Origin of the sequence: Devosia sp. (genome assembly GCF_028290435.1) — a bacterium.
Taxonomy (GTDB): domain Bacteria; phylum Pseudomonadota; class Alphaproteobacteria; order Rhizobiales; family Devosiaceae; genus Devosia.
Genome location: NZ_JAQGJV010000061.1, coordinates 1 through 56239 on the forward strand (window position 1 = coordinate 1; position 56239 = coordinate 56239).

General features: G+C 63.7%; 53 protein-coding genes, 1 tRNA gene and 1 pseudogene (1 of these 55 cut by a window edge). 31 read left to right on the plus strand and 24 right to left on the minus strand.

Going from position 1 to position 56239, the window contains the following annotated elements:
* The first annotated feature begins 2 nt into the window (after positions 1-2).
* The 3 genes from dprA to JWP26_RS13420 all read left to right on the plus strand — a co-directional run bounded on the left by dprA (position 3) and on the right by JWP26_RS13420 (position 4691).
* Positions 3-1133, plus strand: a complete 1131-nt coding sequence (gene dprA, locus JWP26_RS13410; protein WP_299728423.1) for a DNA-processing protein DprA — start codon at positions 3-5, stop codon at positions 1131-1133.
* A gap of 126 nt (positions 1134-1259) precedes the next feature.
* Positions 1260-3914: a type I DNA topoisomerase gene (gene topA / locus JWP26_RS13415; RefSeq protein ID WP_299728426.1), complete on the plus strand. Its 2655-nt coding sequence runs from the start codon at positions 1260-1262 to the stop codon at positions 3912-3914.
* A 66-nt stretch (positions 3915-3980) separates the two neighbouring features.
* A complete protein-coding gene (locus JWP26_RS13420; RefSeq protein ID WP_299728429.1) occupies positions 3981-4691 on the plus strand; it encodes a polysaccharide deacetylase family protein in 711 nt (236 codons plus the stop codon).
* On the opposite strand, the gene JWP26_RS13425 is transcribed toward JWP26_RS13420, so the two are convergent.
* Complete coding sequence (locus JWP26_RS13425) at positions 4688-5737, minus strand: dipeptidase (RefSeq protein WP_299728432.1); 1050 nt, start codon at positions 5735-5737, stop codon at positions 4688-4690. The two genes, JWP26_RS13420 and JWP26_RS13425, sit on opposite strands and share 4 nt — an antisense overlap.
* Before the next feature lie 771 nt (positions 5738-6508).
* Here JWP26_RS13425 and JWP26_RS13430 point away from each other — a divergent pair.
* The 7 genes and pseudogenes from JWP26_RS13430 to JWP26_RS13460 all read left to right on the plus strand — a co-directional run bounded on the left by JWP26_RS13430 (position 6509) and on the right by JWP26_RS13460 (position 10454).
* The gene (locus tag JWP26_RS13430; protein WP_299728435.1) at positions 6509-6946 is read left to right on the plus strand and encodes a DUF2948 family protein; all 438 of its coding nucleotides are present in this window, start codon (positions 6509-6511) and stop codon (positions 6944-6946) included.
* A 16-nt stretch (positions 6947-6962) separates the two neighbouring features.
* Positions 6963-8255, plus strand: a complete 1293-nt coding sequence (hisD, locus tag JWP26_RS13435) for a histidinol dehydrogenase (RefSeq protein WP_299728438.1) — start codon at positions 6963-6965, stop codon at positions 8253-8255.
* A gap of 8 nt (positions 8256-8263) precedes the next feature.
* A pseudogene (locus JWP26_RS13440) lies at positions 8264-8737 on the plus strand (UPF0262 family protein); the annotation flags it as partial.
* A 57-nt stretch (positions 8738-8794) separates the two neighbouring features.
* Positions 8795-9223: an arsenate reductase ArsC gene (locus tag JWP26_RS13445; RefSeq protein ID WP_299728674.1), complete on the plus strand. Its 429-nt coding sequence runs from the start codon at positions 8795-8797 to the stop codon at positions 9221-9223.
* Positions 9224-9275: 52 nt separating this feature from the next.
* A complete protein-coding gene (locus tag JWP26_RS13450) occupies positions 9276-9914 on the plus strand; it encodes a Maf-like protein (RefSeq protein ID WP_299728441.1) in 639 nt (212 codons plus the stop codon).
* An 11-nt stretch (positions 9915-9925) separates the two neighbouring features.
* Positions 9926-10123, plus strand: coding sequence for a DNA gyrase inhibitor YacG (yacG, locus tag JWP26_RS13455; RefSeq protein WP_299728676.1), 198 nt, complete (start codon positions 9926-9928; stop codon positions 10121-10123).
* A gap of 255 nt (positions 10124-10378) precedes the next feature.
* A tRNA-Phe gene (locus JWP26_RS13460) sits at positions 10379-10454 on the plus strand.
* A gap of 66 nt (positions 10455-10520) precedes the next feature.
* Here the strand turns inward: JWP26_RS13460 and JWP26_RS13465 are convergent.
* The 12 genes from JWP26_RS13465 to nudC all read right to left on the minus strand — a co-directional run bounded on the left by JWP26_RS13465 (position 10521) and on the right by nudC (position 25983).
* The gene (locus JWP26_RS13465) at positions 10521-12605 is read right to left on the minus strand and encodes a cellulose synthase (protein WP_299728443.1); all 2085 of its coding nucleotides are present in this window, start codon (positions 12603-12605) and stop codon (positions 10521-10523) included.
* Positions 12602-13654 (minus strand): glycosyl hydrolase family 8, encoded by a 1053-nt coding sequence (locus JWP26_RS13470; protein ID WP_299728445.1) that lies wholly within the window; start codon positions 13652-13654, stop codon positions 12602-12604. Before JWP26_RS13470 ends, JWP26_RS13465 begins: the two co-directional genes overlap by 4 nt.
* A complete protein-coding gene (locus JWP26_RS13475; protein WP_299728448.1) occupies positions 13651-15942 on the minus strand; it encodes a cellulose biosynthesis cyclic di-GMP-binding regulatory protein BcsB in 2292 nt (763 codons plus the stop codon). The genes JWP26_RS13470 and JWP26_RS13475 overlap by 4 nt, the downstream gene beginning before the upstream one ends.
* A complete protein-coding gene (bcsA, locus tag JWP26_RS13480; protein WP_299728451.1) occupies positions 15939-18119 on the minus strand; it encodes a UDP-forming cellulose synthase catalytic subunit in 2181 nt (726 codons plus the stop codon). Before bcsA ends, JWP26_RS13475 begins: the two co-directional genes overlap by 4 nt.
* Positions 18120-18155: 36 nt before the next feature.
* Positions 18156-19004 carry a cellulose biosynthesis protein BcsN gene (gene bcsN, locus JWP26_RS13485; RefSeq protein ID WP_299728454.1) on the minus strand — a complete coding sequence of 283 codons (849 nt, stop codon included), beginning with the start codon at positions 19002-19004 and terminating at the stop codon, positions 18156-18158.
* A gap of 296 nt (positions 19005-19300) precedes the next feature.
* A complete protein-coding gene (locus tag JWP26_RS13490) occupies positions 19301-20302 on the minus strand; it encodes a TIGR03842 family LLM class F420-dependent oxidoreductase (RefSeq protein WP_299728457.1) in 1002 nt (333 codons plus the stop codon).
* 65 nt (positions 20303-20367) lie between these two features.
* A complete protein-coding gene (locus tag JWP26_RS13495; protein WP_299728461.1) occupies positions 20368-21159 on the minus strand; it encodes an ABC transporter ATP-binding protein in 792 nt (263 codons plus the stop codon).
* Positions 21156-22172 carry an iron chelate uptake ABC transporter family permease subunit gene (locus JWP26_RS13500; RefSeq protein ID WP_299728465.1) on the minus strand — a complete coding sequence of 339 codons (1017 nt, stop codon included), beginning with the start codon at positions 22170-22172 and terminating at the stop codon, positions 21156-21158. Before JWP26_RS13500 ends, JWP26_RS13495 begins: the two co-directional genes overlap by 4 nt.
* Positions 22172-23113 carry a putative F420-0 ABC transporter substrate-binding protein gene (locus JWP26_RS13505; protein ID WP_299728468.1) on the minus strand — a complete coding sequence of 314 codons (942 nt, stop codon included), beginning with the start codon at positions 23111-23113 and terminating at the stop codon, positions 22172-22174. Before JWP26_RS13505 ends, JWP26_RS13500 begins: the two co-directional genes overlap by 1 nt.
* A 2-nt stretch (positions 23114-23115) precedes the next feature.
* Complete coding sequence (gene cofE / locus JWP26_RS13510; RefSeq protein WP_299728471.1) at positions 23116-23949, minus strand: coenzyme F420-0:L-glutamate ligase; 834 nt, start codon at positions 23947-23949, stop codon at positions 23116-23118.
* Between the two features lie 2 nt (positions 23950-23951).
* Positions 23952-24959 (minus strand): glucose-6-phosphate dehydrogenase (coenzyme-F420), encoded by a 1008-nt coding sequence (gene fgd / locus JWP26_RS13515; protein ID WP_299728474.1) that lies wholly within the window; start codon positions 24957-24959, stop codon positions 23952-23954.
* Between the two features lie 64 nt (positions 24960-25023).
* Positions 25024-25983 (minus strand): NAD(+) diphosphatase, encoded by a 960-nt coding sequence (gene nudC / locus JWP26_RS13520; protein WP_299728476.1) that lies wholly within the window; start codon positions 25981-25983, stop codon positions 25024-25026.
* Between the two features lie 151 nt (positions 25984-26134).
* Between nudC and JWP26_RS13525 the strand changes: the two genes are divergently transcribed.
* Positions 26135-27058, plus strand: coding sequence for an MYG1 family protein (locus tag JWP26_RS13525; RefSeq protein ID WP_299728478.1), 924 nt, complete (start codon positions 26135-26137; stop codon positions 27056-27058).
* 128 nt (positions 27059-27186) lie between these two features.
* Positions 27187-27942 carry a DUF2470 domain-containing protein gene (locus JWP26_RS13530; RefSeq protein WP_299728481.1) on the plus strand — a complete coding sequence of 252 codons (756 nt, stop codon included), beginning with the start codon at positions 27187-27189 and terminating at the stop codon, positions 27940-27942.
* 213 nt (positions 27943-28155) lie between these two features.
* On the opposite strand, the gene JWP26_RS13535 is transcribed toward JWP26_RS13530, so the two are convergent.
* Together JWP26_RS13535 and JWP26_RS13540 are read right to left on the minus strand one after the other, a co-directional pair.
* Entirely contained in the window at positions 28156-28311 is a 156-nt protein-coding gene (locus JWP26_RS13535) for a hypothetical protein (protein ID WP_299728484.1), read from the minus strand.
* 51 nt (positions 28312-28362) lie between these two features.
* Positions 28363-28602, minus strand: coding sequence for a hypothetical protein (locus tag JWP26_RS13540; protein WP_299728486.1), 240 nt, complete (start codon positions 28600-28602; stop codon positions 28363-28365).
* 108 nt (positions 28603-28710) lie between these two features.
* Between JWP26_RS13540 and JWP26_RS13545 the strand changes: the two genes are divergently transcribed.
* Complete coding sequence (locus JWP26_RS13545) at positions 28711-29928, plus strand: helix-turn-helix domain-containing protein (protein WP_299728489.1); 1218 nt, start codon at positions 28711-28713, stop codon at positions 29926-29928.
* Between the two features lie 43 nt (positions 29929-29971).
* Positions 29972-30601, plus strand: coding sequence for a glutamine cyclotransferase (locus JWP26_RS13550; RefSeq protein ID WP_299728492.1), 630 nt, complete (start codon positions 29972-29974; stop codon positions 30599-30601).
* Between the two features lie 2 nt (positions 30602-30603).
* Here JWP26_RS13550 and JWP26_RS13555 read toward each other — a convergent pair whose 3' ends face one another.
* Positions 30604-32574 (minus strand): TetM/TetW/TetO/TetS family tetracycline resistance ribosomal protection protein, encoded by a 1971-nt coding sequence (locus JWP26_RS13555; protein WP_299728495.1) that lies wholly within the window; start codon positions 32572-32574, stop codon positions 30604-30606.
* A 171-nt stretch (positions 32575-32745) separates the two neighbouring features.
* Between JWP26_RS13555 and JWP26_RS13560 the strand changes: the two genes are divergently transcribed.
* Entirely contained in the window at positions 32746-33351 is a 606-nt protein-coding gene (locus JWP26_RS13560; RefSeq protein WP_299728498.1) for a J domain-containing protein, read from the plus strand.
* Between the two features lie 4 nt (positions 33352-33355).
* On the opposite strand, the gene JWP26_RS13565 is transcribed toward JWP26_RS13560, so the two are convergent.
* Positions 33356-33922: an XRE family transcriptional regulator gene (locus JWP26_RS13565; RefSeq protein WP_299728500.1), complete on the minus strand. Its 567-nt coding sequence runs from the start codon at positions 33920-33922 to the stop codon at positions 33356-33358.
* A gap of 151 nt (positions 33923-34073) precedes the next feature.
* Between JWP26_RS13565 and JWP26_RS13570 the strand changes: the two genes are divergently transcribed.
* Complete coding sequence (locus JWP26_RS13570) at positions 34074-35267, plus strand: glycine C-acetyltransferase (protein ID WP_299728503.1); 1194 nt, start codon at positions 34074-34076, stop codon at positions 35265-35267.
* On the plus strand, positions 35267-36289 hold the full coding sequence (gene tdh / locus JWP26_RS13575; RefSeq protein WP_299728506.1) for an L-threonine 3-dehydrogenase: 1023 nt from the start codon (positions 35267-35269) through the stop codon (positions 36287-36289). The genes JWP26_RS13570 and tdh overlap by 1 nt, the downstream gene beginning before the upstream one ends.
* Before the next feature lie 15 nt (positions 36290-36304).
* On the opposite strand, the gene JWP26_RS13580 is transcribed toward tdh, so the two are convergent.
* Positions 36305-37327 (minus strand): LLM class flavin-dependent oxidoreductase, encoded by a 1023-nt coding sequence (locus JWP26_RS13580; protein WP_299728508.1) that lies wholly within the window; start codon positions 37325-37327, stop codon positions 36305-36307.
* 215 nt (positions 37328-37542) lie between these two features.
* Here JWP26_RS13580 and JWP26_RS13585 point away from each other — a divergent pair, with 215 nt between their 5' ends.
* Positions 37543-39039: a glycerol kinase GlpK gene (locus JWP26_RS13585; protein WP_299728511.1), complete on the plus strand. Its 1497-nt coding sequence runs from the start codon at positions 37543-37545 to the stop codon at positions 39037-39039.
* A gap of 45 nt (positions 39040-39084) precedes the next feature.
* On the opposite strand, the gene JWP26_RS13590 is transcribed toward JWP26_RS13585, so the two are convergent.
* The gene (locus tag JWP26_RS13590; protein WP_299728514.1) at positions 39085-40698 is read right to left on the minus strand and encodes an ABC transporter substrate-binding protein; all 1614 of its coding nucleotides are present in this window, start codon (positions 40696-40698) and stop codon (positions 39085-39087) included.
* A gap of 170 nt (positions 40699-40868) precedes the next feature.
* Here JWP26_RS13590 and JWP26_RS13595 point away from each other — a divergent pair, with 170 nt between their 5' ends.
* From JWP26_RS13595 to JWP26_RS13615, 5 genes are read left to right on the plus strand one after another with little or no spacing between them, the layout of a single operon-like run.
* A complete protein-coding gene (locus JWP26_RS13595) occupies positions 40869-41030 on the plus strand; it encodes a hypothetical protein (RefSeq protein WP_299728517.1) in 162 nt (53 codons plus the stop codon).
* A 43-nt stretch (positions 41031-41073) separates the two neighbouring features.
* Positions 41074-42108: an ABC transporter substrate-binding protein gene (locus JWP26_RS13600; protein WP_299728520.1), complete on the plus strand. Its 1035-nt coding sequence runs from the start codon at positions 41074-41076 to the stop codon at positions 42106-42108.
* Positions 42105-42992 carry an SDR family oxidoreductase gene (locus tag JWP26_RS13605; protein WP_299728523.1) on the plus strand — a complete coding sequence of 296 codons (888 nt, stop codon included), beginning with the start codon at positions 42105-42107 and terminating at the stop codon, positions 42990-42992. Before JWP26_RS13600 ends, JWP26_RS13605 begins: the two co-directional genes overlap by 4 nt.
* 36 nt (positions 42993-43028) lie before the next feature.
* A complete protein-coding gene (locus JWP26_RS13610; RefSeq protein ID WP_299728526.1) occupies positions 43029-43679 on the plus strand; it encodes an NAD(P)-dependent oxidoreductase in 651 nt (216 codons plus the stop codon).
* Positions 43680-43688: 9 nt separating this feature from the next.
* Positions 43689-44912, plus strand: coding sequence for an acyl-CoA dehydrogenase family protein (locus tag JWP26_RS13615; RefSeq protein WP_299728529.1), 1224 nt, complete (start codon positions 43689-43691; stop codon positions 44910-44912).
* A gap of 43 nt (positions 44913-44955) precedes the next feature.
* Here the strand turns inward: JWP26_RS13615 and JWP26_RS13620 are convergent, their stop codons facing one another.
* From JWP26_RS13620 to JWP26_RS13630, 3 genes are read right to left on the minus strand one after another with little or no spacing between them, the layout of a single operon-like run.
* Complete coding sequence (locus JWP26_RS13620; protein ID WP_299728532.1) at positions 44956-45579, minus strand: hypothetical protein; 624 nt, start codon at positions 45577-45579, stop codon at positions 44956-44958.
* Positions 45576-46196 carry a hypothetical protein gene (locus tag JWP26_RS13625; protein ID WP_299728535.1) on the minus strand — a complete coding sequence of 207 codons (621 nt, stop codon included), beginning with the start codon at positions 46194-46196 and terminating at the stop codon, positions 45576-45578. Before JWP26_RS13625 ends, JWP26_RS13620 begins: the two co-directional genes overlap by 4 nt.
* Positions 46189-46968, minus strand: a complete 780-nt coding sequence (locus JWP26_RS13630; RefSeq protein WP_299728538.1) for a MotA/TolQ/ExbB proton channel family protein — start codon at positions 46966-46968, stop codon at positions 46189-46191. Before JWP26_RS13630 ends, JWP26_RS13625 begins: the two co-directional genes overlap by 8 nt.
* A 327-nt stretch (positions 46969-47295) precedes the next feature.
* On the opposite strand from JWP26_RS13630, the gene JWP26_RS13635 reads away from it, so the two are divergent.
* The 4 genes from JWP26_RS13635 (at position 47296) to JWP26_RS13650 (ending at position 51608) form a co-directional block, all read left to right on the plus strand.
* Positions 47296-48276, plus strand: a complete 981-nt coding sequence (locus JWP26_RS13635) for a LysR family transcriptional regulator (protein WP_299728541.1) — start codon at positions 47296-47298, stop codon at positions 48274-48276.
* A gap of 110 nt (positions 48277-48386) precedes the next feature.
* The gene (locus JWP26_RS13640) at positions 48387-50141 is read left to right on the plus strand and encodes a PQQ-binding-like beta-propeller repeat protein (RefSeq protein ID WP_299728544.1); all 1755 of its coding nucleotides are present in this window, start codon (positions 48387-48389) and stop codon (positions 50139-50141) included.
* 75 nt (positions 50142-50216) lie between these two features.
* Positions 50217-50846, plus strand: coding sequence for a c-type cytochrome (locus JWP26_RS13645; RefSeq protein ID WP_299728547.1), 630 nt, complete (start codon positions 50217-50219; stop codon positions 50844-50846).
* A gap of 48 nt (positions 50847-50894) precedes the next feature.
* Positions 50895-51608 (plus strand): hypothetical protein, encoded by a 714-nt coding sequence (locus JWP26_RS13650; protein WP_299728549.1) that lies wholly within the window; start codon positions 50895-50897, stop codon positions 51606-51608.
* A 1-nt stretch (position 51609) separates the two neighbouring features.
* Here the strand turns inward: JWP26_RS13650 and JWP26_RS13655 are convergent, their stop codons facing one another.
* Entirely contained in the window at positions 51610-52368 is a 759-nt protein-coding gene (locus JWP26_RS13655) for a pentapeptide repeat-containing protein (protein ID WP_299728552.1), read from the minus strand.
* Between the two features lie 80 nt (positions 52369-52448).
* Here JWP26_RS13655 and JWP26_RS13660 point away from each other — a divergent pair, with 80 nt between their 5' ends.
* Positions 52449-52949: a thermonuclease family protein gene (locus tag JWP26_RS13660; protein ID WP_299728555.1), complete on the plus strand. Its 501-nt coding sequence runs from the start codon at positions 52449-52451 to the stop codon at positions 52947-52949.
* A 47-nt stretch (positions 52950-52996) separates the two neighbouring features.
* Here JWP26_RS13660 and JWP26_RS13665 read toward each other — a convergent pair whose 3' ends face one another.
* Entirely contained in the window at positions 52997-53767 is a 771-nt protein-coding gene (locus tag JWP26_RS13665) for an ABC transporter ATP-binding protein (protein WP_299728558.1), read from the minus strand.
* Between the two features lie 184 nt (positions 53768-53951).
* Between JWP26_RS13665 and JWP26_RS13670 the strand changes: the two genes are divergently transcribed.
* The 3 genes in view from JWP26_RS13670 to JWP26_RS13680 are tightly spaced (at most 10 nt apart) and all read left to right on the plus strand, a layout consistent with a single transcriptional unit that may run on beyond the window.
* Positions 53952-54377, plus strand: a complete 426-nt coding sequence (locus JWP26_RS13670; protein WP_299728561.1) for a hypothetical protein — start codon at positions 53952-53954, stop codon at positions 54375-54377.
* Between the two features lie 10 nt (positions 54378-54387).
* Positions 54388-55368 (plus strand): PQQ-dependent catabolism-associated beta-propeller protein, encoded by a 981-nt coding sequence (locus JWP26_RS13675; RefSeq protein WP_299728564.1) that lies wholly within the window; start codon positions 54388-54390, stop codon positions 55366-55368.
* Positions 55361-56239: the 5' portion of an amino acid ABC transporter substrate-binding protein gene (locus JWP26_RS13680; protein WP_299728567.1), read on the plus strand. Its footprint extends 291 nt past the window's final position; only the first 879 of its 1170 coding nucleotides appear in the window; the start codon lies at positions 55361-55363; its stop codon lies off the right edge, out of view. The genes JWP26_RS13675 and JWP26_RS13680 overlap by 8 nt, the downstream gene beginning before the upstream one ends.

A 56239-nucleotide genomic window follows, 5' to 3' on the forward strand; every position in this document is an offset into this window, starting at 1 on the left:
GCGTGAGTCTCGTCGCGCCAGGCCTGGTCCTGACGCGTTCGCAGCGCACGGCCTGGCTTCGCCTCATCCGCACCGAAAATGTCGGGCCGGTCACCTTCAGCCAATTGCTGAACCGCTTCGGCTCGGCCGAAGCCGCCATCGACGCCCTGCCCGGGCTGCTCAAACGCACCGGCAAGGCCCCGCGCATCACCACCCAGATGCAAGCCGAGGATGAGTTGGCCGGCCTCGAACGCTACGGCGCCAAGCTGGTCGCCACCGGCGAGGCCGAATATCCCGACCTGCTCAACTATATCCCCGCCTCGCCGCCGCTCATCACCATGGCTGGCGGCGAGAGTCTCGACTGGGCCCGCACTGTCGGCATGGTCGGCGCGCGCAACGCGTCCTCCGCCGGTATCAAAATGACGCGCATGCTGGCGCTGGATCTCGGCGAGCGTGGGTACACAATTGTCTCCGGCCTCGCCCGCGGCATCGACACTGCGGCCCATCGGGCGAGCCTGACCACCGGCACCATCGCCGTCCTCGCTGGCGGCTTCGACAAAATCTACCCCGACGAGAATATCCCCCTTGCCCACGACATTCTCGACAATGGCGGCGCCCTGCTCACCGAAATGCCACTGGGCTGGGAACCGCGCGCTCGCGATTTCCCCCGCCGCAACCGGCTAGTGTCCGGCCTCTCCCTCGGCATCGTCGTCGTTGAAGCCGCCAAGCGCAGCGGCTCCCTGATCACCGCCCGCCTTGCCCTTGAGCAAAACCGCGACGTTTTCGCCGTCCCCGGCTCTCCGCTCGATCCACGCGCCGAAGGCGGCAACGCCTTGATCCAGCAAGGCGCCAAGCTGATCACCAATGCGCAGGACATCATCGATTCCCTCGGCAGCGCCGATCCCGCCCGCAACGCCCTGTTCGATCCCGATTGGGAACCCGATTTCAACGAAACCCACCCCGCCGAATCGCCGACCGACAGCGATAAGTCCCGCCTGCTGTCATCGCTGAGCACCACACCGGTCGAAGTCGACGAAATCATCCGCCAGACTGGGCTGTCGGTTTCGGCGGCTCAATTATTGCTGCTGGAGTTGGACCTGTCCGGTGAGATCGAATGGTCCAGCGGGCAACTCGTGGCGCTGCGGTACAAGTAAAAAGCTTCACAATTTTCCTCTCTCTAAGAGAGAGCCCCGATCCCCTTCATTTCATCCCGTTGACACCGCCGCTCGGCTTCACCATGTTGCGCCACTTCCAGAAGACGTGTGCGGATTGGGTAATTCATGAAGGTCGTGGTCGTTGAGAGTCCGGCTAAAGCCAAGACAATCAACAAATATTTGGGTTCAGGATACGAAGTCCTGGCCTCGTTCGGCCATGTCCGCGATCTGCCGGCCAAGGACGGTTCGGTCCGTCCCGACGAAGATTTCGCCATGTCATGGGAGGTCGACACCGCCTCCAAGAAGCGCATTGCCGACATTGCCAACGCCCTCAAGGGCGCCGACGAACTGATCCTCGCAACCGATCCGGATCGCGAAGGCGAAGCCATTTCCTGGCACGTGCTCGATGTGCTGCGCCAGAAGAAGGCCCTCAAGAAGGACACCCCCGTCCGCCGCGTGCTGTTCAACGCCATCACCAAGGATGCCGTCACCGCCGCGATGCTGATCCCGCGCGATATCGACCAGCCGCTGGTCGACGCCTATCTGGCCCGCCGCGCGCTCGATTATCTCGTCGGCTTCACCCTCTCGCCGATTCTCTGGCGCAAGCTGCCCGGCTCCCGCTCGGCCGGCCGCGTGCAGTCCGTAGCCCTGCGCATCGTCTGCGACCGCGAATCCGAGATCGAAAAGTTCAAGGCCGATGAATATTGGTCGGTCGAAGCCAAGCTGGCCCAGGCCGGCAAGAGTTTCCTCGCCCGCCTTTATTCCGTCGATGGCAAGAAGACCGACAAGCTCGGCATCAAGACCGGCGAGAACGCCGCCGAGCTCAAGGCCCTGATCGAGGCCGGCCAGTTCAACGTCTCTTCCGTCGACAAGAAGCCCACCAAGCGCAATCCCTACGCCCCCTTCACCACCTCGAGCCTCCAGCAGGACGCCTCCTCGCGCCTCGGCCTCAGCCCCTCGCGCACCATGCAGATCGCCCAGCGCCTCTACGAGGACGGCCTGATCACCTATATGCGAACCGACGCCGTACAGATGGCGCCCGAAGGCATCGCCATGGCCCGCAGCGCCATCGGCAAGTTCTACGGCGACGACTACCTGCCGGAAAAGGCGCGCATATATCAGACCAAGGCCAAGAACGCCCAGGAGGCGCACGAGGCTATCCGTCCGACGGATATGTTCAAGAAGCCCGAGGCGCTGCACCTCGATGCCGACCAGGCCAAGCTCTATGGCCTGATCTGGCGCCGCACGCTGGCCAGCCAGATGAAATCCGCCGAAATCGACCGCACCACCGTCGATATCGCCGTCAACGTCCCCGGCCGCGCCGTCGAACTGCGCGCCATCGGCTCCGTCGTCACCTTCCCCGGCTTCCTCGCGCTCTATGGCGTCGAGGCCAAGTCCGATGAGGACGAGGTCGACGAGGATAGCCGCGAATTGCCAGCTCTCGCCGTCGGCGACAAGCCCGCTTTGCAGGCCGTCGAAATCGAGCAGCATTTCACCCAGCCGCCGCCGCGCTATTCCGAAGCCAGCCTGATCAAGAAGATGGAAGAGCTCGGCATCGGCCGGCCGTCCACTTATGCCGCGACCCTGACCACGCTCAAGGACCGCGATTACGTCAAGCTCGAAGGCAAGGCGCTGCATCCCGAGGATCGCGGCCGTATCGTCACGGCGTTCCTCGAAAGCTTCTTCAACCGCTATGTCGAATACGGCTTCACCGCCAATCTGGAAGAACAGCTCGACCGAGTCTCGGCCGGCGAACTCGACTACAAGACCGTGCTGCGCGATTTCTGGACCGAATTTTCGCGCCACACTTCTGAGATCAAGGACCTTCGCGTCACCGAAGTCCTCGACGCGCTCAACGACCTGCTGCAGGACCACATCTTTCCGCCCAAGCCCGATGGCGGCGATCGTCGCCTTTGCCCTACCTGCGGCACCGGCCAGCTTTCGCTCAAGCTCGGCAAATACGGCGCCTTTATTGGCTGCTCGAACTATCCCGAATGCAAACACACCATGCAGCTTTCGGACGCCGCCACCGGCCAGTCCTCCGAAGCCGCCGCCGGCGACGGCATCCTGGGCACCGATCCCGCATCCGGCGAGGAAGTCCACCTCAAGACCGGCCGTTTCGGCCCCTATGTCCAGCTCGGCGACGGCAAGGAGCCCAAGCGCTCATCCCTCCCCAAGGGCTGGGAGCCGACCGCGCTGACGCTCGACAAGGCGCTCCAGCTCCTTTCCCTGCCCCGCGATGTCGGCCTGCACCCCGATGGTGGCCTGCCCATCGTCGCCGGCCTTGGCCGCTACGGCCCGTTCATCCTGCATGACGGCAAATATGCCAACCTGCCCGATGTCGAGGAAATCTTCACCGTCGGCCTCAACCGTGCCGTCGACCTGCTCGCCCAAAAGGCTGCCGGCGGCTTCAAACGCGGCGGCTCGGCCATCGCCGCCATCCAGACTTTCGAGCACGACAATGGCCCCATCACTGTCCGCGGCGGCAAATACGGCCCCTATGTCAACCAGGGCAAGATCAACGCCACCATCCCCAAGGACGTGGCGCCTGAGGCCGTAACGCTCGAGCAAGCCCTCGGCTGGATCGCCGCCCGCGCCGAAGCCACTGGCACCAAGGTCAAGAAAGCTCCGGCCAAGAAGGCTGCCGCAAAGAAGCCCGCAACTGCAAAAAAGACCACTGCAACGGCCACCAAAAAGCCTTCTGCTGCCGCCAAGAAAGCCCCGGCCAAAAAGCCCGCTGCCAAGAAGACCACCGTCGCTGACGAAGACGTGCCGTTCTAGTGGCACGCCCTCGGGCGAAGGCGTAAACACCTCGGCGCGGCGACGGCCGCGTCGATGGAGTCCCGAATGGTTCGCTTGCTTCTTGCCGGTCTTCTGGCCCTGCTCTGCACCGTCACCGCCCAAGCCGAAAAACTGCTGGAACCGGCACTGCACATTCCGCACTCGGCCGATGGACATCCGCATATCGCCATAACGCTGGATGCCTGCTCCGGCAATGTCGACCACCGCATCCTCGATGTGCTGGTCCAGCAGTCCATCCCTGCGACCATTTTCGTCACGCGCCGCTGGCTGGTCCGCAATGCCGAGACCGTAGCGATCATGATCGCCCATCCCGATCTCTTCGATATCGAGGATCACGGCCGCGACCATGTCCCGGCCGTCACCGGCACGGAAAAGCCCTATGGAATCAAGCCAGCGGGAACGCTGGCGGCCGTCGATGATGAAGTGAACGGCGGCGAGGCGGCCATCGCGCTGGCCTTTGGCAAGCAGGCAAAATGGTTTCGCGGCGCCACCGCGCTCTACAGCCCGGACGCGATCGACGAAATCCATCACCTCGGCTACCAGGTCGCCGGTTTTTCCCTCAACGCCGATCTTGGCGCCTCGGTCTCAACCAAGACCGCCGCCGCGCGCCTCGAGAGCGCCAAGGACGGCGACGTCATCATCGCCCACATCAACCAACCCAAGCGCTCGTCCGGCGCGGGTATCGCCGCCGGCCTGCTCGACCTCAAGCGGCGCGGCTACGACTTTCTGCGGCTGTCCGACGTGGCTGCGAGCTAGCCGATCGTCCGCTCCAGCACCGACAGCCAATTGCCGATCGCGATCTTGTTGACCAAGTCAGCGCCATAGCCCTTGTCCAGCAGCGCCTGCAGCAATTTCTGCACGCCCGTGATGTCCCCGATCGGCGTCGGCATCATCGCTCCGTCGAAGTCCGAGCCCAGTGCCACGCCGTCCTCGCCCAGCGCCTCCACCAGCGCATCGACATGGCGAACCATCAGTTCGATCTCGGTATCGGCGACGAACTTGCCGTCCGGCCGCAGGAAGCCCACGGCAAAATTCAGCCCCACCACACCCTTGCTTTCCGCAATGGCTGCCAATTGCCAATCCACCAGATTGCGTGCGTGGGGGCAGATCGCGTGCACATTGGAATGCGTCGCCACAATCGGCTTGTCGCTAATCGCTGCAACATCGCGGAAACCTGCGGCGTTGAGGTGCGACATATCCAGCATCACGCCCATGCGGTTGCACGCCCGCACCAGTTCCTTGCCGGCATCAGTCAGGCCCGGTCCGATATCGGGATCGACATTGTGGCGAAACGGCACCCCGGTCGCGAAGGCATTCGCGCGGCTCCACACCAGCCCAACCGACCGCAATCCCGCTGCATACAGCACGTCCAGCGAGCGGAAATCGGTATCGATCGCCTCGGCGCCCTCGATATGAAACACCGATGCCAGGGTCCCCGCATCGATCGCCGCGCGCAACTCCCCGACATTGCGGCAAACCGCCAGCGCGCCGGCCCGCTCCAGCCGCAGCAGGATCGATGCCATGCCGGTCGTGGACACCTGGGCATCCGCCCAGGCCAGTTGCGGCGGCAAATTCTCCGACAGGGTCACTGGGGCCCCTGCGGCACTCTTCGCACCGGTCGGCAGCGGCGGCGGGAACATCGCAAAAAATCCACCGACCATCCCGCCGGCCTTGGCGCGCGGCAGATCGATATGGGCGCCCGCCATCCCCTCGATGAACGGCTTTTCCTTATCCGCCCCCTCCGCCATCCACAGCTTGAGCAGCGTATCGTTGTGACCATCGAAGAAAGGAATGTTGGGCATGAAGGGACCTGAATTTGCGCTGTGCTACAGATAGGGCCAACGCAGCGCCCGGCCAACCCTCTTGATTGGCGCGTCGCTATTGCTGATGAGCCGCAAGCTTTGAGCCTTACATGGCACAACGCCGCAGCAAACTCGGTGTCACCCTGGCGCAGGCCGGGGCCCATCCCGAGATGCAGCCACAGCCGCCAGGTGGCGCAGTTATGCCTCGATCTAGCACACACCACCATCTGAGGATGGGCCCCGGCCTGCACCGGGGTGACACCGAGAATGGGAATGCACTTGTGCCTCCTACCCATCTTCTCCCCATCTCCAAATCCTCCCGCATACTCCCCCCGATATCTCCACAATGGCTGCGGGTTCGCGACGAACGGCCGTGGGGAGTTTGGTGGGAGGGGAATGCGGTCGCGCGATCCCTGGGCCAGCGCGACGTTCGTCTCCTGAAATAGTGGAGGCCACGTTCGGGCGGCCAGAAACCCCATCGCATGCGGCGAGGCGCTGCCTCGCTTATCTAAACCCCATGAGGCACGTCTCGCCGCATGCCGCAGTCTTCGAGCCGTCCCGCTTCTGCGGGCAAATCGATCCAGTGGATCGATTTGAGGAGAGGAGGCCATGAGAGCTGCGCTCGAATGGCAAGGAACCCGCCCGGCCCAACCGCGCGGCAATTTCCCATGCCCAAAATTGAGCCCCGCATTGCCCCCGTGCCGACAAACTTGTAGATCGGACGGGGCGTGACCAGATACGCTTCGTCTCCATGCAAAGGGCCGCACCTCCATGACTGACCTGAAGCTCCTGGCGCTCGATACCGAAGACCTCGATGTCATCTCCGCCCATGTGCAGGATGCCGTCGTGCGCGTCGCCGATATGGGCTATGCCCGCGGCGACCGGCGCTTCGCCCTGCTGATGAACCGTTTCGACTGGGAAAGTGGCAAGCAAAACCGCCGCGACAAGGGCCAGCGCAAGCGCGCGGCGCTGCATTTCGATGCGGTCCAGTCCGTGGTCACCGCCGGTTTCGATCCCAATTCAACCGACGGCGTGCTCGAACTGCTCGCCATCGTGTTCCAGCCCATCGACGGGCCGGCCGGCATTATCGAGCTGCAATTTGCCGGCGGCGGCACCGTGCGTCTGGGCGTCGAATGCCTTGAAGCCCGCCTCGCCGATCTCGGCGCCACCTGGGGCGCTAGCAATACGCCCACTCACGCCATCGACTAAAAAGGTCCCGCTCCTTATGCCTATTCGCCTCGATAGCCAGGCCGCCAATTTTGAGGCGGAGTTCGTCGCCCTGCTCGGCAGCAAACGCGAATCCTCCCAGGAGGTTGGCGACATCGTGGCGACGATCATCGCCGAGGTCCGCAAGCGCGGCGATGATGCGGTGGTCGAATACACCAACACCTTCGACAAGGCCGGGGTCACCGCCCAGACGCTGCGTTTTACCGAAGAAGAAATCGAGCGCGGCGCTGCCCGCGTCACCCCCGAGGTCGTCGGCGCCCTGCAGTTCGCCCATGACCGCATCCGGGCCCACCACGAAAAGCAGAAGCCGGAAGATCATATCTATCAGGATCACCTCGGCGTCACCCTGGGCAATGTTTGGACCGCTGTGCAAGCCGTCGGCATCTATGTGCCGGGCGGTCTGGCCTCCTATCCGTCCTCGGTGCTGATGAATGCCGTGCCCGCCAAGGTCGCCGGCGTCGAGCGCATCGCCATGGTCGTGCCGACGCCCAATGGTCAGCTCAGCTCATCCATTCTGGCCGCCGCCAAGATTGCCGGCGTCACCGAAATTTACCGCACCGGCGGCGCCCAGGCCGTTGCCGCGCTCGCCTATGGCACCGCCACGATCAAAGCCGTCGATAAGATCGTCGGCCCCGGCAATGCCTTCGTCGCCGCCGCCAAGCGCCAGGTGTTCGGCCAGGTCGGCATCGATATGATCGCCGGCCCCTCCGAGGTGCTGGTCATTGCCGATGGCTCCGCCAATCCGGCCTGGGTCGCGGCCGATCTCATCGCCCAGACTGAACACGGGGCAGGGGCACGCTCCATTCTCATAACCACCGAAAAGGGTCTTGCTTCGGCGGTTATCGCCGAAGTCGCCCGCCAGTTGGCCCTCCTGCCCAAGGAAGGCCTCGCCCGCGAAGGCTGGGACAATTACGGCGCCGTCATCACCGTCCCTTCGCTCGATGAGGCTGTGACGCTCGCCAACCGCCTCGCTTCCGAGCATGTCGAACTGGCCATCGACGATCCCCAATCGCTGGTGGCGCGCATTCGCAATGCTGGTGCCATTTTCCTCGGCCACCACACACCCGAGGCCATCGGCGACTATGTGGGCGGCTCCAACCACGTCCTGCCGACTGCTGGCTCCGCCCGCTTCGCCTCCGGCCTCGGAGTACTCGATTTCATGAAGCGCACCTCGATACTGGGCTGCGATCCAGGCTCGCTATCGGCGCTTGCCGAAGCCGCCGTGATCCTCTCCGAGGTCGAAGCGCTCGACGGTCACGGCCGCTCCATTTCCATCCGGCTCAACCATTGAGCATTTCGATGCAAAACGTGACCGAGGCTGCCACCACCGACCGCCTCGTCACCGTCACGCTCGATCCCAATACCATCACCTCGATCGATCCCGACGTGGTGCATGAATGGCGCATCGCCATCTATGACCTGCTTGAAGACAACCGCTTCCGCCCCGCCCGCGTCACCGCGGTGGGGCCGTTTGCCCTGCACGTCTCCATCGTGGGCAATTACATCGTCCTCGACGTGCGCAATCCCGACACCTTCCAGCCCATTGCCGCGCATTATTTGTCGCTGACCCCGTTCCGCCGCTTGATCCGCGATTATTTCCGCATTCGCGACGCCTATTACGAAGCCATCCGCTCGGCCCAGCCGTTTCAGATCGAAACCGTCGACATGGCCCGCCGGGGCCTGCACAACGACGCCGCCGAACTGCTGCGTACGCGTCTGGTCAACAAGCTCGAAATCGATCTCAATACCGCCCGGCGCCTGTTCACCCTGATCTGCGCCGTCCAGCCCTATGCCAGCCGCATCGATGAGAGCAAAAGCCAGCTCCCCACCGTGTTGTTCGTCTGCTCGATGAATTCGGTCCGCTCGCCCATTGCCGCCGCCTTGGCCCGCCAACTGTTTCCCGGCCGCGTCATCGCCCGCTCGGTCGGCGTCAACGGCGGCAAGGCCGACAGTTTCGTGCATGAGGTGATGGAGGAGAGCGGCATCGACATGTCCGTCCACACCCCCCACACCATGGACGAATTGATCGCCTCCCATTTCGATCTGGTCATCACCCTCTCCGATGACGCCCCGGACGCCGTCGCGCGCAAGGGGCTCGAAACCGGCGCCCTCGAACACTGGCACGTTCCCGACCCGTCCCTCGTCGAAGGCCCGCGCGACGTGGTGCTGGCCGCCTATCGCGACCTGCGCGACAACCTGCGCAAACGTGTCCGCGAGCGGCTTGAGGCCCTGGTCACAGGCAGTTCACAAAGCCCCTGATTTGGTCTAGCCAGTATCCGCGCCTTCCTTTCCCCGCATGCGAGCATTTTTAATGGCCAGCCGTCCCGATCTGATTCTGGCCTCTGCCTCCCCGCGCCGCCTGGCGCTGCTCAACCAGATCGGCATCGAGCCCGAACATCTGGTGCCTGCCCATGTCGATGAGACCCCCGAAAAGGCCGAATTGCCGCGCAAGCTCGCCCAGCGTCTCGCCGATCTCAAGGCGCTCACAGCCCAGCACAAGGCGCGTTCCGCCGGCTATGGCGCCAATGCGCTGGTGCTGGCCGCCGATACCGTCGTCGCCGTCGGCCGTCGCATCTTGCCCAAGGCCGAAACCATGGAAGAGGCCTCCGCGTGCCTGCGCCTGCTTTCTGGCCGCTCCCATCGCGTCTTCACTGCCATGACGCTGCTGACTCCTTCCGGCGCCAAGCGCCAGCGCCTGGTCGAAACCCGCATCCGCTTCAAGCGCCTCTCCACCAAGGAGATGGAAGCTTATCTCGCCAGCGCCGAATGGCGCGACAAGGCCGGCGGCTACGCCATCCAGGGCATTGCGGGCGCCTTTGTGGTGAAGCTCTCGGGCTCCTATTCGGCCGTTGTCGGCCTCCCCCTGACCGAAACCGCCACCCTGCTTGCCGGGGAAGGCTATCCGGTCCATTTTAACTGGCTCAACCAGTCAACCCTGTCGGGTGTCTGATGACCAACACCATGGCCAAGCCCTGTCCCATTTGCGGCAAGACCGCCGTCGATAAATTCCGCCCCTTCTGCTCGGGCCGCTGCGCCGATGTCGACCTCAACCGCTGGCTGACCGGCTCCTACGTCATCCCCGGCGATATCGGCAAAACCGATGATGAGGACGACACTTCCGCCGTGCCCTCGCATGATCCAGAGGACGACAATATCTGACGAGGCGGGCGAACTCGGGTGACTTATCCCCAAGCCCTGGCGCTCTCGCATAATCGACACCCATTAAGGTGACCGGTGCCATGATATTTGCAGCGCTTCCAGGACAGAATCTCGGCCCCCAAAGAGCTCCGATGCCCTTCGTCCGATGGGCCGCGTTAAAGTCCTTTTCCACAACCCGCTTTCGCCCTTGCACCGGCAAAACTGATCTCCTATAAGGCGCAAGCGTTTCGCAGGGCCGGTCCTCTCCAGCCCTTTGCCCGGGTAGCTCAGTTGGTAGAGCAGCGGATTGAAAATCCGCGTGTCACTGGTTCGATTCCGGTCCCGGGCACCATTTTCCCCTTTATAGTCAAAGAGATATGGTGCCTCGCGCCCCGTGGGCGCAGAAGGCTTGTTGTGTCTATCGTGGCTGGGCCGCGCGTACTGCGCGAACCGTGTTCAGGCCTTCAACTGCGGGGGCATAGCCGGTTGCGGCCACGGCCCCGAAGATTTGCTCGGACTCTTTGTAGCGCTTGATGTGGAAATAAGACCAGGCGCGCAGCGTCAGCAGGTCGTTTTGCTCGGGTGCATAACGAGCGCGTTCGTCCAGCGCCACCAGAGCCGCTCGGTAGTCGCCGATCTGATAGGACTGCAGCGCCGTCTGGGTATTGATATCGACCTGCAATTCAATGACCCGCGCATCCGATTGCGGCGCGGACGAAGCGGCCACAGCGGCCTCCTTGGCCAGGCCCAGCCGGACATAGGCCAGCGATTGGCCATACGCGGCGTCGCTTCGCACGGCTTCGGTTCCCGACTGCAGGGCTCGAGCAAAATTGGCGGCCGCGTCGGTGGGGCGCGCCAGATCCATCAGGCACCAAGCGCGCGTCAGGGCCTGGGCTGGCGACAGGCTTTCGGGCGGCACGAAACGGCTGCAACTGGCCCCGCCGCCGTTGTTTCCACCGCCGCCGCCCGTGGCCCGTCGAGCTGGCGCTTCCGTGGCGATCTGCTGCACCACCGGCACATCGGGGCTGGCGCGGGGCTGCGGCGTTGGCGTCACCTGGCTGCGCGTCGAGGTAGCCTTGCCGAAATCGGCGATCCGCGCGGAGCGGGCGCCCCAGGCCTGCTTGATCGCCGCGACAGTAGCTGTGTCCTTGATCGAATCGCTGGCCACCAGCAGCCCATAGGCGGATGGCTCGCTGGTCGGATCCCATGTGGTGGCCAATTTGAACCAGGCGATGGCGGTCTGGGGCTGGCCGAAGCCGTAGGCGTACCAACCAAGCTCCTGGGCTGTCGCCGCGCTCCTGGCCGACATGGTTTCTTCGACGATCCGGCTCAGCACATCGGGCGTCAGGTCGACGGCTGGCTGAACCGCCAGGAGCGAGGCGGCGGCGGTGAGGTAGAGCGTGGTCAGGGCTTCGGACTCATCTCGATAGTCTGCCAGCACCGCCTCGGCGTCCGCGGGGCGTTTGAGGTCGAGCAGCGCGACACCCATGCCGTGCGCCGACAGCATCGAGGGATCGGCGGTCATCGCCATCTCGAACCAGTCGTGCCCTTCGCTGGGCTTTTTCTGGTTGAGGGCGTACCAGCCGAGCAAGCGCAGGTCGTCCGCGACCTTGGTCTGCTTGGCGCTAGTTTGCAGCAGGGTGACGTCGGCGGCGGCTGCCATCGGCATTTTGCCGCTGAGAACTGCGGCAACGGCATTGCGCGCCAGGTCGAGCCGGATAGCGGTGAACTCGCCCACGCCGTCGGGGCCGGGTTTCTCGAGGGCCAGCAACGGTTCGATATCGGCGCGATCCACCAGAACCATGGCCTTTTGCAGGGTTGCCAATCGCTCGGCGGGATCGGTGCAGCTGGTCAGGATGTAGGTATAGGCGTCGAGGCCGCGCTGCTTGGCGTCGGTCTTTATGAAAGCCTCGGCCAGTCGCCACATGGCGTCGACATTGGCGCAGGTGAGCAACTCGGGAGCATTGGCGGCGATGGTGATGACGGTCTGGTACTGCCCGGCATCGGAGGCATTGCGCAGCCGCGCGCTGGCCTCGCCCAGATCAAGGCTGTGCAACAGGTCAGGGGACGGCACAAAGGCCGAATCGGCCTTTTGCTTTTCGGCAATGGCGGCGCGTGCACCGGCAAAATCACCCTGATTGTACAGGTCCCAGATATGCTCGACTGCAGCGTCGGGAACGTAGTCGTCCGAAAGCAGGTTGGTCGGCGGCACCCAATCGGGGTAAAGCGCCCTGAGGCGCGCCATCTCGGCGTCGACGCGCTGGGTATCGCCGAGCCTGGCGAAATAGCGCAGGGCGGTTTCATCGACCTTGGTCGTATTAGCAGTCGTGGTCGTGGTCGTGGGCGCGGCCGGGGCAGGCGCTTGGGCAACGATCTGCACGGCCGGATCGCTCGGCGTGCCCCCGGTCGCGACCGCCGCGTCAAAGGATTGGCCATTCACCATCGTATAGGCCAGCACACAACCGCCCAGGGCCAGTGCGAGCGGGAGCCCGATCAGTTTCATGGCTTGTCCTCTACCAAACAACTGGCCTCGTCGCGGCGCAGATGGTCGAGCAGCAACAATTGCAGCGTCGCCGCATAATAGCTGCTGGGGGCAAATGTGCGCAACTCGGCCGGGACGGGCGTCCCGTCCAGAGTGCAGGCGATGGCGGCCTGGATTAGCCGATAACCGGGTTCGTCCAGCCGTTCCTGGACGGCGCCGGTGTCGACATTCACCCGCGCCAGCCCAAGCTCATTGCCGATATGGGCGAATGCCTTGAGCTGCTGGTTGCCGGTCTTGGCGCGCATCAGGTAGATCGGAATGCGGATATTGTTGTAGCCGAATTCGGCGGGAAAATCGGCCGCCGGCTTGGGCTTGTCACCGGCCAGCGATACCCAGTCGGCGGGCAGGCCGGACGGCGCGAACTCCGTGCGGTCGAGCAGCGCCAAGCCGCCGGCAGACAGGCCCATCCAGTCGATCTTGGGCGTCAGTTTGGCAAACACCGGATAGGCCTCGAAAATCCAGTAGGATGGATTGACCACCGGGCCGTCCGCCCGGTCGGCGGCGGCAAAGCCGGCGCCCCCGGGCAGCAATAGCGTCAGCCCCGATTGCTGGATCAGCATGGTGCCCAATGCCGCCACGATGCGCGTCGCGGCCTCTGTCTTTTCGGGCTCGTCCCAATCCTGCCCGGCCAGCGCCAGCGCATAGGCAATCAGCGTGTCGCCATCGCTGGCATTATTGGGATCGGTGACATGGGGCGTCTTGTCGCCCTCCCATCGCCATGCGGCCAAGCCATCGTCGCGCACCATCAGCTCGGTCTGGGTAAAACTCCAGATCCTCTCGAACGCCGCCCGATCCTGCGCCAGCACCGCCAGCAGCATGCCATAGCCCTGTCCTTCGCTATGGCTGATATTGTCGTTGCCGGTATCGATAATGCGACCGTCATCGGCCAGGAAGTGGCTCTGGTAGGCCGCCCATTCGGCCGCGGCGATAACACTTGGCTTCATGGTCTGGGCCTCGACGGCATGCGGGAGCATGACCAATGCCAGGGCGCCGAAGAAAAGTCGGTTCATTGGCGCCGTCCCAAAGATTTCAACAATGCCGCAGTCACCAGCGTCAGCAACAGCGTCACGCCCGCCAGCAATGCGGTGAATTCCAGCACATTGGTCGATAGCCAATTGGCCGCGACCAGCCGCAGGTTGAACACTGAAAATGGCTGAGTTTGGACCAGGGTCCGCCCTCCGGGCTGGATGGCGATGACAGCGGGATCATTGGCTCCAAGCGCGCTCACCCGGCCGGTAATAGCACGCCAGTTGACGGTCTGGGTCAGGCGTTGCACCCCGCTGAGGAAGGTCTTGTCATCGGGTATGGTCAGGAAAGTCCAGACCCCGCCTTCGGGCTGCACGGCTTGGGCGAGCACGACTGCATCGCTCGATTGCGGCAGATAGGCACCATCCTCCGGGCGCGCCAGCCAGAAATTCTGTGGCGACAGCCCCACCTTGTCGGCGACCCAATTACGAATGGTATCGAGCGTATTCGCTGACGGCGCGCCCACCGTCTGGTTGAAGCGGTCGACAATGGCGCGATCGCCGGTGGCTCCCGGTCCCGCCGAAATTGTCCGGGCCACGCCGCTGCGATTGAGCAGTGCGTCGGACAGTGCCGTCAGCGGCGAAATCACCAAGGCGTTGGCGGCCGGATCGAGTTGACCCTCGCCGACCAGCGTCACCGGCACGACTGCGCCCGAGGCAATCGCCAGCCGCGCCAACCATGTCATGGCGGCGGGCGTCACCTGTGCGCCCTGGCCGAGCACCAGCGGCACCGGCTGTCCACCGCCATAGGGCGCGCCGGTGCCGGCAAAGGCTTGCAGGTCAGGCAGGGCGGCGGCGCGAGCGAAGTCAGGAATGTTGAACTGCGTCGTGTTGGAAAACAGGAACCGGGGCGGGGCGCTGCCGGTCAGGCCGGGGGCGCATTCGAGGTCGGCTTCGGTCTGCAACAGCAGTTCAATCTCGATTTCGTTGCGGCCGGGCCGGAAATTGGTCATCGGCACTTTGATCGGCGTGGCGCGCGATAGACCGCCATCGGTGCGCAAAACCGGGGTGGCCGAAGCGATTTGCCCATTGGCATAGATATCGAGCACACTGCCGGGCAGCACGGCCTTGGCGTAGCCGGCGTCGAGCAGCAATTGCGCCTGGCCATACATGTTGGCGTAAAAATCCGCCGGCAAGGCGAACTCGAACGACGTTCGGTAGCGCCGGCCGTTAAACTCGATGGTGGGCACGCCGAGATCGCTCAGCGTCAGCGAGGTGGCTCCGGTCACCCGTGGAATTGGATTGGCCAGATCGACCCGCTGCAACAGCAGGTCCGGATCGGCGGGGGTCGAAGCGGCGCTAATGGCGCGCATCGCGGTGGTAATGCTGCCCCAATCGGGTCCGGACACCACCAGCGTATTGCCCGCCACCGAAGCCGGCACGAATGCCGCCAGGGGGCCCGCATCGGCCTGCGGCTGCATGACGCTAACGCCCGCGGGCAGCGTAGCGGCCGTCGCCAGCACGACATTGAGCGTTCCCACCGGCGTTTCGGCCGGCAGACTATCATCGAGCTCGACGGCGATTTCGGGCACATGCAGCGCCAGGGCCACTTGCTGCACCAATTCGATTGCTGCCGCGGTCACTGCGGGGGTCCCAAGCTCGGGCACGATGAAGCGGACGGTCGTCGTGGCGGTCGCGTCGAAGCCGATTGCCGCAACCTCGCTCAGCGCGGTGATCCGGTCGAGCCCCTGTCCCTCGAAACGCAGCAGCGTGGTCGCCGGGTCGATCTGGGTCCACAATTCATAGGTCGAGGCCACCGAGCAGTCGGTGCGGTGGCGCTGTATCGCCTCGAATTCGATTATATTGCCGCCGGCGCGCAGCAGGCCCGCCGGGATCGCGGCCTCCAGTTTTCCAGTCGTCGCGGAAGCGGCGATGGGGCCGCTGACGATGTTGGTGCCATTGATCGTCACCTCGAGCGTGGACGCCTCCGGGGCCGCCACAATGGCGTTGAGGTAGCCGACTTCCACGCTCGCCGGTGCTTCGGCCTGGGCCTGGGTCAGATAGACTTCCACGGCCTGGCGGGCGTCTTCACCAACCAGCTGCAACTGTGCGAACGGCACGATGTGGCGCTCGAACGAGGTCGGAATGGCAGGCGCCGCCTCGACGGCGGGCGCCGGTTCCACCACCGGCGCAGGTGCGACCGGCGCAGTGCGCAGTCCGCTTTCCGGCGACATGTCGAACGGGGACGGCGGCGCCGATTGTTGCGCCGCTGCGGGCAGGACGAGAACGCCGGCAACGGCCATGGCGACGAGCAGTTTGGGCGCGATGGTCATGAGCGATCCTCCGCGTCCTTGCGGCGATCCACGGAGGAGCGCAGCAGGTAACCAAGGCCTCGACCGGTCTGGTAGACCGAGGTGGCCAGGAACTGCAGCGTGCCACGGATAAGGCCGATATTGATCTGACGGCTGCGCTGCCGCTCCTGCCAGATGGCCGAGTTGGCATAGAGCAGGTCGGCGATCATCCGGTAATCGGTCGCGCGCTCGGGCATGAAGCGGCATCCCAGCATCACGCCCTTGCCGCTATTGCTGACCGAGCGGATGAACACCGCCAATTCGCTCGGCTCGCTCGACGACAATGGGGTAAACCGCACCGCCGTCGGCGCCCCACGGCCAAGCCCAGCCGCGCCTTCCGGCAGCCGGATGGCGAGGCCGCCACTGGAGACGTCGCTGATGACAGCGGCGGTCCAGGCGCCGTCTCCGCCCCGTATTTCGCAGCGCCGATCGATATCGACGCGGCGGCTGGCGCGGGTTTCGCGTCGTTCCGACACTACGCCGAGCGCGCAGCCGGCCATGATGAGGTTGAACACGTTCCAGCCGCCGACCACGATGGTGATCTCGGCGCGATAGGGCTCGGTGATAACCTTGTAGACCGTCATCGCCACCGCGATCAGCAGCAGCAGGAAGATCAGGTAGAACGGCCGCGCCAGTTCGGACAACCGCGATTGATCCACCGACTCGTCCTTGGCGGTCACCTTGAAGGTCGGCCTGCTCGGATTGCGCAGCACCGACAGCAGCGCCGTCAGCAGATGCACCGACTGGATATATTCGTAGAGCTCGGAAATCCACGGCCAGCGCCAGCGGCCGAACAGCGAGTTCTGCATCACCAGGTTCACCAGCATGTAGGTCATGGTGTAGGCGGCGAATTCGCCACCGGAGGCGGTGAAGATTTCGAGGTTGAAGAACAGGTAGCAGAACGGCGCGAACAGGAAGATCATCCGCGTGAACGGAAACAGCCAGAACATCGTGCTCGACAGGTAGCAGATGCGCTGCGGGATGGTGAGCCCGCGCTTGAACGGCGGGAAGCTGAACAACAGGATCTGCATCATGCCCTGGGCCCAGCGGGTGCGCTGGCCGATGAAGCTGGCAAACGTCGCCGGTTGCAGCCCGGCAATCAGGGGCTTGTCGACATAGATGCTGTTCCAGCCGGTGGCGTGCAGCTCGATGGCGGTTTCGCAATCCTCGGTGATGCTGCGGCCGGAAAAGCCGTCCCCCTGCATCAGCGCCTCGCGCCGCAGCAGCGCCGCCGAGCCGCAGAAGAACGCGGCGTTCCACTTGTCGAGCCCGCGCTGGATCACGCCATAGAACATCTCGTTCTCGGACGGCATGGTCTCGAAGGTGCGCAGGTTGCGCTCCAGCGGGTCGGGATTGAGAAAGAAATGCGGCGTCTGCACCAGGAACAATTGCGCGTCGCGCCCGAAATACGGCACCGTTTCCTGGAGGAAATCGCGCGCCGGGGCATGGTCGGCATCGAATACCGCGACCAGATCGCCCTTGGACTGCGACAAGCCATTGTTCAAGTTGCCGGCCTTGGCGTGCTCGTTGCGGTCGCGCGTCAGATAGGTCACGCCCAGATCGGTGCAGAGCACGTTGAGCTGCTCGTAGCGCTCGCGCGCTGCGGCGGCGGCCTCCGGATTAGTGGAATTGCGCTTTTCCAGCGTGCCGCCATCATCGAGCAGCCAGACGGTGAGACGCTCGGCCGGATAATCCATGGACTTCGCCGCCGCCAGCGTGGCCGCCAGCAGCGCATAATCCTCGTTATAGCTGGGCACGAAGACGTCGACGCTGGGCACCGGATCGTCCGGGCGCAGGCGGGTGGATTTGCGCGGGGGCAGCGGGCTCGACACCACGAACAGGCTCAGGCCCAGCATGAAGATGCAGTACATCTCCGCCAGGTAGAGCAGGAAACCGGGGATGAAATCGCCCCAGTGCTCAAGCGGCGGCAGCGTGCTCGTGGTGCGCCAGAACGCGTAGCGCAGCACGATCGCGGTGCCAAAAGCCAGCAGCAGCAGGCGCCAGAAGCCCTCGAGCCGCAGGATCTTGATGACCATCATGGCGATGATCAGCAGCACTGCGGTGACGAGGTGAACCTGCAGGCTGATAGGCAGGGTGATGACCACCACCAGCAGCAGGGTTACCAATAACCAGCCCAGGACGATCAGCGGTTTTTGCATGGCGCAGCTCTCTTTTTCGGAGGTTGCGGACTGGCGTCATGGGCCGGATCCGGTGGGTGGCGGCGGTACGATGACGCTCGTCGACGCAGCTGTTGGGGGTGGCACGATAGGTGAACTCGATGACGTAGCGCCGCCGGGCAGCGGCACGATCGGCGCGCCGGCGGGGATGGTGGCGGCCGGGACCACGGCGGGGGCGGCCGGCTGACGCGGCCGCGATGGCGCCGGACGCACCACGGGTTTGACCACGGGGATAAATCCTGCCGCGCCCTCTGGCTTGATGGTGACCGCGATGCGCCCGATCTGCGGGGAGGCGCGCGATGGCTCGTAGACCGGTGTGTTGAGACGCAGTTGATACATCACGCCGAGCAGCGACTCTTCGCTGCGCCGGGAATCGCAGAGCTGCAAGCGAACCACCACGGCGCCGCGCGCAATCGCCCCAGATGGCTTCAGCGCCGGCTCGATGCGTTGCCAGGCGTAAAGGCAGGTGTCGCCGGTGCTCGGCCGGCCCACCGCATAGCCGAAAGGGCCATAGGCGTTCTGCACATAATAGGGGGACACCGCCATGCCGCTATTGGGCCAGGCGGCCAGCGCCTCTTGCGTCAGGTTGACCTGGGTGAACGGGACATCGACCAGCCCGGCATCGGAGCCATCGCCACCCTTGCCCTGGAACAGCGTCACGGTAATCTTGTTCTGGCCCGGCGTGCGCGCCTCGGTGGCCAACGAAATTTCCTGGGTGACGGCGTTGGAATGAGTGGTTTCCACAATACCCAGAATGCCGGGTCCGCCGATCGGCGGGAAAATCAGCGCCTGATTCGCCGCAACGCTGGTGGCAACCTGCGGCGTCAGTTCAGGCTGGTGGGCACAGCCAGACACCAGCGCTGCCATCAGCGCGCTCGTCAGCACCAGCCGGCAGCCAGCAAGGGATTTTAACCAATGGAGCGAGGGGTAAAGCCTCTCCTCGCGGTATGAAGCCTTAGCCACGGATACCAATCCTTTTCCGGGCCCGATCGGGAGTCTCTAATGCGTTGAGTTTGCAATGGATCGGGCCTAGTCACGGTCAGGATAGTTAAGACGTGCCTAACAGAACCTTAACGGCCGCCTACTGTTGAACGCCGCAACGCATTGGCCGCGCCCGTTCCGACGCGGTTCCTGGCCAGCAATCGATGGATCGAGCTTCGTTTTTAGCGGAAAGCCGGGATGACCTCGCGGCCATACCTGGCGATGATGTCTTCCTCTTCGCCGCTGTCGAGATAGATATTGAACTGGGTGACGCCTGCCGCTTCCAGCTCACGCACCTTGGCAATATGGTCGTCGGGCTCGCCCAGCACGCAGAAGCTTTCCACGATGTCATCGGTGATGAAATCGAGGAACGGATTGTCCGCCTGGCCATGCTTGGAATAGTCGTAGCCGCGGCGCTTTTCGACATAGGCGGTCAGGCTTTTGGGCACCTGGTCGGAATCGGCACCGTATTTTTCCACGATGTCGGCGACATGATTGCCCACCATGGCGGGGAACCATTTTACCGCCTCGATGGCCTTTTTCTTGTCGCCGAAATAGGCCGGCGCCGCCGCCATCGAGCGGAAGCCTGACATGTCCTTGCCGGCTGCCTTGCCCGCATCGAGACACTGGTCGATGAACCATTTGCACAGGCCGGGATCGGCGAGTTGCAACACGACGCCATCGGCATGCTCGCCAGCGGTCTTGAGCGCCAGTGGGCCGTAAGCGGCAATCCAGCTGGGGATTTCGTGGCCGACGGCCCAGGGGAATTTCACTGCGGCGGGAATTTCGCCGTAGCTGACCTCTTCGCCGCGCACCATGGCTTTGGTCTTGGCGATGAAATCGGCAACGCGGGCGAGCGTCGCGGGCTTCTTGCCCATGACGCGCATCGAGCTATCGCCACGCCCGACAGCCAGGTCGAACCGGCCGCCGCTCTGCTTGGACAGAGAGCCGAAAATCGAAGCCGCCACCGACCAGTCGCGCACGTCGGGATTGGTCACCAGCGGGCCGAAGCGCATATTTTCGGTGTGTTCCATGCACATGGCGATGGCGGCGTAGCAATCGCGCCAGAGGATGTGGGAATCATAGAACCAGCAATAGCTGAAGCCGGCATATTCGGCCGCCCGCACCAGATAGCGCGCCCGCTCGGCATCGACGAAACCCTTGAAGGTGATTCCGAATTCCATGGTTGCCCGCTCCCTGCAGCCAAATTTGACCAGACGATCAAATTTTGGCTGACGGCGCGCCGTTGTCAATCGGTATTCGGCGCCGAATCGTAGATCACCAGCGGATAGGGCTTGCCCGGCACCTGCACGATCGTGGCCGCGACGCCGTAGACACGTAACAGCAGATCGGGATCAAGCACATCGGCTGGTGTGCCTTCGGCAACCACCTTGCCGGCATCGAGCACCACCAGATGGTCGCAATAGCGGGCGGCGAGGTTGAGGTCATGCATGGCCAGCAGCACGGTGCAGCCTGCTTGCGCCTGAGCGCGCAGTACATCCAGCACCAGCAATTGCGCCTTGATATCGAGGTGGCTGGTGGGCTCGTCCAGCAAGAGCATGCGGGGCTCCTGCGCCAGAGCGCGCGCAATCTGCACGCGCTGCTGCTCGCCGCCTGACAGCAGTTGATAAAGGCGGTTGGCAAAGGTAGCCATGCCCATGGCGGCGAGCGCCGAGGCGACTGCGGTCTCGTCTTGCGCGGACGGCGCGGCTTGCCACGCGGATTGGAACGGCACGCGGCCAAGCCCTACGACATCGCCCACGGTCAGGCGCTCGGTGGTGGTGGCGAATTGTTCGACATGGGCGCACAGCCGGGCGCGTTCGGCGGGCAGCATCGCTGGCAGGTTGGCGCCGTCGAAGGCGATCGTGCCGCGAACGAGCCGGCGTAGGCCCATGACGGCGCCGATCATCGTCGATTTGCCGGCGCCATTGGGGCCGATCAGACCGGTGACGGCGCCGGCGGGTGCGGTGAAACCAGCACCATCCAGGATGGTGCGTTCTCCGGCCTTGACGGTGACGCCCTGCACCACAAGCCCGCTCATGTGACCCGCCGATAGCGCAGCAGAATGAGCAGGAAGATTGGCGCACCGACCAGCGCGGTGACAATGCCGACCGGCAGTTCACGCGGATCGAACAGGCTGCGCGCGGCAGTGTCCGTCCACAGCATGAAAATGGCACCGACCAGCATCGACATGGGCAACAGCACGCGATGGCGCGAGCCGACCGCCAGCCGCACCGCGTGAGGCACGACGAGGCCGACAAAGCCGATAGCCCCGCCAACGGCCACCATGACGCCGGTCAGCAGGGCGGTGGCGGCAAGCAGTGTCCAGCGCAGGCGGACGATATCAATGCCCAGGCTCGCCGCCGCCGCATCGCCAAAGGCGAAGGCGTCGAGGCCGCGCCCGGAAAACAGAATGATCGGAGCGCAGAGGACGAGGCCCAGCCCGACCAACCCGACATCGCCCCAGTTGGCCCCGCTCAGCGAGCCGATGAGCCAGCTCAGGATTTCGCGATAGGAGTCGCCCGTAGCCGACCAGAAGATCAGCAGCGACGTGCCGGCCGAGGCGAGCGCGGCGATGCAGATACCGGCGAGGATCGCGCGGGATGGGGTGGCGCCGCCCAGCAACCGCGCGATCAGCAGGGCCAGCCCGAGCGCGGCAAGACTGCCGAGAAAAGCCCCCAGCGGCATCAGCAGCGCCGCGCCGGCCAACAGGAATACCACTGCGCCAAAGGCGGCGCCCGAGGACAGGCCCAGCAGATAAGGGTCGGCCAGGGGATTACGGGTGAGCACCTGCATCACTGTGCCCGCCAGCGCCAGGCCAGCGCCAACGCCCAGGGCGGCGAGCACGCGCGGCAGCCGTAATTCCCACACGATGGCGTCGCGCAGGCGCGACACCGGGCTATCGGGGAGCAGGCCGAAGTGATGCAGCACCGTACCCCAAACCTCCCCGACCGAGATGTGGGCCGGACCCAGCGTCATGGCGACGGCTGAACTGGCCAGCAGCAGGGCCCACAGACCGGCATAGGCCATCACATAAGCCGGTCTTGGCATCATCAGGGGGTCGAAAAGTGCAGCGCTGCCAGTTGCGCGGCCATGTCGATGGTCGCTGGCACATTGCGCACGCCCGCCTCGGAGGCGGGGAACGGAATGACCAGATAGCGCTGGTTGATGACCGCATCGAGCTGGCTGGTGATGGGGTTTTCCGCCAGCAGCTTCTTCTTCTGCGCGGCTGAGTTCCAGGCGGCGTCGACCAGCACGATCACGTCGGGATTGGCATCGACGACGGCTTCCCAACTGGCCGAAATCCAACCGTCATCCACATCGGCGAAAATGTTCTTGAGGCCGAGCGCCTCCATCATCATGGCGGGCGCATTATTGCCCGCGCCAACATAGGGCGCCTTGGTGCCCGAGGAATACCAGACGGCCGTCAGGCCGCGTGGGTCCGGCGTTAGTGCGGCGAGGCTGGCCTTCTGGCCGGCGACCAGCGCGGTCGCTGCGTCCTCGGCATCGAAAATGGTGCCCATCTCGTCGAATTCGCTGAAGATTGCGTCGAAGCTCAGCTTGGGCGGTTTGACCGAGCGGCAGGCGGCCGGGGCCACGTAGCTCGCGACGCCCAAGCCGGCCAGCGTTGGCCGTTCGCCCGCGCCGTCGGCAGCGAAGTTGCTTTCCCACCCGCCATAGATGAAGTCCGGCTCGGTTCCGAGCACGACCTCCTGCGACGGCAGCTTGTCGGAGAGCACCTTGAGGTTGGCGCCCAAGGTGGCGAATTCGGTGGGCAATGGCCCATCCTGGAAGCCGACGCCGACGATGCGGTCGGCCAGACCGAGCGACAGCAACAGTTCGGTGGCAGTCGACTTGATGGTGACGACGCGCGTTGGCGCCTTGTCGAAGGTGACGGCCATGCCGCAGTTTTGTAGCGTCAGGGGATAGCTGGTAGCGGCGAGGACCGGACTGGCGCTCAAGGCGCCGATGAGTGCGAGCGCGAGCAGGCGCATGATCAATTTCCCTGTGTAGCCGATTGCGGCGTGACGGCGGCGCCGCCCTCGAGGTCCGCGCGCGCCGTGTCGTAACCAAGCTGATAGGCTTCGGCCGAGCCGAAGCGGAACATGTCTTCCTCGAGCGAGCGCACCAGCGAGCGGGCGCCGGGCGCATCGAGCCCGCAGACCAGACGGCCAAGGCCGCGCACCACGGCGACCGGCAGGCCGCCGGCCTTACCCTTGACCAGATCGGCGGCCCCGGCGATTTCATCGGCAACCACGGCGATGGTGGCGTGCAGCGGCCGTCCATTGGCGTCATTGCCGCCGCGCATGTCTTCCGTCAATTGCAGGCCCGCCGCGCCGATGGCGACATCAGTCTGGCCCACGCGCCAAGGTCGGCCGAACGTGTCGGTGATGATGATGCCGAGCGTTATGCCCAGGCGCTCGCGCAGCGTGGCGCACAGGGCCAGTGCGGATTTGTCGGGATCTTCGGGCAGGCGCAGCGCAAAACCATCCGGCACATTGGACATGTCGATGCCGGCGGCGGCCATGATCAAGCCCTGCCGCGTTTCCACGATCCGCGTGACACCGCCGGCGTGAACGCGCTCCGCCACGACGCGGACGGTGTCTTCGGTGATGGCTTTTTCGCGGTCGGTGGCCGGTACCAGCCGACCTTCGGCCTTGGCCACGATCTTGCTGGCGACGACGAGAATATCGCCATCGGCGAGGGCAAGGTCCGCGTCATCAGTCACCTGCTTGGCCACTGCGTCGCAGATCAGCGCGACGAGGTCGTCGCCGTCATGCACCTCGGGAATGCCGGTCACGGCCCAGGCGGAAAAGCGCGGCAGTGTCATGGCTACGAACTCGCTGTCAGCTTGCGCAAGCGCGGCAGAATTTCCTTGGCGTAGAGCGCCAGGAACCGGCTCTGGTCGAGCCCTGGCGCGTGGAACACCAAGTGGTCGAAGCCGTAATCGATATAGGTCTTGATGGCGGCAACGTGCTCGTCGGGGTCGCTGGAGACGATCCAGCGCTTGGCGACGCGTTCGATGGGCAATTGCTCCGCCAGCCGTTCCATTTCGGCGGGGTCCTGCACGGAGTGCTTTTCCTCGGCCGACAGCGACAAAGCCGCCCAGTGGCGCGTGTCATTGAGGGCGCGCTCGGGATCGGTATCGAACGATACCTTGACCTCGATCATGCGCTCGAAGGGTTTGCCGGCCAGCTCGGACTCGGCGCGGCCGATTTCGACGTTGGGGAGGAGCTGCTCAAGGTAAAGCTCGGCGCCCTTGCCGGAGGTGCAGATGAAGCCATCGCCCGCGCGGCCGGCATATTTGGCGTTGAGCGGTCCACCGGCGGCGATGTAGATCGGCACCGGTTCGGCGGGCTTGTCGTAGATGGTGGCGCTGACGGTCTTGTAATATTCGCCCTCGAAAGTGACGCGATCCTCGCTCCACAGCAGGCGGATCAGCTTGACCGCCTCGCGCAGGCGAGCCGAACGCTCCTTGAGTTCGGGCCATTCCATGCCGGTCGCCGGCACTTCATTGAGCGATTCCCCGGTGCCGACGCCCAGGATCACCCGGCCCGGAAACATGGCGCCCAGCGTGCCGAAAGCGTGCGCCACCACGGACGGATGCAGCCGGAACGTCGGCGTCAGCACGGATGTGCCCAGCACGACACGTTCGGTGCGCGCCAGCACCGCCGCCATCCAGGCCGGCGCGAATGGCGCGTGGCCATCGGTATGCTTCCAGGGCTGGAAATGGTCGCTGACAAAGACCGAGTCGAAACCGGCCTGCTCTGCTTCCACGGCAAAACCAAGCAGCGCGCTGGGAGCGAACTGTTCCGCTGATGCTTTGTACCCGAAGCGCATGGCCAACCTCCCGACGATCCACAGATTTGATCGTTTGGTCAAAATTCGGCGTTAGTCAAGCGCCTCAACGTTTCCACGTACCGGCGTCTTGCAGTTTGTCATCGGCCCATGCCGCGATCAGGGACGCAGCGATGGCGCCGCGGCGGGGTGCGGAAATGTCGTGGTGCATCCCCTGCAAGATGGTCTGGACCTCACTGCGGCTGACCCAGCGCGCGTCGGACAGCTCGGCACGATCGACCACGATGTCCTCGTCCAGCGCCTCGCCCCAGCAGCCGAACATCAGCGACATCGGAAACGGCCAGGGCTGAGCGGTGACATAGTCGACTTTGCCCACCCTGATGCTGGCCTCCTCGAAGGTCTCGCGCCGCACCGCGGCCTCGATGCTTTCGCCCGGTTCGACAAAGCCGGCCAGCAGCGAATACATCCGCTCCGGCCAGCTCGCGCCGCGACCCAGCAGCAGCTTGTCGCCGCGCGTGATCGCCATGATGACGACCGGATCGGTGCGTGGGAAATGATGGGTCGCACAGGCCGGGCAGCCGCGCTGCCAGCCGGACAGCTCCGGCACACTGGGCGCGCCGCAATTGGCGCAGAAGCGGTGGCTGGTGTGCCAGCTATGCAGCGCTCGGCCAACCGCAACGCATTCGCCATCGAGCAGCGACAGGTCCGCCATCACGCCACGGATTTCCACGAGGCGCGCATCGGCAAAGCCGGGGTGAAATTGCTGGCTCGCATCTGTGAACTGGCCGATCGTCTCGGCGTCCTCAATGGGCTGCCAAAGGGCGAGATCGGCGGCAAAGCGCGGGCCGTCTGGAGCGAGGCCCAGAAATACCGGGCTCTCGCGGCAGTCGGCCAGCGCCGCATGATCGAGTGGCACCAGCCGGGGATGATTGTCCGCATCCACCAGCAGCTTGCCATGCCAGAACACATAGCTGCGGGCTCGCCCATCCTGGCGCGCCGCGTCCGTTGTCCGCAGTTGCGCTGCCCGATCCAGCGCGCCCGGCTGAAATGCGTAATTGTAGTCCACGGTATCCACCTGCCTGCCACGCTCGCCCTCAGTGCTACCCGTCGGGCCGCCGGAAGTCGAGGTTTCGCGTCAAAGCTGGACCGCGACGCGCGCAATGGCTATCTGATGCCAGCGCAAGCGGATACTCCGCGATTAACAAGGCGAATTCGGCATGAGCCCAGATTTCCTCGTCACCCATTCGGGTGGCTTCCATGCCGATGAATTGCTCTCCAGTGTCATCTTGACCCGGCTGTTCCAACAGGCGCGCATCGTGCGTAGCCGGGCGCCCGAATGGATCACGCCCGGCCCCGACCGGATCATCTACGACGTGGGCGGCCAATATGATGCCGCAGCGCAGATTTTCGACCACCATCAGCGCGGCGCGCCGTTGCGCGAGGATGGCCAGCCCTATAGTTCGTTCGGGCTGATCTGGAACCATTACGGTCGCGACTACCTCGTTGCCTCGCACGTGCCAGCGGCTCATATCGAGAGCGTGCATGCCGCGTTCGACGCCAGTTTCGTGCTGCCCATCGACCTGACGGATAATGGCGCACTCAGCCCCACCGGGCCGCTGGCCGGGTTGACGCTGCCCACGCTGCTGGAAACCCTCAAGCCCGCATTCGACGACACCGCCCCCGAGGCCGACGACCTCGCCTTTCATGCGGCCCTCGCAATTGCGCGCAGTTTTGTCGAGGCGGCGATCTCGCGTAGCGCTGCAAAATTACGTGCCGAGGGCCTGGTGCAGCGCGCCATCGTGGCAGCAGGGCAGGGCCGCATCCTGGAGCTACCGATGGGCATGCCCTTCCGCCCCGCCATCATCAAGGCAGGCGCCGATCAGCTCTTGTTCGTCGTTCACCCGCGCGACAAGGACTGGTGCCTCACCACCATTCGCCGCGGCGATGAAGGCTTCGAAGTGCGCGCCGATCTGCCCGCCGCCTGGGCTGGCCTGACCAATGGCGAGCTGGAAGCAGCCAGCGGCGTTGCCGGCGCCAGCTTCTGCCACAATGGGCGCTTCATCGCCGCCGCCAAGACGCGGGAAGCCGCTCTCGCCATGGCCGAACTAGCCGTTAATGAGGCGGTGGCCAACGGCGCTTAGGGAAGAGCGGCGGACACACTCAGCACCGAATAACATGATCTTGTAATTCATGTTTTCTTGCGCTTTATTGCCGCCACTTTTCAGGCCGGCATTGGTGTTTGCGGCCGCGTCCCTATCGAAAGCCCGATATGCCCGAAACCTCCGTCCTGCAGCCGACTGATGCCGATGCAATCCGGCTGGGCAAGACCTTGCTGCGCACCGCGCGGCATGGGGCATTGTCCTGCCTCGATCCGATTAGCGGCGCGCCGCTGGTTAGTCGGGTGGGGGTGTCGACGAACTTTGATGGCGCTCCGGTGCTGCTGATTTCCGGGCTTGCCGCGCATACGGCGGCTCTCGTGGCCGATCCGCGTTGCGCGCTGCTGCTGGGCGATCCGGGCAAGGGCGATCCGCTCGCGCATCCGCGCATCAGCATTTCGGCGCTGGCTACGACGATCGGCCGCGACCATCCGGACCACGTCCGCATCGCTGCGCGCTATCTCAGCCACCAGCCCAAGGCCAAGCTCTATGCCGAACTGGGTGATTTCCGCTTCGTGCGGCTGGAGCCGCAATCGGCGAGCCTCAATGGCGGGTTCGGCCGTGCCTATGCGCTTGGTGCGGGCGATCTGCTGTCCAGCAACGACCCGGCTCTGGCCGCTGCCGAGGCGGACGCCGTCGAACACATGAACGAAGACCACTTCGACGCGGTCGATCGCTACGCCCGGCACTATTGCAAGGCCACCGCCGGAAACTGGGTGCTGGTGGGAATCGACGCCGAGGGCATCGATATCGCGCTGGGCGACGACACGCGGCGCATCTTCTTCGACGCGCCACTTGCCGTGCCCGAGGATATGCACATCACGCTCGTCAAGATGGCCCGCGCGGCGCGCCAGGCATTGCGCGATTAGCGGTCGTTTGCTGCGCCACGAGGGCGTGGGCAATGCGCCGTAGAAAAGCCGCGACTGCTCTCAACATGGCCCGGTGTCTGTCCCGGCGGCCGATGAGGGCGGGAGGGTCCGGGTCCAGCCACGTGGTGCGATAGATGTCCTTGAACAGCGTGCTGGTAGGAATCATCGTTCTATCTCCATGAATTAGGGTTGGTGGCAGCCGCGCCGCGCGACCTATTTCCAGTTGTCGATCATCACGTCATCGGGATGGGGCATGCCCGTGCCGGTCTCCAGCAGCGCCTTGAGGCTCAACAGGAAGGTTGCCCACTTGGTGCTGCAGTGGTGCATGAACTCGACCGGCTCCTTCCAGCCTTCATGCTTGAACAGCACGATGGCGTAGTCGTCCTCCTGCTTGAGATCGAAATGGACCTTGGTGCCGATTCATTCGGCCGGCCCATCGACCACCAGCCATGACACGCGCTTACCGGGCACGAGGTCGAGGACTTTCATGTCAAAGCCGCCGGCTGGCCCAAAGCGGAAGGCGATCACGCCATCGGGTTTGCTGTTCCCTGTGGTGTCACTGGTCCACCAGCCGGACAGGCCCTTGATGGTGGCCAATGCGTCATAGACGGTGGCTACTGAGGATGACTTGATACCGACGCGGTGCAGGATATCGGGCATTGTAATGCTCCATCTGGTTTGCATTTATCGCGACCACCTGGTGTGGTCATGGGTTAGGCTAGGCCTGCAAAGCCAAGGGGTGGGAGTGACAAGTGTGGCGGGATTTGCATGGACTCCCTGATCACGGCGGCAGCGCGCGCCCTTGCTGCGGGTGATCCGCTCGGCGCTCTCAACCGGGTGGCGCTGCGCGACGATGGGCCGGCTTTAGCCCTGCGTGGTATCGCCATGGCACAGCTTGGCGACCTGCCGCGGGCCAAGGCGTTGCTCAAAAGCGCCGCGCGCGCCTTCGGTCCCAAGGAGGCTATGGCCCGCGCGCGTTGCGTCGTCGCCGAAGCCGAAATCGCGCTGGTCTCGCGTGATCTCACCTGGCCGCAAAAGGCGCTGGAACGCGCCCGCATCACGCTCGATGAGCATGGCGACCGGGTGAACGCTGCTCATGCCGGCTATCTCGAAACCCGGCGTCTGCTGCTGATCGGCCGGCTCGACGAGGCCGAGCGCCTGCTTGCCGGCCTCGACCCTACGCCGTTGCCGCCCGCCGCGCGCGTCGCCCATGAACTGGCGTCTGCCGGCATTGCCATCCGCCGCGTCAGGATCAAGGCTGCGCGCGCCGCGCTCACACGGGCTGGACAGGCCGCCCGCGCCGCCGACATTCCCGCCTTGACCGCCGAAGTCGACAGCGCCGTGGCAGCCCTCGATACCCCCGCAGCGCGGCTCATCGCCCGCCACGCGGAACGCCCGATCCTGCTTGATGAGGTCGAGACGATTTTCGCCTCTGGCGCCCTTGTCATCGACGCCTGCCGCAACGTCGTGCGCCAGGGCGACAGCATCGTCCCCCTCGCCACCCGTCCGGTCCTCTTTGCGCTGGCTAGAGCTCTCGGGGAGGCCTGGCCCGCCGATGTGTCGCGCGCCACGTTGCTCGCCCGGGCGTTCGGCGCCAGGCATGCCGATGAGTCCCACCGCGCCCGGCTGCGGGTCGAGATCGGCCGGCTGCGCGCCGAATTGCAGGGGTTGGCGGATATAGGCGCCACCAGCCAGGGATTCGCGCTGACCACGCGATCGCGCGATCTCGTCGTGCTGGCGCCGCCTGTGGAGGAACCACATGCCACAGTGCTGGCATTCCTCGCCGATGGCGAATCCTGGTCGAGTTCGGCCCTCGCTATCGCGCTCGACGCCAGCCCGCGCACCGTACAGCGGGCGCTGGAGCAGCTTGCCGGCGCCGCCAAGGTGCGGTCGTTCGGGCAGGGCCGCGCGCGCCGCTGGATGACGCCGCCAGTGCTCGGCTTCCCGACAACCTTGTTACTCCCGGGTCCGCTGCCCAGCAGCTAGGCTGGTTCGCAGTTGAACATTATCGAGCCTGCGAGGACCCCTCATGAAAACCCAACCGGCCGAAATACTTCGTGAATACGGACCCTTTCCGGGCATCGACAATGTGCATGGCCTCACCTTTGACGGCCAACAGGTCTGGTTCGCCTCGGGCGACAGGATCAACGCGCTCGATCCCACGAGCGGCACGATCACACGCTCCTGGACTGTCCCGGCCCATGCTGGCACCGCCTTCGACGGCGAACACTTGTTCCAACTCGCCGAAGACCGCATCCAGAAGATCGATCCCAAGACCGGTAAGGTACTCACCACCATTCCAGCCCCCGGCAAGGGCGGCGATTCAGGCCTGGCTTGGGCCGAGGGCACGCTCTGGGTGGGCGAATATCGCGACCGGAAAATCCACCAGATTGATCCGCAGACCGGCGAAATTCTCCGCACCATCCAGTCCAACCGCTTCGTCACCGGCGTCTCCTGGCTCGGTGATGAGCTTTGGCACGGCACCTGGGAGGACAACGAAAGCGAACTGCGGCGCATCGATCCCGCCGACGGCACGGTCATGGAGCGTTTGGCCCTGCCGGCTGGCGCCGGCATGTCCGGGCTCGAATCCAATGGCGTCGACCGCTTCTTCTGCGGCAGCGGTGATGCGGGCACTATCAGGGTCGTCCGCCGGCCCTGACCTTAATCTCCCTCATCGGAGGATACGGCCAGCTTGCGCTGCACCCGATGCAGATAGACTTGCCGATCGAAGGGGTTGGGGCCGGAGCGCGGCCGGGTAGGGATGGGGCTGCTCACCGGCCGGTAGTGGTCGAAAGTGGTCTCAAAAATGCCCTCGCCACTGGTTAGGCCGGGCAATTGATGCTGTACGCCATGGACATGGGCCGCCTGGATTTCACCCTCAAGACGCGCCATGGTGCCGCCGATTTCGGTGCTTTCCGTCACCGCCCCCGCGCGGCCGAGTATGCGCAGAATCGCGCCCAGCGTCGCGGCTGGCGCTTCCAGATGAAAGCGCTGGATCGGCTCGCACACCAGCGTTCCGGCCTGGCGCAAGGCCTCCGCCAAAACCAGCGGCGTCAGGTTCCGGAAATCCCCTGCCGTGGTCATCGGAGAGGCGTGCCGCACGTCGGTCATGGCGACATGGCAATCCATTACGCGCCAGCCATATATCCCCTGCTGCAGCGTCTCGCGCACTGCCTCTTCAACCGCTCGATAGAAGCCCGCTGGCATCTGCCCCGGATCGACTTCCAGCGCAAAACTGACGCCGGAGCCGGCCGGCATCGGATCAACCCGCAATCCGACCGTGGCTAGGAACGGATTGGGGTCCTTGAACAGATATTCCACCGCCGCGCCCGATCCGGCCAGCCGCTCGACGCAGATGACGGTGGATTCCTGGAACGCGATCTCGATGTTGAATTCAGCCAGCAGCGTCTGCTGGATCACCTGCTTCTGCACCTCTCCGTAGAGGGAGACGAAGACCTGCTGCGCCTCGTCATTCTTGCGCAGGTTGATCAGCGGGTCCTGCTCGGCCAACTGGCTCAAGGCCAGCCACAGCGCCGCCCGGTCGGCGGCATGCGCGGGCAGCACGCTCGTCTCCAGCGTTGGCGGCGCGAAGTGATGCGACGACTGCCGGGGTGGCGGCACGCCGATGGTGTCGCCAATGCGAATATCGCCCAGCCCCGACAGCTTGGCGATACGCCCTGCGCCCACTGTCATTGCGGTATTGCTCTTGCCGCCTTCGAACACCTGGATGGCCGTGACGCGGGAATCCCTGCCATTCACCAGAACGCGGTCGCGCAGGTGGATAGTGCCGGAAAACATCCGCGCATAGGCGATCTTGTCGCCGGCCCAACCGCGCTCGATCTTGAACACCGAGGCGGAGACGGGGCCGTCATCATCGCCGATTTCGGCGTGCAACAACTCGGGGATCGCCGCCATCAACGGCTCGATCCCGGCGCCGGTGACTGCCGAGCCGAAGAATACCGGATGGACGATGGAAGTGCGGCTTTGGGCGCGCAAAGTGTCGTGCAGGCGGGTGGCGTCCACACCCGCTGGATCGGTGACGTAGTCGGTTAGCAGCGCGTCGTCACCTTCGCTCAAACACTCGATCAAGGCCGCGCGGAAATCGGCCTCATTGGCACCGAACGGCCGGAACTCCGCGTCGCGCTCGCCCTCGCTAGCAGTCTCGCCCATGGCCAAAACCGCCGGGGTCAGCCGCGCCTTGATCGCCTCCAGCACGCCATCGCTTTGCGCGCCGCGGCGGTCGATCTTGTTTACGAAAATCAGTGTTGGAATCCTCAGCCGCTGCAACGCGCGCATCAGCACGCGAGTCTGCGCCTGCACGCCCTCGACGGCCGAGACCACGAGGATCGCGCCATCGAGCACGTTTAGCACTCGTTCGACTTCGGCGATGAAGTCGGGGTGTCCGGGCATGTCGATCAGGTTGACGGTGACGTCGCCGACAACGAACGACACCACGGCCGCCTTGATGGTGATGCCGCGCTGGCGTTCGAGCGCCATTGTATCGGTTTGAGTATTGCCGTCATCGACGCTGCCGATTTTGTCGATGACGCCGGCCGCAAAGAGCAGCCGTTCAATCAGGCTGGTTTTACCCGCATCGACATGGGCCAGAATGCCCAGATTCAAGGTTCGCATGGACCATCAGTTTCTCAAGATTTCGGATCGGGTTTCTTGATGAACTGAGTTGGGACATTGCTATTCCTTCCGGGAGCGGACGAGCGAACAAACTACATCAATGGTCGCGGCGGTGGCAAGCCGAGGCAAACCCCTGTTGCCGACACGACGCCGCCACCGTAAATTGCCGCCATGCAAGCATTCGACCCCTACACCATCCTGGGCGTGCCGCGATCGGCTACCCCTGACGCCATCAAATCGGCCTATCGGCAAAACGCCCGGTTGACCCACCCGGACCGCGGCGGTGCGCCGAGCGCGTTTATCGTCGTGGTCAAGGCCTTTGGCGTGCTCGCCGATCCCGAGGCGCGGCGGCTGTTCGATGAAACCGGCCTGGTCGACGAGGAGGGCGCGCGCTCCTATCGGCAGGAGGTGGTGATCATCCTCGCCGATATGTTCGACACCGCTGTTAGTACCGCGCTGGAACTCGGCCTACCGCTCGATCGGGTGGATTTCATCAAGCAGATGGCGGTTGCGCTGACTGGCCAGTCGGCGCAGGCCACCGAGCGCTGCCAGAAGCTCGATGCGGAAATTACCGCGCTCACCAGCCTGCGCGGCCGCATCAAGCGGCAGGATGATAATCCCAATCTGTTCGTGCAGCGGCTGAACGAACAGGTGACCGCCAAGGTCAAGGACCACACGGCGGCCAAGCGCCGTCTGGCCCTGTTCGAAACCGCTGCGGCGGAACTCGCCAATTACGATTCGGAGGTGGAGCTGTTCTCGGCGTTGGAGCTGGAATAGCGCGCTATTCGTAGACCACGACCATCAGCGCCCGCGCTTCGGCCGGTCCGCCATTGCTGATCTCGTGCTCGACATCCGCGCGATAGCGCGCGGTCTCTCCGAGGCGCAGGGTTTGCTCGCCCAGCGCCGTTCGCACCATCAGGCCCTCGGTCTGCGCCGTCAGGTGCTCATAGGTGCCGGCGGCATGCGGCGCGCTTTGCAGCTTTCCCTTGGGCGCCATGTCCAGTTCGTACCATTCCACGCGGCCGGCCATGGCTGGCGGGCTCAATATGCGTAACCGCCATTGCCCGTCCGGGCTCTTAATTTCGGGCGTCAGCGGCACCGAGACCAGGTCCACCGGATTGCTCTGCCGATGCGCCACTCCGCCCGCTATCAGATCGGCCATGTCGATCTTAAGCGCCTGGGTCAGCCCCCACAGCACCGCAAAGGTCGGATTGGATTGCCCGCGCTCGATTTGCGACAACATGGATTTCGAGACGCCCGACAGCGCCGCCAGCCGCTCTAGCGTCAGGTGTCGCGCCTTGCGCTCGCGCTGGATCACCGGCCCGATATCGGGTGCCTCGGACGCCATAATCACTTCCACCTTCGCTCTCGTTCGGCTGCACTTATGGTCTGGCGCCGCTGGCCTGCCAAGCGCAGCATGGGTCCGCGAACGTCATTCCGTTACAGCTTGACATATTTTCCGTTATAATGGAATTTCCTTGATATCGGAGTGTTGTGCCATGCAGCCAGATTTCACCACGCATATCCAGACCATCCTTGCCGACATCGATGCGGCGGGCCTCACCAAGCGCGAACGCCAGATCACCGGTCCGCAGGGCGGGCGGATTTCGCTGGCCGGCGGGCGCCAACTGGTGAACCTCTGCGCCAACAATTACCTCGGCCTTGCCGATCATCCGGATATAATAGCGGCGGCGTCGGACGCCCTGCAGCGCTACGGCTTCGGCATGGCGTCGGTGCGGTTCATTTGCGGCACGCTCGATCTACATCGGGAACTGGAACAGGCCGTCGCCCGCTATCTCGGCAAGGATGACGCGATCCTCTTTGCCGCCTGCTTCGATGCCAACGGGGGCCTGTTCGAGACCCTGCTCGACGCCGAAGATGCAATCATCTCCGATGGCCTCAACCACGCCTCCATCATCGATGGCGTCCGACTGAGCAAAGCTAAGCGCTACCGCTTCGCCACCAGCGACATGGACGATCTGGAAACGCAGTTGAAGCAAGCTGTCAGCGACGGTGTGCGGTTCAAGCTCATCGTCACCGATGGCGTGTTTTCCATGGATGGCCACATCGCCAACCTCCCCGAAATCTGCGCTCTGGCCGACCGTTACGGCGCCATGGTAGCGGTCGACGATTGCCACGCCACTGGTCATCTCGGCCCACAGGGTCGCGGCACACCGGCGCTAACCGGCGTCGGCAACCGAGTCGATATTGTCACCGGTACGCTGGGCAAGACGCTGGGCGGCGCCATGGGCGGTTTCATTGCCGCCAGCCAGCCAATCATCGACCTGCTGCGCCAGCGTGCGCGGCCCTATCTGTTCTCCAACGCTTTGGCGCCATCCGTCGCCGCCGGCTCGCTCAAGGCCATCGCCATCGCCGAAGCGGCCGATGACCGGCGTGAAAAGCTGATGCGGCACACGCGAAAGTTCCGCGCTGGCCTCACCGACGCGGGCTTCGAACTGCTCGCGGGCGAGACACCCATTATCCCCGTCATGCTGGGCGAGGCCAAGCTGGCGCAAGACCTTGCGGCGGAGCTCGACAGGCGCGGCGTCTATGTGGCGGGCTTCTTCTTCCCCGTTGTGCCCAAGAGCAAAGCGCGAATCCGCACGCAGATGTCGGCGGCGCTGGAGGACGCCGACATCGATTTCGCCATCGGCGCCTTCACCGAGGCCGGCAAGCAATTGGGGATCATTTGATGCGCGCACTGGTCAAGGCCAAAGCCGAACGTGGCATCTGGATGGAGGACCGCCCGGTCCCCGAGATTGGCCCCGAGGATGTGCTGGTCAAGGTGCACAAGACCGGCATCTGTGGCACCGATATCCATATCTACAATTGGGACGAATGGGCCCAGAAGACCGTGCCAGTGCCTATGATCACCGGCCACGAATACGCCGGCGAGATCGCAGCCGTGGGCGCCGAGGTCAAGAACCTGCGCATCGGCCAGCGCGTCTCCGGCGAAGGCCATGTCGTCGGCATGAACAGCCGGGCCAGCCGCGCCGGCAAGTTCCACCTCGATCCCGACACCAAGGGCATCGGCGTCAACCTGCCGGGCGCCTTCGCCGAATTCGTCAAGATCCCGGCCTTCAACATCATCCCGCTGCCCGACAGCATCGATGATGAAATGGGCGCCATCCTCGATCCGCTCGGCAATGCGGTGCACACAGCACTCGCCTTCAACATTGTTGGGGAGGACGTTCTGGTCACCGGCGCCGGGCCCATCGGCATCATGGGTGCCGCCGTCGCGCGCCATGTCGGCGCCCGCCATGTCGTCATCACCGACGTGAACCCGGAGCGCCTGGCACTGGCCGCCGAAGTCGCCGATGTGGTTCCAGTCGATATCGCCAGCGAGGACCTGCGCTCGGTCATGGACCGGCTCGGCATGAAGGAAGGCTTCGATGTCGGGCTGGAAATGAGTGGCGCGCCCGCGGCGCTGGACCAGATGATCGACCACATGGTGATGGGCGGGCGCATCGCGCTGCTCGGGGTGCCGGCGCGGCCGTTCATCTTCGACCTCGGCAAGATCGTCTTCCGCATGATCACGCTGCGCGGCATCTATGGCCGCGAAATGTTCGAGACCTGGCACAAGATGATGGCCATGCTGGAATCGGGCCTCGATGTCCGCAAGGTCATCACCCGCCGCATGCCCGCCGCCGATTATGCCAAGGCCTTCGAACTCGCCGCCGGTGGAGAAAAGGGCAAGATCGTCCTCGAATGGTGAGGTTCTAGCCTCGGCTCAACGCCATCCCAGTCCCGGCGCCACGTGCTTCAGGATGGCCTCGATGACATGGGCGTTGTAGTCGACGCCGAGCTGGTTGGGTACAGTCAGCAACAGGGTATCGGCTTCGGCGATCGCCTCATCCTTGGCGAGTTCGCGGATCAGCATGTCGGGCTCGCCCGTATAGCCCCGGCCGAAAACGGCACGCTTTTCAGGCTCGATATAGCCGAACTGGTCCTCTTCACTGCGGCCATTGCCGAAATAGGCCCGGTCCATATCGTTGACCAGCGCGAAGATCGAGCGGCTGACCGAAACGCGCGGCTGGCGGGTGTGCCCGGCTTCCTTCCAAGCGGCGCGATAGGCGCGAATTTGCTCGGCCTGTTGGATGTGGAACGGCTTGCCGCTTTCGTCGAACTTGAGCGTCGAACTCTGCAGGTTCATCCCGAGCTTGGCCGCCCATACGGCGGTGGCGTCGGTGGCAGCGCCCCACCAGATGCGCTCGTCAAGGCCTGGCGAGTGCGGCTCCAGCCGCAACAGGCCCGGCGGATTGGGGAACATCGGGCGCGGATTGGGTTGGGCAAAGCCCTCGCCCTTGAGCAGGTCGAGAAACACTTCGGCATGGCCGCGCGCCATGTCGGCCTCGGTCTGGCCTTGAGGCGGGGCGAAACCGAAATACTTCCAGCCATCGATCACCTGTTCGGGCGAGCCGCGGCTGATGCCCAATTGCAGGCGGCCAGCGGCGATGAGGTCGGCGGCGCCGGCATCTTCGGCCATGTACATGGGATTTTCATAGCGCATGTCGATAACCGCGGTGCCGATCTCGATGCGTTTGGTCTTGGCGCCGATCGCGGCCAGCAGCGGAAACGGCGAGGCGAGCTGCCGCGCGAAATGATGCACGCGGAAGTAAGCGCCATCGGCTCCCAATTCCTCGGCGGCAACCGCCAGGTCGATGGATTGCAACAGCGCATCGCCGCCCGACCGCGTCTGCGACTGAGGGGAGGGCGTCCAGTGTCCGAAGGACAGAAAGGCGATATTTTTCATGGGAGCTACCAGACCGAAGTTGCGGCGTTTCGAGGCGTTGTCTCACGCAATAGCAGTCCGATCAATCGCCCGGCCCGGGTCCGGACCGTTCGCAATATCGTCCCTAATAATCATGCGAGGGCCGACACAGGCCAGAGCATTACTGACTGTCAGGTGAACTCATGTTGCGCCGAGGAAAATGTGGCATATAGCTCTCGATCCACGGGGGACGGCTGATGAAGCCTTATATTCTGGTCATCGACCAGAGCACGCTGGCCAGTTTCGCCTTCGTCTTCGATGCCGAGCAGAACATTGTCGGCATGGGCAAGATGGAGCTTACCCAGCATTATCCCCAGCCCGGCTGGGTCGAGCAGGTCGCCGAGGAGATTTGGGCGACATGCCTCTGGGCCTGCAAGACGGCTTTACGCAAGGCCGGGATTACCGCTGGCGATCTGGCCGGCATCGGCATTACAAACCAGCGCGCCACCACGCTCATCTGGGACCGCGCCACGGGGCGAGCGATCCACAATGCGGTGATCTGGCGCGATCAGCGCACCGCGTCCCACTGCACCGCACTCAAGGATGCGGGCCACGAGCCCATGCTTGCCCAACGCACCGGGCTGCTGATCCATCCCTATTTCTCGGCCTCCAAGGTCAAATGGTTGCTGGACAATGTCGAAGGTGCCCGCGACCGGGCCGCCAAGGGCGAACTGGCCTTTGGCTCCGTCGACAGCTTTCTGATTTACCGGCTGACCGGGGGCAGGGCGCATGCCACCGACGCGACCAATGCCAGCCAGACTATACTGTTCGATATCGAGGCTAACATTTGGGACCCCGAACTGCTGGACCTGTTCGACGTGCCCGCCAATATCCTGCCGCGCGTGCTCGACAGCGCCGATGATTTTGGCCTGACCGATCCGGGCGTGCTGGGCGCGGCCGTGCCCATTCTGGGGGTTGTGGGTAACCAGCAGGCCGCGCTCATTGGCCAGGCCTGTTTCGCCCCCGGCATGCTGAAATCGACCTACGATGAACACTGCTTTGTCCTGCTCAACACCGGCGGCGATATCGTCCGCTCCACCCATCGGCTGCTCTCCACCATTGCCTATAGGCTTGACGGCAAATCGACTTATGCGCTCGAAGGCGCGATCGTCTCCGTCGGCGGGTCGTTGCAATGGCTGCACGATGATCTCGAAATCTTCGATCACTGGGACCAGGCCGAAAAGCTGGCCTCGGCGTCCGACCCCTCCCTGCCAATTTATCTGGTTCCCGCCTTTGTCGGCGCCGGGTCCGATTGGCGCGAAACCGACGCACGGGGTGCGCTATTCGGTCTCAGCCGGGGTGCTCGGCCGCACGATCTGGTGCGAGCGGCGCTGGAGGCGGTGGGCTACCAGTCCCACGATCTGATCGAGACCATGCGCAAGGATTGGGGCCACGCTGGCGAGATCGTCATTCGTGCCGATGGCAATATGATTGCCTCCGACTGGACCCTGCAATTTCTCGCCGACATAACCGAGGCCACGGTCGATCGCGCGCCTCTGGCCGATATGACGCCGCTTGGGGTCGCTTGGCTGGCGGGTTGGAAGGCCGGCGTCTGGCCCGATGCGGCGGGCTTTGCCGCGCGGCGGGCCAGCGACCGGGAGTTTCACCCGCGCATGGAACCCGAACTGCGACGCAAGAAACTCGACGGCTGGCGCGATGCAGTCAGGCGCACGTTGCCCGAGGCCACCGACTGATTGGCTCCGGCCGGTGACCTGTGCCACCGACCAGAGTGCGTGCAATCAGCTCTCGATGTAGATCTGTGCGCCATTGTTCCAGAGGTATTCGACACCCAGATTGAGGTTCTTCACCCGCTTGTCGGAGATGGTGAACGTATCGGGCGCCACGATATCGAGGGCCGGCAGATCGGCAACCACCTGCTTTTGGAAATCCACGAACAGGTCGTAGCGTTTCTTCGGATCGACCTCGATCGAGGCCGCTTCCAGCAAGCGGTCGGTCTCCGCGCTGGAGTAATGTGCCCCATTGGAGAACGGCACGCCGGGCTTGTAGTTCTTGCTCCAGTAGAGTCGCTGGATACCCACGGTGGGGTCATAGAGATTACTCATGCCCTCGATGGCGATATCGAAATCGCGGTCGGCATAGACGCGCTTGACGAAGGTGGCGAAATCCTGCGAGCGCAGTTCGACCTCGATGCCGACCTTTCCCAGGGCTTGGGCAAAGTATTCGGCGGTCTGCTTGGGCGGGCCGGACGGCTGGGTTGGATCGATGAACAGCTTGAAGCGCTTGCCATCGGCGCCGCGCGGAAAACCGGCCTCGTCCAACAGCTTTTCGGCCTCGGCAGGGTCAAAGCTATAGACCGGCAGGTCGGACGAGAAGAACGCCGCCAGATCCGGACTGACCGGGCCATCGAGCCGCTTGGCGTAGCCAAGATAGATGGTGTTGACGATGAAATCGCGGTCCACCGCATGGGCGATAGCCTGGCGCACTTTGACATTGGCCAGATACGGATTGTCGAAGTTGAACTCCGCGCGCGAGATGCTGGGCGAATAGGCCGTCACTGTGGTGTCGACCACGAGGTTCGGATTGCTCTTGAGGCGATCGACATCGGTCAGCGGGATATTGGCAACCGAAAGCAGAACTTCCCCGGTTTCGATCCCCGCCACGGCTGCTGCCGGATCGATGATGAAGCGGAAAATGATCTGGTCGAGATAGGGCTTGGGATTGTCCCAATAGGCCTCGTTGCGGGTGAAGATGGCGTGGCTGCCACGCACCCATTCCTTGAACACGAACGGGCCGGTGCCAACCGGCGCGATATTGTGCGGATTTTCGGGGATATTGGTGCCCTCATACAGATGCTTGGGCACGATGGGTGATTCAAAGCTGGCAAACGCCTTGAGCAGGAACGGCGCCGGCTTGGCGAGGATCAGCTCGACTTCGTGCGAGGCCAGCACATTGATCGACGCGACCGAAGCATAAGTGGCGCGGCCGCGCGGGTGGTTGTCCTTGAGCGCCTGGATGGAGAAGGCGACGTCCTTGGCGGTGAAATCCTCGCCGTCATGCCATTTGACGCCCTCGCGCAGCTTGAACCAATAGCGCAACCCGTCCTCGGCGACCTTCCATTCGGTGGCCAATAGCGGCTGCGGGTTGAAGTCGGCGTCATAGGTCAGCAGCCCCTCATTGACCTTGCCGCTGATATTGTAGGCGGCGCCCGCGGTGTGGGCGATCAGCACCAGCACCGGCGGCTCGGTGCCGATATTGAAGGTCAGCGTACCGCCTTTGACCGGCTCGGCCGCGAAGGCAAAGCGTGGCAGCGCACCGGCGGCGGCCAAGAGCGCGGTGGACAGCAGGAAGGCTCGGCGGGTCGGCGCCAGAACGCCGCGTCTAGTCTCGGTCATCGCTAATTCCTTGTTGAGTCTTGCCCCGGCCAACACGGCTCGGCAGCGCCATATGGGGCGTCCTCCTAATGTATATAAATTCAGTAGACATTCGCGAGGTCCGCAATTGCTGGGGAAGGCGTTGGCGGGAAACGTTCCTGCGAGGAACGGGCCGCCAAGAGCAAAAAATCATGGAAGCGATGATTGGGCTGACGGCCTACACCGGCCGCGGCTGGGAATTAACGATCCCGGCCGCGCAAAAAACACAACGTGCATCCGGCCAAATCCGCAAAGCCGATCTGGAAAGCTCCAAAACTTCGCAATCGACAATGTCTACTGATTTTATAGACTAAAACGCACAGCCCCGCGCCGAACCGCGCCATGCAGGAGACCGAGATGACCGCTGCGCCCACTTCCGTCTGGTATACCCGCTGCCCGGCACCGACGCCGTTGTCCATCGCCGCCCAACTCGGTTGGGTCGAGGAGACCTTCAAGGCGCGCGGTGTGGCTGTGGCCTCGATCCGCGACAGCAAGGACAAGGCGATCCGGCAAAGCCATTTTGACCATAGCCTCGATTGGTCATTCCGCCAGGGTGGCAATATCCCGCCGATCTGGGCCCGCTCAACCGGACGGCAGACAAGGCTCGTCGGCCTGACCACCACCGACGAATTCCAGGCCGTGATCACGCTGCCGGGCACCGGTATCACCACGGCGCGCGACCTCAAGGACCGCAAGCTCGGCGTGCCGCGCCGGGCCGAGGGCATTATCGACGTGCAGCGCGCCACCGCGCTCAAGGGCATTGTCTCGGCCCTGACCCTGGAAGGCCTGACCGCCAAGGATGTCGAGCTGGTCTATCTCGATAGCGCCGAGCCCCTGCTGCTGGAAATCGGCAATGCCGCTTTCCATGGCCTGGCGCGTCGTTACCCCTATGGTGATGAAGTGCTGGCGCTGGCGCGGGGGCAGATCGATGCCTTCTTCGTCAAGGGCGCCGAAGGGCTGGTGCTGGCCAACCAGATCGGCGCCGTCATTGTCGCCGAATTCGGTTTCCACCCCGATGCGAAAATCCGCATCAACAACGGCACCCCGCGCCCACTGACGGTCGATGCCAAATTCGCCGATGAGCGACCGGACCTGGTGGCCGAACTGATCGGCACCGTGCAGCGCATCGATAACTGGGCGCGCGCCAACCCCGACGACGCAGTGCGCTATATCGCTCGCGAACTCGGTGTCGCCGAAGATGCCATCTGGGCCGCCAATGGGCGCGACCTTCACAAGCACTTGGCGCTCACCCTCGATGACGAGCAGATCGCCGCCATCGCCCATTTCAAGGATTTTCTCCTCGAATGGGGTTTCCTGTCTGCTGATTTCGACGTCGCTGGCTGGGTCGATGCCCGTCCACTGGAGGCGGCCCAGCGCCGACACGCGGCATGAGCGCGCCAATCCTCGTCACCGGCGCGACCGGCCGGCTCGGCCAGTTGATCGTCGCCCGCCTCGTCAGCAAGAACCAGCACGTGCGGGTGTTCACCCGGCGGCCCGGTCACGCCCGAGCCCTATTCGGCACCGGCGTCGAGGTCTCTGCTGGTGACTTTGCCGATCCCGTCAGCGTCCGCGCGGCCGTTCGCGGGGTTGGTCGCCTGCTGCTGTTGTCGCCGTTGAGCGGCACTTTGAGCATCGACCAGATCGGCGTGGCGGAAGCCGTGACGGCGGCCGGCGCGACCCGCATCGTCAAGATTTCGGGCTCGGACTGGACCATCGATCCGCCGGGTCTGTCAATCTCCGGCGACGCCCATGCGGCCGTCGAGTGGCGCCTGCGCGGCCTGCCGATCGAGCATGCGTCGTTGCGCCCCAACGCCTGGATGCAGGTGTCGCTCCCCAATCTGATCCGCCAGGCCGAGGCCGGGCAGGTGCTGTCGGCTGGCTATGGCGGCGCCGGCATCGCCTTTATCGACGCGCGCGACATTGCCGACGTGGCCGTCCACCAATTATTGACCCGCGATATCGTCAGCAAGCCCGCAATCCTGACCGGCCCGGCCATTGTGAACCTGCGCGATATCGCCGGCGTCCTCGCCCGTTTGCTGCATCGCCCGGTTGCCGTCGCCGATGCCGCAGTGCCCGCCATTATCGTCGCCGATGCCAGCTTCGAACATCGCGCGGTGGCCCAGTTCAAGGGGCTGATCGCCGCCGGGCGTGCCGCCTACGCCACCGAGGCGGTCAGCGAGATTCTCGGCCGCGCCCCGCGCTCGGTCGAACAATTCCTCACCGAGCACCTCACCGCCGCCTGCTTCGCCGAGCCGCGCACCGGGGCTCGCAGCTGAGCAAGCTCCCGAAAAACTCTGATTAGAAAGTCATCCATGTCCATCGTCGTCTTCGGCGCCTCCGGCAATATCGGCAGCAGTATCCGCAAGGAAGCGCTCAGCCGCGGCCATCGGGTCACCGCCGTCACCAAAAATACCAAACTCGATCCGGCCGAGAACCTGACCCCGCTCAACGCCGACATCGCCAATGCCGAAGACGTCGCCAAGATCGTCGCTGGCCATGATGCGGTGATCAGCGCCTATAGCCCGGGCCTGCGGAATTACCCCGCCGAGGACGCAGCGGCCCTCATCGAAAAGGCTCACCAATCCCTGTTCGCGGCCGTCAAACAGGCCGGCGTCAAGCGCCTGATCATCGTCGGCGGTGTCGGTAGCCTTGAGGCCAGCCCCGGCGTCGACGTGGTCGATAGCGATTTCTACCCCGCCGGTCACCGTGCCCACACGCTGCGCAATCGCGAAATCCTGCGCAGTCTCAAGCGCGGCGAGCATGACCTCGACTGGACCTATGTGTCGCCGCCATTGGAGATCAAGGCCGGCGACCGCACCGGACAATTCCGCCTCGGGCAGGATCAACTCCTGCGCGATCAGAATGGTGACAGCCGCATTTCCGAGGCCGATTTCGCCATCGCCATTCTCGACGCCCTCGATCAGGGCACGTTCAAACGCCAGCGCTTTACCGCCGCCTATTGAGGTTCACCGATGACCGATTTCGCGCCCTATATCGAACGCGCCGAGGCGCTGGGCCGCCGCTTCGCGCTGACCGCTCGGCATTATGACCAGACCGGCGATTTCCCCTTCGCCAATTTCGATGCCCTGTTCGAAGCGGGTCTGCTGGGGCTGGTCACAGCGCCCGAACATGGCGGCCTGGGCGGCGGTCTGACTGAAGCCCTGGCGGTCATTTCGGCGATTGCACGGGGTGAACCATCCACCGCGCTGGTCCTCGCCATGCACTATAGCCAGCACTATTCGATCCGCGTTTCGGGCAACTGGCCCGCCCATCTCGTGGCGCGAGTCACCAAGGCCAATCGCGAAGGCGTTGCCCTGCTCAATGCCGCTCAGGTGGAGCCGCGCGTTGGATCGCCCTCCCACGGCACGCTGCCCGAAACCATTGCTCGCCGCGTCGGCAACGAGTGGCGCATCACGGGCCACAAAACCTATGCCACCGGTATTCCGCTGCTCAAATGGGTCTCCATCCTTGCTGTAACCGACGAGCCCGAGCCCCGCCTCGGCACGTTTCTCGTGCCGACCAATAGCCCGGGCATCCGCGTGGAAAAGACCTGGAACGCTACCGGCATGCGCGCCACCAATAGCGACGACCTGATCCTCGACGATGTCGCCATTCCGCTCGAGGACACGCTCGAACTCGCGCCCGCCACCAAGGGCCTGCAGCGCGACGAGCGGCTCGGCGCCTGGTATTTTACCCTCGTGCCCTCGATCTATGACGGCGCGGCGCGCGGCGCCAAGGATTGGCTGATCGAGTTCACCACCACCCGTGCCCCCGCCAGCCTCGGCGCGCCGCTCTCGACCGTGCCGCGCATTCAGGATGGCCTCGGCCAGATCGAGGTCTATCTCACCACCAACCGTCGTCTTTTGCGCTCCATCGCCGAAGATTTCGACAATGGCCGCCCCTTCGGCCCCGATGCGGCCGCCGTCAAGCATGTGGTCATCGAAAACGCTATCCTCGCCACCACGCTGGCGCTCGATCTCGGCGGCAATCCCGGCATCAGCCGCGACAATCCGCTGGAGCGCCACCACCGCGACGCGCTCTCGGGCAAGGCCCACGCGCCGCAGAACAATCTGGTCCGCACCATTCTCGCCAAGTCCGTGCTGGCCCGCCACGCCGCCACACCCACCGAGACAATCGAGCCGGTCCCGGTGCGCGCTACCCACCCGCCACGGCTCGTCGCCGTCGGCAGTTCCTGAGGCTTTCATACGCGACGGGGCAGGGCGCTAAGCAGCCCTGACGCTAGTTGCCGACCATCACCACCGGCCCCTTGTCGGGCAGGCCGACGGCCGGCATGTCCGAAAAGCTCAGCGTGGCGCCGGCGGGGACATTGTCGACGACGCCAGTAGGGCCGCCGGCAGTGTTGGCCTGCTCGTTGCCCGCCGACATCGTGACTTCGGAGCCGTCTTCGTTCGGATTGGACTGTTTTGACCCCGTCTGCGTACCAGCGGCCGCGAATTCCCCCATGATGTCGCTGCCGCCTTCGAGCTGGCTTTGCGCCGAAGCCACTTCGGTGGCCATGTCAACGTCGTATGGCACTTCGTAGGCGCGCGGCGGGCTGATGACGATCTGGTTGTCGTCGATCTCCTCCACCCACAGGTAGATATGGCCGGGCGTGTTGCGCAGCTTGTCCGGCTCGACGATGCGCGTTGCCAACAGGCTGAACCGTGCCGGCATGGTGCTGGTCGAAGCCCAGCCCACCACGCCCGTAATGGCGATATATGAGCCGACGAACACCAGACCCGTCAGCACGATGGCGCCGGCCTTGATCCACCAGCGCCACAGCGAGGCAATATTGAGGCTGAGCAACAGCACCGCCAGCAGCACATAGGCACCCACCGTGCCGGCAATCGCGGTCATCATCATTTGCGAACCGCCTGGATCAGCGAGGCTGGGCGGGTATTGATGTCCGAAACCGCGCCCTCCGCATCGAGCGTGAACCGCACGGCGGTCTGTTCGTCGCCTTTGCGCGTCAGCGTCAGCGTGTCGTAATAGACCACCGACAGCTTGGGATTGATCTTCTCCACCTTGACCGTCACCGGCACGGGGGCGCCGGTTTCGTCGGTATACTTGTAAACATTGATGATGTACTCGCCCGGCACGATGCGGCGGACCGTCACGGTTTCCTGGTTGAGCGGGAAGGCCAGCGTCTCGCCATTGACCTCGATCTTGTCGAGATAATTCCCGCGATCATCACGGTCGAGCGTCACGAACCCCTTCTGCATGGAATGATACCAGACCACGTCGCCGCCGGGCTCCTGCACATAGGTGTCGATATCGTCCGGATTATTGTCCGGCCAGGTCACCGTCACCAAAATCTCGGCCTTGACCTCGACGTCGCCGGCCTTCGCATCGGGCCGGATCAGCGCAAAGGCGATGAACAGCATGACGGCGAAGCCCAGCAGGGCGTTGAACAGGATATCGGTGAACGGCACGAATGTGCCGTCCTCGCTGCCACCCGAGAACAGGCTCGTCTCATGCATGAGCGGGCTGCTCCAGCGCCGACACGACGTGGATTTCGGTCGTCTCGGTGATCATTTCGAACAATTTGCCGATGGAATTGTCGAGCAGGTAATATTCGAGCTTGAGCAGAAGCGCGCTGGCAATGCCCGCCACCGTGACGTTCAGCGCCACCGCCATGCCGCCCGTCATGCCGCCAAGTGCGGACCGCAGGGTATCGCTTTCAAACGATGTCAGCGCCGAAATCGGAATGAGCATCAGGATGAAGCCGATGGCGGTGCCGAGCAAAGCCAGGCGCAGCAGCGCCTCGGACACGAACAGCCCAAGCTTTTCCCGGGCGCGCAGCTTGTCGGCCAGCGAGCGCAGCAGCAGGGTCTGATCGACATGGCGTTCCGATTGCAGGCGCCGTTTGCGGATGATGTTGATGATGTGATTGGTCATGATGCCCGGCTCAAGCGCCGAGCCGTTGCCAGTCACCACCCGGTCGCCATCGATGCGCAGGCCGCTTCCGCTCTCGGCCACGACGACATCTCGGACCTTGCGGGCGCGCACCAGTTCGCGCGAAATCACCACGGTCTGATAAAGGCAATGCAGCCCGGTCAGGCAGAAGATTGCGAAGATCAGGATCGACACGCGGGTGTGGTCGGTCGCCAGCACCAGTTGCAGCAGGCCGAAATACCACAGCACAAACAAGCCAAGCGCGATCAGAACGTTGAGCAGCAGGAAGCGAAGAAGAGGTCCGAAATCTTCAATCTCCGAGGCCGAGCCGATAACGGCCCTGGTCATATTCGCCATGCTTGTTCCCTAGCCAATTGAGGCCGCGGTTCCCGTTGCTTGCCGGGCCGCCCATTGTGAACCAATTGCCTAGCACGGCCAGCTTGCCGGGCGGTCATAGCCTCTTCCAATGCTTCCTATTGCTTTTTGCCGCGCTGGAAAGGGTGTTGACTGACCAAGGTTTGGGGGAGGCGTTCCCCCAGCAGCCAAGTTTGCAAGAATCATGGATAGCGCCCTTCGCCAAGTCAAAGGGTGCCATGCGAGGATTTGTCGCGCGGCAATTAGACGTTTGTGTGATTTGGTTATGTCCACCGATGTGTTCTACTAACATGTCAGTGGAACATGATTATGGATGTAACTCTTAAGCAGCTGCAGATTTTCCAGGCGGTCGTCGTCGCCGGCTCGATCACCAAAGCCTCGCGGCGCATCGGCCTGTCGCAACCCTCGATCTCCCAGCAGCTTGCAAAGCTCGAAGAAAAACTCGATGCGCAACTGATCCTGCGCAATCGTACTGGCACCATCACCCTGACCCCTTCGGGCGAATACTGGTTCAAGGCCAGTACCGACCTGCTCGGCCGGATCGAGGGGATGATGGAAGAGCATCGACGGCGCTTCCTGCTTAACACCGTCACCTGGCAAATGGGCATTACGCCCACCCTGCGCGGCCGCTTCGTCGCCGCCGCCGCCCGCATCGCCGCCCAGCAGCCGGGTTTCGTCAAATTCGAGATCAAGTATTCGGTCACCAGTTCCGAGCTGGTGCAGCAACTGCGGCTGCATCAACTCAACTGTGCCATCGTCAGCGAGGACGCGATTACCGACGACCGCAGTTCCTTTGCCATCGCCAAGCTGTTCGACGATCAGGTCGCCTGGCTGCTTCCGGCTTCGGTGCCGATCGCCGACATCAAGAACGCCATGAGTCGCCAGCGCCCGCAGCAGCTCAATGGCCCGCTCGCCTATTTCGTCAACATTGATGGCAATGTTTCGCTGCGCACCAAGTCCGATGACTGGGTCCGCCACAACCTGCCCGGCGCGACGCCGGCCTTCTCGGCCATGACCTATACGGCCGCTGTGGACATCGTCGCCGAAGGGTTGGCGACGACGCATTGCCCGCTCTCGCTGCTGCCCAACTTGCCCAATGATGTGCGCGAAGCGGTGCAGATCATCCCGATTCCCAATTTCAGCCGCAGCATCGTGCTGGCGATGCCCAGGCACCTGATGAGCCTGCGCCCTTACGCCGAGATTTTCCGCGGCATCGAGCATTTCTGCAAGACCGAATACCTCAAGGAAATGGTGCCCCAGGAAGCGCACGCATTTTCCATGGTCGGGTAACTTCCGACCGGGCGTCCTCGATTTCTCCTATGACGAAGATAGGCGAAATTTGAGCAGCCACAGTGTCACATGCAGGTCTCTACAAAAAACGCTCCTAAGGGGGGAGACCAATGTTAAGAGGCAAAAATCTGTTGCGCGGCTTGGCCGTTGCAGCACTGCTATCGGCTGTGCCTGCGGTATCGAGCTACGCCGAAGACGCCACACCCGCCCGCCTGGCCGCGGCCAGCTCTGACGCCGAGGCCGGTAACTGGCTGATGGTGCATCGCACCTACGATGCCAACCGCTTCTCGCCGCTCACCGATATCACCACCGACAATGTCTCCGGGCTGAAACTGGCTTTCGCCGTGCCGCTGGGCGGGCTCGAGCCGGCCGGTTTCGGTATCGGCGCGGTTGAATCCACGCCACTGGCCAAGGACGGCTTCCTCTACATCACCGATCCCTGGGGCACGCCCTACAAGATCGATGCGACGTCCGGCACGCAGGGTAAAGTGGTCTGGGTCGGCGATACCGGCATCGACAAGGACCCCAACCGGGGCATCCTGCTCGCCAGCCGCGGCCTGGCGCTATGGAACAACCTGGTCATCGTGGCGCTCAACGACGGCCGCGTGATGGCCTTTGACGACGAGACCGGCGATGTGGTGTGGGATCAGCAGATCGCCACCGAGCAGGGCGAGGGCTTTACCAATGCGCCGCTGGTGGTCAAGGACAAGATCCTTGTTGGCCAGAGCTATGGCGATTGGGCCACGCGCGGCTGGATCGCTTCGCTCGACGCCAAGACCGGCGAAGAAGTCTGGCGTTTCTATACCATTCCCGAGCCCGGCCAGCCCGGCAGCGAAACCTGGCTCTGCGACCAGACCGGCAATCCCGATTGCTGGAAGACCGGTGGCGCGGCCGCCTGGGTCACCGGCTCCTATGACGAAGCCTCCAACACCATCTATTGGGGCACGGGCAACCCGGTGCCGATGTATGATCCCGAATACCGTCCGGGCGACAACCTCTACTCGAACTCCTCGCTGGCGCTCGATGCCGATACCGGCGCGCTCAAGTGGCACTTCCAGTACACGCCCGGCGACTACATGGACTATGACGAAGTCGGCGTTCAACTGCTGATTGACACCAAGGTCGATGGCGAAGACCGCAAGGTTCTGGCCCATTTCGGCCGCAACGGCATCTTCTACACGCTTGACCGTACCAATGGCTCGTTCATCAACGCCACCAATTACGTCACCAAGCTGAACTGGACCAAGGGCATCGATCCCAAGACGGGCAAGCCGGTTGAATACGACAGCACCAAGTCGCTGCAGGAATATGCGGCAGGCGCCAACCGGCGCGGCGGCGAGGGCATGGAAACCTGCCCGAACATCCAGGGCGGCATCAACTTCTGGCCCACCGCCTATGACAGCACCACCGGCATCGCCTATGGCGCCGGCATCGAAGGTTGCAGCAAGGTGACCAACGATCCGGTTGCACCGGCCGATGTTTCGGGCGGCGCGATCTTCACCGGCGGCGCGGCGGCTGGTGCCGGCGTGCAGGCTGGCTCGATCTTCGGCTTCAACGTCGCCACTGGCGAACAGACCATCAAGGTCGATCGTCCTTACCCGAACTATGCGGGTGTGCTGGCCACTCCGGGCCTGGTCTGGACCGGCGAGCTGGACGGCACTTTTGGCGCCTATGACGCCAAGACGCTGGAGCAGAAATGGTCCATCAATGTCGGCAACGCCTTCGAAGCCCCGCCGATCTCGTTCTCCATCAATGGCAAGCAGTACATCGCCATTGCGGGCGGCGGCATGGGTAGCGCCTCGTTCGGTCATCCCGAGCTGGAAAATAAGTCGTCCTCGAACATGCTCTACGTCTTCGCGCTCTAGGCGAAGCCGCACCGTTCAAAAATGCCGGGCGCTCCAGCGCCCGGCAAACCCATTTCAACTCCAGGACCGCTCGTCATGCTCTCTTTCGCATCCCGCACCAAATTTCTGCTCGCAGCCATTCTGGTGGTCGCGGCGCCCGTCGCCGCATTTTCGTTCCAGCCACCGGCCGGGACCACCAAGGCCGCACCCGCCGCAGCCACGGACAGCACGGCAACCGGCGATCCGGCAGCGCTCGACAGCTATCCGGTGACCGAATTCATGGACGTGTCCCTGCTTGAGGGCGCCGATGTTACGCGCGGGCACGAGGTCTTCAACAGGGTGGGGATTTGCCTGTCCTGCCATGGTTGGAACGGCGACGGCATGGGCAAGAACCCACGCTCGGAAGGCGAAGCCGCCAAACTGCGCGAGAGCCAGCTCGATACCCAGAGCTTCCTCGATATCATCAGTTGCGGCATTCCGGGGACGCCGATGCCCTACCACAACAGCCAGGCCTACAAGAAGCCCGACGTCTGCTTTGGCCAGGTGATGGCCGATTTCGAAGCCGCCGATGCACCGCGCAAGGGCAAGAGCATTCGGCCGGCCGACCTCATCAATCTGGTTGCCTATATCCAGACCCATATCCAGGGAAAGGGTGCGACGACCTTGGCGCAGTGCCAGGACTATTTCGGCGCCAGCGCCAGCAAGACCTGCACCAACCTCGAGTAGATGAGCATGGTTCAGCGTTCGGGTTTGGGCTGGCTTGCCGCGGGATGCATGCTGGCTTTGCTTTGTGCCGGTCCGGTGCAGGCGCAGTTCGACCCGGCGCTGGTGCCCATTTTTTCCATCTGGGACGTCAAGCTTGGCCAACCGGTGAGCCAGGTCCCCGATATGGAAGTGGTCGATATCGCCTGCGGCACCAATGGCGGCCCGCCGGCGCAGATGATCGGCACCTTCGCCAATTTCGCAAAATGCGCGCCCGAGCCATCGGGCCTGCACGAAATCTATTTCGCCAATGACGACGAGATCGACTACATCGCCAAGGCCATGGAGAGCGAATACAAGGTACTGCAAGGCGGCACCTCGATCTATGCGCATCCGGTGATTGTGTCGGTCTTGGTGGACGACAGCGGCATCGTTCGCGGCATTCGTGTCGTCACCGACGAGCGGGCGAGCCTGCGCGAACGGCGCGTCGCGGTGACGCTGGCGCGCAACCTCAAGGGGCGTTACGGCAGCTGGAAACAGACCTGCGAGAATATCCCCCTGCAGCCGGGCGAAAACCGCGTCGGCAACCAGTTCGAACATGAATTGTGCACCGCCGATAATATGGAGATCGGCCAGCGCATGCGGCTGGAATCCAGCTATCTGCGCAAGAAGGGCCAGGAAACCATCAATACCGAGACCCAAAAGGTCAACCAGGGCTATTTCCAGAGCCAGACGCGGCTGGAAGTGGTGGAGGCGCCCTATGAGCCCGTCCAGCCGCCGGCCTGAGCTATTGCTGCTCCTGCCCGTCCTGCATGAAATTGTGCATCATGGTGGCGCCCGCAAACGCCTCGTTGCCAATCTTGGCCTGCGTGAAGCGGGACCCCGCAACCGTGGCGCCAGCAAAATCGGCATTGCGGATATCGGCGTCGAAATAGTCGGTCAGCGTGATGGTGGAGCCCGCAAAGCTGACGCCGGCGCCGTTGACCTTGATGAAGCGGGCATTGTCGATCCGCGTGTCGACGAATTTGGAGCGGCCGATGCTGGCCTGTTCGAAATTTGTGCGCAGCAGGGACGCCCCGGTCAGGTCGGCATTGTTGACGCGCGCTTCCTTGAGCACCGCGTCGTCGAGCGTCGCGCCCGTCAGGCTCGTGCCGGTCATGCGGGCATGCTGCATTCTGGTGCCGCTCAGGTTGGCATTGTCGAATTTGGCACCCGACAACTGGGCCTCGTAAAACAGGCCAAAGTGCACGTCAGCACCGACAAAGCTGGCCTCACTCAGGTCCGCGAGGTTGAAATTGGCGCTGTCTGCCTTGGCGCCGTCGAAGATTGCGCCTTTGAGGATCGCCCGGTGAAACGTAGCCCCGGTGAGGGTGGCGCCGGTGAAATCGACGCCGGACAGGTCGGCCTTCTTGAAACGCGCATTGGTCAGGTCGCACCCCTTGCATTCCTTACGGACGCCGCTGAGCAGGTCCTCGACGGGACCGGCAAGAGCCGCGCCCGGCAGCACCGCAAGGGCAGCAATCAATATCGCGGCAACACGTTTCACCGTCGTTCTCCTGGCTTTTGCGACCCTGTTATAGGCCGGAGCAGCGCGTGGTGTCGTAAACAACAATATTGGAGGAAGTGATGGTTCGCAGATTTGCCTGGCTCTTATACCTGATGCTGCTGGCAGCGCCCGCAATGGCGCAGGACGCCGATGTGGTGACCGGTCCAGCTCGTGCGATCGATGCCGATATCATCATGGTGGGCACGCAGCGGGTCATCCTCTATGGCGTCGATGCGCCCGAACGCAGCCAGTTCTGCACAGTCGGCACCAAGAAATGGGGCTGCTGGGACGAGGCGAGGAATACGCTGACCGGGATTCTGTCGACCGGCGAGGCGACCTGCACTTTGTCTGGTGAACCCGATCCGTTCCACCGCCGCTACGGCGTTTGCAAAATCGGCGACAAGGATGTCGGCGCCGAATTGATCCGCAGCGGCATGGCCATGGCCTTTGTCGAACAGGCCGACGACTATTCCGCGGTCGAAGACGAAGCCCGCACCGCCGCCGTCGGCCTGTGGCAGAAGGGCGCCAAGTTCGATATGCCCTGGGCCTGGCGCAAGCGCAACCCCGGCGGCTTCCGCTAGAGCGCTTTCACCTCTCCCCCGAAAGGGAGAGGTGAAAAGGAGCAGGCTCATGCCGCTCCCGGCACCGCTGCGCCGGGCGCCAGCCGCGATAGCGCGATATAGGCATCGGTCAAACTGCTCACGCCCGCCCTTGCCATCAGCTCGGCGGGTGTGCCGTTTTCCAGCACGTCGCCCTTGTTGATCAGGATGATCCGGTCGGCCTGCTCGACCTCCTCCACAAGATGGGTTGCCCACAGGATGGAGGTGCCGCTCTGGTCGCGTACCTTTTGCATATGCGCGATCATGTTGCGCCGCGTCACCGCGTCGAGCCCCACCGAGGGTTCGTCGAGCAACAGCAATTTCGGCCGGTTGAGCAAAGCGCGGGCGATCTCGACGCGGCGCTGGTTGCCACCCGATAGGGTGCGCACCTGGCGCTTGAGCAGATCGGCGATTTCCAGCAGTTCGGTGACCTGGGTAATACGCTCGGCCAGGTCCTTGCCGGAAAATCCGAACAGGCGACCGTGAAACACCAGATTGGCCTTCACCGACATATCGAGATCGACCGAGCGTGCCTGAAACACCACGCCGAGATCGGCCAGGATACGCGAGGCATTGGCCATGTAGTCGAGCCCGAATACCGAAACCGTGCCGCCATCGGGTGCGAACAGGCCGGCGGCAATCTGGAACAGAGTGGACTTGCCGGCCCCATTCGGCCCCAGCAGTCCGACGATCTCGCCCGGCCCGATGGCAAAGTCGATGGCGTTGAGCGCCTTTATGTCCCCGTACGACTTGGTGACGTCGACGAACGCGATAACCGGGTCGGACACTGTAGCCGTCATGCTGAAGCCTTTTCGGAACACGCTATCGGCACGGTTGGCGTTCACTAGCCTTTGGCTACCATCGGCGGACATAGGCGATCCCTATACTCAATATTGCCTGCGCAAGGTTGCTCGAAATGGTGCTGATGCCGAAGGTGCCGATAGGCATAATCAATAGTTGCCATAGGCACTTGGGGATTTAATCGTGAAATCATTGTCTAAGACTGCGTCCATTCTTTTCGTCGCCATGGGTATTTTCGCCCAGCCGGCCTTTGCCGAAGGCAATCTCGCCGCCAACGGCACCGACCTGACGCTCAGCATCGATACCGAAAACCTGACCTTCTCGCAGAACGAATGGCAGCTCGAGACCGGCAAATATTACCGGATCGACATCACCAGCGATGGCGGCGAAGAAATCGCCGTGGTGGCGCCCGAGCTGTGGCGCAATTCCTGGATCAACCAGATTGTGGTCAACGATCTCGAGGTCAAGGCGGCCGATCTCTACAGCGTCGAGTTCGATGATGCCGGCACTTTCAATATCTCCTTCGTTCCGGTGCGGCCGGGCGAATACAAGATCTATGTCCCCGGTTACGAAACCCGGGGCTTGAGCGGCACATTCATCGTCAAGTGAGGAGATTGAGATGAACCGTCTCGCAATACTGGCCGCCGTGGCTTTTGCCACGGCTATTTCCGCGCTCCCGGCCTGGGCCGCGGGCACCGGCATGATTTTCGTCTCGACCGAGAAGGGCAATGAGGTCGTGGTGCTCGACCAAGACCACAACATCGTCAAGCGGATCGAAACCTCGCGTCGCCCGCGGGACATGCATTTCAACGCCGACAAGAGCCTGCTCTATGTCGCGTGTGGCGATGACGATGTCATCGACGTCATCGACGTGACGACGCTCGAAGTGGTCGACCATATTCCGACCGGCCCGAGCCCCGAAGTGTTCGCCTTCTCGCCGGACGAAAAGCAGATACTGGTGTCCAACGAAGAGGACTCCCGCCTCGAAGTCATCGACATGGCAAGCCGCCTGTCGGTGCAGGACATTCCGACCGGCGCGGAGCCCGAAGGCGTGATTGTCAGCGCTGATGGCAAGACCGCCTACGTCACCTCCGAGGTCGCCGACATGGTGCATGTGGTCGATACCGCCACCGGCGCCGTCACCAAGAATATCCTCGTAGGTACGCGGCCGCGCCGCTTTATCCTCACTCCTGATGGCACGGAACTGTGGGTGAGTTGCGAGCTTTCCAGCGAGATCTACATTATCGATACGGCGACAAATGAGATCAAGGGCGACAGCCTGATCTTCGTGCCGCCCGGCTTCCGCGAGGAAGATGTGACCCCGGTGGGCATGGCCATCACCAAGGATGGCTCCAAGGTTCTCCTTAGTCTGGGTCGCGCCAACCACGTCGCCATCATCGATGCCAAGAGCCATGACGTGCTGCAATATGTGCTAGTCGGCAAGCGCGCCTGGTCGGTCGATCTGTCGAGCGACGAAACCAAGGCGTATGTGGCCAACGGCCTCTCCGACGACATCACCATCATCGACATGGCCTCGATGAAGCCGGAGATTTCGATCCCTGTCGGGCGCGTTCCGCACTCGGTGATGATCGATGATTAAGCCCTTGGCTTTCGCCATCCTGGCACTCGGCCTCTGGTCGAGTGCCGCGCTGGCCGAGGGGCCGGTGGCTATCGGCTATCTCGGCCTGCAGGACGATCCGCGCTATCATCCGGACATCGTCTATACCCGCATCGAAATCGCCCCCGGCGGCAATCCCGTCGATGGCGCCACGATGGGTATCGATGACCTCAAGGTGGTCTCCGATGCCGTCGGCCAAACCGTGTCGCTCGATCATCAGGAAGCCGCCGATGCGGCAAGCCTCACCGCCAAGGTGCAGGCCATGGTCACCGCCGGCGAGCATTTCATCATCCTCGACCTGCCCGCCGAACTTGTCGAGCAGGTGGCGATGGCGACCAAGGACCTGCCGGTCACGCTCATCAACGCCACAGCGCCCGAGGATCGCCTGCGTAGCCTCTGCCTGCCCAATCTGCTGCACACTGCCTCGTCGGACCGCATGAATGCCGATGCCATGGTGCAATATCTGCGCACTCGCAACTGGACCAAGGTGCTGATGCTGGTCGGCCCGCTCGAACGAGACAAGGCCATGGCCGATGCCTTCCGCGCCTCCGCCGATCGTCAGCGCCTGAACGTTGTCGATACGCGCACTTTCACCCTCGCCACCGACCCAGCCAATCGCGAGTCCAACAACTCGCAATTGATCACCGGCAATGCCGATTACGACGTAGTCTATGTCGCGGACAATCAGGGCGAGTTCTCACGCTATCTCCCCTATGACACGCAATTGCCACGCCTCGTCATCGGCTCGACCGGGCTGGCGGCCAGCGAATGGCAATGGTCGTGGGATCGAGACGGCTCGACCCAGGTCACCGTACGGTTCGAGGAACTGACCAAGGGCCGCCGCATGACGGGA

Excerpts from the sequence above, each read along its gene's own strand:
- topA (WP_299728426.1), top strand. The coding sequence starts at position 1,260 with ATGAAGGTCGTGGTCGTTGAGAGTCCGGCTAAAGCCAAGACAATCAAC.
- JWP26_RS13420 (WP_299728429.1), top strand. The coding sequence starts at position 3,981 with ATGGTTCGCTTGCTTCTTGCCGGTCTTCTGGCCCTGCTCTGCACCGTC.
- JWP26_RS13425 (WP_299728432.1), bottom strand. The coding sequence starts at position 5,737 with ATGCCCAACATTCCTTTCTTCGATGGTCACAACGATACGCTGCTCAAG.
- JWP26_RS13430 (WP_299728435.1), top strand. The coding sequence starts at position 6,509 with ATGACTGACCTGAAGCTCCTGGCGCTCGATACCGAAGACCTCGATGTC.
- hisD (WP_299728438.1), top strand. The coding sequence starts at position 6,963 with ATGCCTATTCGCCTCGATAGCCAGGCCGCCAATTTTGAGGCGGAGTTC.
- JWP26_RS13450 (WP_299728441.1), top strand. The coding sequence starts at position 9,276 with ATGGCCAGCCGTCCCGATCTGATTCTGGCCTCTGCCTCCCCGCGCCGC.
- yacG (WP_299728676.1), top strand. The coding sequence starts at position 9,926 with ATGGCCAAGCCCTGTCCCATTTGCGGCAAGACCGCCGTCGATAAATTC.
- JWP26_RS13465 (WP_299728443.1), bottom strand. The coding sequence starts at position 12,605 with ATGAAACTGATCGGGCTCCCGCTCGCACTGGCCCTGGGCGGTTGTGTG.
- JWP26_RS13470 (WP_299728445.1), bottom strand. The coding sequence starts at position 13,654 with ATGAACCGACTTTTCTTCGGCGCCCTGGCATTGGTCATGCTCCCGCAT.
- JWP26_RS13475 (WP_299728448.1), bottom strand. The coding sequence starts at position 15,942 with ATGACCATCGCGCCCAAACTGCTCGTCGCCATGGCCGTTGCCGGCGTT.
- bcsA (WP_299728451.1), bottom strand. The coding sequence starts at position 18,119 with ATGCAAAAACCGCTGATCGTCCTGGGCTGGTTATTGGTAACCCTGCTG.
- bcsN (WP_299728454.1), bottom strand. The coding sequence starts at position 19,004 with ATGGCAGCGCTGGTGTCTGGCTGTGCCCACCAGCCTGAACTGACGCCG.
- JWP26_RS13490 (WP_299728457.1), bottom strand. The coding sequence starts at position 20,302 with ATGGAATTCGGAATCACCTTCAAGGGTTTCGTCGATGCCGAGCGGGCG.
- JWP26_RS13495 (WP_299728461.1), bottom strand. The coding sequence starts at position 21,159 with ATGAGCGGGCTTGTGGTGCAGGGCGTCACCGTCAAGGCCGGAGAACGC.
- JWP26_RS13500 (WP_299728465.1), bottom strand. The coding sequence starts at position 22,172 with ATGATGCCAAGACCGGCTTATGTGATGGCCTATGCCGGTCTGTGGGCC.
- JWP26_RS13505 (WP_299728468.1), bottom strand. The coding sequence starts at position 23,113 with ATGCGCCTGCTCGCGCTCGCACTCATCGGCGCCTTGAGCGCCAGTCCG.
- cofE (WP_299728471.1), bottom strand. The coding sequence starts at position 23,949 with ATGACACTGCCGCGCTTTTCCGCCTGGGCCGTGACCGGCATTCCCGAG.
- fgd (WP_299728474.1), bottom strand. The coding sequence starts at position 24,959 with ATGCGCTTCGGGTACAAAGCATCAGCGGAACAGTTCGCTCCCAGCGCG.
- JWP26_RS13525 (WP_299728478.1), top strand. The coding sequence starts at position 26,135 with ATGAGCCCAGATTTCCTCGTCACCCATTCGGGTGGCTTCCATGCCGAT.
- JWP26_RS13530 (WP_299728481.1), top strand. The coding sequence starts at position 27,187 with ATGCCCGAAACCTCCGTCCTGCAGCCGACTGATGCCGATGCAATCCGG.
- JWP26_RS13540 (WP_299728486.1), bottom strand. The coding sequence starts at position 28,602 with ATGCCCGATATCCTGCACCGCGTCGGTATCAAGTCATCCTCAGTAGCC.
- JWP26_RS13545 (WP_299728489.1), top strand. The coding sequence starts at position 28,711 with ATGGACTCCCTGATCACGGCGGCAGCGCGCGCCCTTGCTGCGGGTGAT.
- JWP26_RS13550 (WP_299728492.1), top strand. The coding sequence starts at position 29,972 with ATGAAAACCCAACCGGCCGAAATACTTCGTGAATACGGACCCTTTCCG.
- JWP26_RS13555 (WP_299728495.1), bottom strand. The coding sequence starts at position 32,574 with ATGCGAACCTTGAATCTGGGCATTCTGGCCCATGTCGATGCGGGTAAA.
- JWP26_RS13560 (WP_299728498.1), top strand. The coding sequence starts at position 32,746 with ATGCAAGCATTCGACCCCTACACCATCCTGGGCGTGCCGCGATCGGCT.
- JWP26_RS13565 (WP_299728500.1), bottom strand. The coding sequence starts at position 33,922 with ATGGCGTCCGAGGCACCCGATATCGGGCCGGTGATCCAGCGCGAGCGC.
- JWP26_RS13570 (WP_299728503.1), top strand. The coding sequence starts at position 34,074 with ATGCAGCCAGATTTCACCACGCATATCCAGACCATCCTTGCCGACATC.
- tdh (WP_299728506.1), top strand. The coding sequence starts at position 35,267 with ATGCGCGCACTGGTCAAGGCCAAAGCCGAACGTGGCATCTGGATGGAG.
- JWP26_RS13580 (WP_299728508.1), bottom strand. The coding sequence starts at position 37,327 with ATGAAAAATATCGCCTTTCTGTCCTTCGGACACTGGACGCCCTCCCCT.
- JWP26_RS13585 (WP_299728511.1), top strand. The coding sequence starts at position 37,543 with ATGAAGCCTTATATTCTGGTCATCGACCAGAGCACGCTGGCCAGTTTC.
- JWP26_RS13590 (WP_299728514.1), bottom strand. The coding sequence starts at position 40,698 with ATGACCGAGACTAGACGCGGCGTTCTGGCGCCGACCCGCCGAGCCTTC.
- JWP26_RS13595 (WP_299728517.1), top strand. The coding sequence starts at position 40,869 with ATGGAAGCGATGATTGGGCTGACGGCCTACACCGGCCGCGGCTGGGAA.
- JWP26_RS13600 (WP_299728520.1), top strand. The coding sequence starts at position 41,074 with ATGACCGCTGCGCCCACTTCCGTCTGGTATACCCGCTGCCCGGCACCG.
- JWP26_RS13605 (WP_299728523.1), top strand. The coding sequence starts at position 42,105 with ATGAGCGCGCCAATCCTCGTCACCGGCGCGACCGGCCGGCTCGGCCAG.
- JWP26_RS13610 (WP_299728526.1), top strand. The coding sequence starts at position 43,029 with ATGTCCATCGTCGTCTTCGGCGCCTCCGGCAATATCGGCAGCAGTATC.
- JWP26_RS13615 (WP_299728529.1), top strand. The coding sequence starts at position 43,689 with ATGACCGATTTCGCGCCCTATATCGAACGCGCCGAGGCGCTGGGCCGC.
- JWP26_RS13620 (WP_299728532.1), bottom strand. The coding sequence starts at position 45,579 with ATGATGATGACCGCGATTGCCGGCACGGTGGGTGCCTATGTGCTGCTG.
- JWP26_RS13625 (WP_299728535.1), bottom strand. The coding sequence starts at position 46,196 with ATGCATGAGACGAGCCTGTTCTCGGGTGGCAGCGAGGACGGCACATTC.
- JWP26_RS13630 (WP_299728538.1), bottom strand. The coding sequence starts at position 46,968 with ATGGCGAATATGACCAGGGCCGTTATCGGCTCGGCCTCGGAGATTGAA.
- JWP26_RS13635 (WP_299728541.1), top strand. The coding sequence starts at position 47,296 with ATGGATGTAACTCTTAAGCAGCTGCAGATTTTCCAGGCGGTCGTCGTC.
- JWP26_RS13640 (WP_299728544.1), top strand. The coding sequence starts at position 48,387 with ATGTTAAGAGGCAAAAATCTGTTGCGCGGCTTGGCCGTTGCAGCACTG.
- JWP26_RS13645 (WP_299728547.1), top strand. The coding sequence starts at position 50,217 with ATGCTCTCTTTCGCATCCCGCACCAAATTTCTGCTCGCAGCCATTCTG.
- JWP26_RS13650 (WP_299728549.1), top strand. The coding sequence starts at position 50,895 with ATGCTGGCTTTGCTTTGTGCCGGTCCGGTGCAGGCGCAGTTCGACCCG.
- JWP26_RS13660 (WP_299728555.1), top strand. The coding sequence starts at position 52,449 with ATGGTTCGCAGATTTGCCTGGCTCTTATACCTGATGCTGCTGGCAGCG.
- JWP26_RS13665 (WP_299728558.1), bottom strand. The coding sequence starts at position 53,767 with ATGACGGCTACAGTGTCCGACCCGGTTATCGCGTTCGTCGACGTCACC.
- JWP26_RS13675 (WP_299728564.1), top strand. The coding sequence starts at position 54,388 with ATGAACCGTCTCGCAATACTGGCCGCCGTGGCTTTTGCCACGGCTATT.